This window comes from Undibacterium paludis (assembly GCF_022568815.1).
Classification (GTDB): Bacteria; Pseudomonadota; Gammaproteobacteria; order Burkholderiales; family Burkholderiaceae_D; genus Undibacterium.
On sequence record NZ_JAKZHX010000011.1, the window covers coordinates 113,525 to 170,403 of the forward strand.

A 56,879-nucleotide genomic window follows, 5' to 3' on the forward strand; every position below is an offset into this window, starting at 1 on the left:
CCCTCTGTACCCGAATGGCTTTTTGCCCAATGAGGCAGCCACCAATACCGATGTATCCATAGTTGCCGGTATCAAGGGCAAGGCAAATGGCTGGCGTTGGGATGCCAGCGTCAATTATGGCTCCAGTGAATTCAGTCTCGATGTCAACAATACCGTCAACCTGAGTCTGGGAGCGACCAGTCCGACCAGTTTTTATGCCGGTAAGTTGAAAAACACCCAGACCCTGGCAAATTTTGATGCAGCCAGGGAATTTGAATTTGCCGGTCTGAGCAATCCCCTGACTGTCGCTGTCGGCGCCGAATACCGGCGTGACCAGTATGAAATCGGCGCCGGTGAGCCGAATTCGTATTTCGGTAGTGGCGCCCAGGGTTTCTCTGGTTTCCAGCCATCGAATGCTGGCAGTTTCAGCCGTCATAGTGCATCCATCTATGCCAATATCGAAGCAGAGCTGAGCAATCAGCTGAGTGCATCATTCGCCCTGCGACATGAGAATTACAGCGACTTTGGCAGCGTCACCTCCGGCAAATTATCTGGCCGGTTTGAATTCACCAAAGAGTTCGCATTGCGTGCAGCAGCATCAAATGGTTTCCGCGCGCCTTCACTGGCGCAGCAAAACTATACGATTTCCACCACCAATCTGATCACCATTAACGGTACTTCGCAACTGGTTGATACCGGTACATTTGGTGTCGCCACGGCGGCCGCCAAAGCGCTTGGTGCGATACCGCTGGAGGCAGAGAAATCACGCAATTTCAGCCTGGGTGCGGTGATACAGCCGGCAAAAAATGCTTCGCTCAGTATTGATGCCTATCAGATCGATATTGACAACCGTATCCTGTACTCCGGCAACCTGGTCCTGCCTGCTGCCTTGCAAAGCGTGCTGGCAAAACAGGGTGTACTGGTGGGTGCTGCGCGTTACTTTACCAATGCACTCGATACCCGGACACGCGGCGTCGATGTCGTCGGTTCTTATCAAATCCCCTTGTCAGGTACTGACAAACTCGGTTTCACGCTGGCCTATAATCGCAACGATACAACGGTCAAGCGTGTTGGCGCGAATCCGGCAATATTGACGCAAAATAACCTGCTGCTGATAGACAGGCAAACCGTCAGCCGCGCCATTGACGCAACACCCAAAGACAAATTCAGCATTGCTGCTGACTATGGCTTCAGTGGCTGGTCTGTTCATGGCCAGGCAACACGCTATGGCAGTTTCGTTTCACCACAAAACAATGCAACGCTGGACCAGACCTATAGCGCCAATACGGTAATCGATATCGCTGCCAGCTATAAGCTGGGCAAATGGACTCTCAGTGCCGGTGTCGATAATCTGACTGATAAATACCCTGATCAGGTGACTTCAGCAGGTAACCTCAATACCGGTGGTACCCTGCCTTACAGCACCTTCTCACCTTATGGCTTCAATGGCCGCTATTACTATGCGAAAGCTGTCTATACGTGGTGACTTCCTGGGCAGGATTCAATAAGGGAACTTGCCCACATACCTGGCCCTGGGCCGTATCAGTTCCCCGTCACTGATTTGTTCCAGCGCATGCGCAATCCAGCCAGCACTGCGGCCCAGTGCAAACAGGATTTGCGCTGCGCCGGCTGGCAGGCCGCAGGCAATTTCCAGCGCGACCAGGCCGAAATCGATGTTCAGGATTTCCCCCGTCATTTCCTCAGCCAGACTGGCGAATTTGAACAATCCCGCATGTTTTTCCTTGTCCAGCAACTGCATCAATATCTCACCACGCGGGTCACCCCCTGGATACAGAGGATGGCCAAAGCCGGGCAACTTCGGTGAAAAATTATCACGAACCTGATGGGCCTGCAGACATTGATGCAGATACTGTGGCAGATGTGCGCTGTGCTCTTGCAGGCCATGGCGAATAAAGCGGCTGACGCGCAGGCTTTCACCGCCGTGTTTGGGGCCGGACAATGCACCCAGTCCCGCACATAAGGCCATGCCAAGATGCGCGCCGGTAGACGCAACGCAACGTACCGTGAAGGTTGATACATTCAATTCATGATCGGCGCAAACCACCAGGGCCGCACGTAATATCTCTGCCGTGTGCTGATCCACTTGCCAGCATAACGCCAGCTGCTGGTGCAGGCTCTGATGGGTTGGGGGAATGGCGAGCAATGCCGCAGCAAGATAGCGCATCCAGATCGTTGCCTTGCTGTAGTCGTCATGTTCAACATCGCTTTCTACGACATTTTCCAGTACTGGCAAGATGCTCATGGCTCGCGCCAGCGGCGACAAGTCTGTACTGCCGTTCAATAGTTGCCACCACGTTTTGCCGGTATCGGGCAGGCTGGTGCTGGCAAACACATTGCTGCTGTCTCTGTCCCACAAGGTCAGGGCAGTTTCTTCCAGGCTAAGCGTTTTTGCCAATTCACGGATACTCTTGCCCCGGTAGTAAAGCTGCCCGTCTGCGACCAGGCTGATACGTGACTCAAGCACCGGCACGCCCCAGGCGATGGCTGACTCTGCCGCAGCACCGGCACGCCGGCTGTCACTATTACGTACCTGTAGACGCAGGACATCTTCCCTGGCATAGGTCTTCGTCCGCTGACCGGCCAGTGATTGCGAATGCAGCAAGCCCCGGCTGACGTACGAGTACAGGGTGGGCAGACTGACGCCGAGCAATTCTGCCGCCTGCCGGGCTGATAGATGTGAAGTATCCACGCGTTAAAAATATTTTTAAAAAGTATTTTTATATTGATCGATTCAATCAAGATTGACCCCACCATACCTGGGATTCTAGACTGGGCTCATTAATCTTTTACATGTCAATATACTGCATGGGAGCAAATGATGTCGGCAAAATTACTACTTGAATCATTATGGACGTTGGCAGGGGCTGAGACCATTGCGCTGGAGCATCTGCAATTTACAGGTGGCGACCTGCAATTGCCGTCGAGTTTCGAGGTTGGCGATGTGGCCAGTGCAACGATAGCAGCGCAGGCCCTGATGGCGGCGCAGCTATGGCGTGATCGTGCCGGTCAGCAGCAGGCCGTCAGCATCCACTACCGTCATGCTCTGGCGATGTTCAAGAGTGACCGTTATCTCAGTATCAATGGTCAGCCCATGGATGATCCATGGAGCAAGATTGCCGGGTACTATCAGGCGGGTGATGGCCGCTGGATACAGTTGCACACGAATTTTCCACATCATCGTGACGGTGTGCTGGCGGTATTACAGTGTGCTGACGACAGGGCTGCTGTTGCCAGGGCGATCAGCAACTGGTCGGCGGCGGAGCTGGATCAGACATTGGCCGATGCAGGCATGTGTGCCGCCCTGATCCGCACGCAGCAGGAATGGCAGGCACATGCGCAGGCGCAAGCACTCGCTGCACTGCCTTTGTTTGAAATAACCAGGGTTGCTGATGGCCCCGTTGTGCAACTGAATAATCATGCTGGTGCACGTCCACTAAGCGGCGTGCGGGTGCTTGATTTATCAAGAGTGATTGCAGCACCGGTGGCAGCGCGTACCCTGGCCCAGCATGGGGCCGATGTACTGGCGGTCAGCGCCGCCCATTTGCCAAATATCGCACCACTGGTCATGGATACGGGCCGTGGCAAGCGTTCGACCCAGCTTGATTTGCGCCAGACAGAAGGCCGGCAGCTACTGGGCAGGCTGGTGGCGGACGCGGATGTCTTTCTGCAAGCCTATCGCCCTGGAGCATTGGCACAGCATGGTTTTTCCGTGGAGGAACTGTGCCGCCAGAGACCTGGCCTGATCTATGTCAGCATGTCTGCCTATGGGCATGTTGGCCCCTGGTCCGGGCGCCGCGGCTTTGACAGCCTGGTACAGTCGGCCAGCGGCATAGCCGATGAAGAAGGGCGGGCGGCAGGTTTGTCCGGGCCAGGCAAGCTGCCTTTCCAGGCACTCGACCATGCGACTGGTTACCTCATGGCCTTTGCCACCATGCTTGCCCTGCAAAAGCGTGCGCGTGAAGGAGGTAGCTGGCATGTCAGACTATCTCTGGCGCAAACCGGACAGTGGTTGCAGGGACTGGGACGGCGAGCCTTGCACGACAGGGCTGGCGAACTAACGGCGGCAGAAACCAATGCATTCCTGGAGGTCACTCAGGGCCCGTATGGCACTATGTCTGCCATCGCACCAGTTGAACAAATGGAACTCACCCCGGCTTATTTTGAATTGTCGGCTCCAGGCCTGGGTGCGCATGCTCCTGTATGGTTGTAGTTTTTATGAGTTGTTGATACGTTAAAGAAATGGCTGGATTTTTCTGACGCCACGTCTGCCCAGTCTGCGCGCGTGCCTTTGTGAATGGCTGATGCGATCAAGCTGTACGCAACGCAATTGAGAGCTGATGGTCTGGTCTATATTCAGCAGCGCCTGGCTGATCAGCAGGTCCATTTCATGGATAAGCTGGTGGTTTTGTGTTGATGTGGGCAGCCTGCTGATGGCAGGCGACGTAGCAGACATGCTGATGCGCCAGGCATCTTCCAGGGTGATCTCGCCTGATGGTTTGGCAAGCTGCCATAGACCACGGTTCTCAACACCAAGTATCAAACCATTTTCATGCAGGCATGTGCAAAGCCTGCGGGTTTCAGCCCTGCTCAACCTGCAGTGATTTGCCAACTGCGCTATCTTCACCTGTTCTGGTGCACTCGCGACAAAATGCTCGAGTACCCTGGCCAGCTTGCGGAACAAGCTGTATCTGGTGGTGGACAGAACAGGTCCGGCTGCGAAGGACATTGCTGACTCTCTCTTGTTATTGGTAGGAACAGGCATGGGGGTATGACATGCCTGTTTGCAGGACAATGCAGGTAGTTGCTGCTGGACTGAAAATCAGCGTGTCACTGCAATCAATTCACGCTTACCATTCTTGTAGGTGTACAAAGTCAGCGTGCCGTCACGGATATCGCCACGCGCATCGAAGGAAATATCACCGGTCACTCCCTTGTATTTGATCTTTGCCAGTTCGGGCAGGTATCTGGCAGGTTCAGCAGAATTGGCTTTTTGCATGGCAGCTACCAGGGTCATTACACCGTCATAGGCATAAGGCGCATTGAGGACGACTTCATGGCCAAATTTCTTGCTGAAGCTGGCTTTAAATCTGTCGAGCCCTTCTTTCTTGCCTTCTTCCACCCCTCCGGCTTCGGCGCAGACCACGTTGCCTTCACCTATGGCATCGCCTGCCAGTTGTGCCAGTTCTGTCGAACAGATACCGTCTCCACCCATGAAACGGGCCTTCAAACCCAATTGCTTGATCTGTTTCAACAAAGGGCCACCTACTGCATCCATACCGCCAAAAAATATCAGATCAGGATTTGCCGCCTTGATGGTTGTCAGGATGGCGCTGAAATCAGTTGCCTTATCCGTGGTGTATTGGCGTGAAACAATTTTCGTGAAACTTGACTTGGCAGTCGCCCCCTTGATGAATTCATCAGCGACCCCCTGGCCATAGGCGGTACGGTCATCAATCACGGCAATATTCTTTGCATGTTGTATTTGTACCGCATAGCGCCCCAGCGTGCCGCCAAGCTGACCATCATTAGCAACTACCCGAAAAGCTGTCTTGAAACCTTGCTGGGTATATTTAGGATTGGTGGCAGAGGGAGAGATTTCCGGTATGCCAGCATCGTGATAAATCTTGGACGAGGGGATGGTCGTGCCGGAATTCATGTGGCCGATGACACCGTTCACTTTGGCATCTACCAGTTTCTGGGCAACGGTGGTTGCCTGCCTGGGCTCACCGGCATCATCTTCCGCCAGCAACTCAAACCGGGCTTTTTTGCCACCTATGGAGATAGCCTTCTGATTGAGTTCATCAATGGCCATGCGCGCCCCTTCTTCCGTATCTTTGCCCATGTGAGCGGATGGCCCGGAGAGGGGGCTGACGTGACCGATTTTTACCAGCAGGTCCTGGGCATGTGCCTGGCTGGTCAGCATGAAGGCAATGGACGACGCGGCGGTGATCAGTTTGATTGTGGCAGGCATGAATTTTCCTCTCTTTGACAATGTTGATATGCTTGATCTTCTTGACGTTTTTCCGCTCGGGGAGGCAGGTGTTTTCCAGGGGATTTTTCCTGTCTTTCGCGTTTCGGTAGTGCATCATTGTCTGTCAGGGGGGAAATCACAAGGCAATAATATTGACTCTATTTATTAGATTTTCTAATGTATATGTGATTAATAAATGTGCAATTAAAATAATATGACGAGGAGGTTTTTGATAAAAAAATCCCAGCGATTGGCAATGTGCAATCGACTTGTCTGATCTGCTTTTGTGTTGCGCAGGATGTAACGCAACAAAGTTTTTCATCAAACAGAATTCATCAGGAAGAATGACTGACCATTCTGGTGATGGCGGACAGGAAGTCGTTTCTTTTCTTTTCGAACTCGCGACACTCTTCAATCATCCATTCTTTGAAGATGTTGACAGACCGTTTGTTGCTGGCATGTTCGTTGAGAACCAGAAAATAGGCTGCACTGGTCTGTACGCAGATGGGGACGGCAGGGTTTAGCCGATGCTGAGCCAGGTCGTCAAGGATCAGGGATGTTCTGGCCATGGCGACACCCTGGCCATAGGTGGCGGCATTGATTGCCAGGTGAGACAAATTGTATTGATGACCATGTCGTATGAAATCCTGCACGTCGTCATCCGCACACTGGGTGGCGATACGTACCCATTCGCCCCATTCAGCGTAGGGCGGTGCGTTCTCCCATGGAGAATCGTCATGCAACAGCATGTGCTGTGTGAGGTCTGATGCCTGCTGTATGGCCGGGTACTGACTGAAGTATTCACTGTTCGTCACTGGCACCAGATATTCGGACATCAGCCGGGTAACATAGTGATTGCTGTGATCCGGCCCCTGTCCATACAAGACCAGGATATCGATTGACTCAGCGCTCATCTTGAGCGCGCTCATGCCAAATAATTCGCCACGCAGGTGTATTTCAATTTCTGGATACAAACGGCCAAAATGACTGAGCCTGGGCATCAGCCACATCATGGAAAAAGACGGCGATGAGCGGATTGCCACGCTCTTCAGGCCCAGGCTTGGCTGTATTGATTGCAGTTGCAATTCCAGTTCCTGCAACAGGCGGTTGACTACTCTGTGCAGTTCATTGCCTTCCTTGGTCAGTTTCAGGCTCCTGGTCAGGCGCACGAACAGGCGCACACCAACCTGTTCTTCCAGTCCCTTGATCTGTTGGCTGATGGCACCCTGTGTTACATGCAATTCGGCCGCTGCACGGGTAAAGCTGAGATGACGTGCCGCAGCATCAAAATATTTCAATGCATGGAGTATCAAAGGGGTAACGATTTTTTGGCTGCGCATCATGACATTCGTGTCCACGTGTTCATTTGTAGCAATAGGAATTATAAGTTCGAAATGCACGCACGGGATTAATGAAAGTGATTTTTTATGGTGAATTTTTTGAAAAAATACTCATGCTGATCAAATGATCGTATGGATTAGTATTTTTAATACCAGATAATAGAAATCATGGTTTGCCAGGATGAGACTTAAAACAGATGATAGGCAGCATCAGATCAAATGCAGAATTCCATGATTAGCTCCAGAAAACCCATGATAGGCGTCACGCCTGACCGCAACGCACCACCGTCAGAAATTGAGTCGCAGTTCTTTGTCCGCCGCAATTATTGCGCAGCCATTACTGCCTCGGGCGGCGCAGCCTTGATACTGCCGTATGACATGGATGCGGTGGAATTGTATCTGGACCAGATCGATGGCCTGATGATTACCGGCGGCATGTTTGATGTGGACCCTGCGATTTACGGCATGCCCGCCCTTTATCCCGGCAAGATGTTGCTCAAGGAAGACAGAACCGGTTTTGAGCAAGCCTTGTTGCGCGGGGCTCTGCAACGCGATATGCCTGTACTCGGCATTTGTGGCGGCATGCAGCTTATTGCCGTGGAGCTGGGGGGCAAACTCTTGCAGCATATTCCATCTGATGTTGATACTGACCTGGAACATAAACAGGTAATGGATTGCGACACAGCCAGCCATGTCATTCATATCACCAGGGAATCACGCCTGCATGCCATTCTCGGTGTCGACAGTTGTCAGGTCAACAGCCTGCATCACCAGTCAGTCATGGGCGCAACGGACAGGATAGACGTTACTGCAGTCGCTGAAGATGGCGTGGTCGAATCCATAGAAATACCTGATCGAAAATTCTGTCTGGGCGTGCAATGGCATCCGGAATACCTGGTCAATGACAGTGAACAGAATATTTTCCGCGCCCTGGTGACGGCAGCACAAGACAGTCAACTGCACAGAGTGTGAAGATGAAGATTTGTATAGTGGGGGCAGGTGTCATAGGGCTGACCAGTGCCTATGCGCTGGCAGTGCGCGGACATGAAGTGATTGTCGTCGATGCTGCAACAGGCCCGGGGCAGGGGGCGAGTTTTGGCAACGGGGCGCAACTCAGTTATTCCTATGTGGCGCCGCTGGCTGACGCTTCGGTCTGGAAAAATTTGCCCGCCTATTTGCTGGATCCGCGATCGCCTCTTAGCTGGCGCCCGCGTTTTGATGCAGCGCAATGGCAATGGATATGTGCTTTCCTGCTGGCTTGCAGGCCCGCCAGGTCAAGGCAGTCAACGGCGGAACTCTTGCAACTGGCTTTCTATAGCCGCGATTGCCTGTCTGACTGGCAGGGCAGGCTGAGGTTGGAATTTGATTATCACACTGCCGGCAAGCTGGTCATGTATTCGTCTGATGCTGCTTTCAAGGCTGCAGGCAGACAGGTACATTACCAGGAGCAACTGGGATGTGAGCAACAGATATTGTCGGTAGGTCAATGTCTGGATGTGGAGCCGTCGCTTAGTGCTTCTGCACATCGCTGGCTTGGCGGTGTGTACACCCCATCCGAAGCCGTTGGTGATTGCGCACGGTTTTGTACGCAATTGCATGAAGCGATCAGGCGCGATCTTCCAGGCGTGACTTTTTGCTACGGCACACATGTCACCGGCATGACACGGGAGAAAGGCAGACTCACGGCCTTGCAGGCAATCAGCGGTGATGACAAAAACGACATTCATGCAGATGTCTTCGTCTTTGCCAATGGCGCCGGATCGGCAACCCTGGCGGCGCTGGCTGGGATACGTCTACCTGTATACCCTCTCAAGGGTTACAGCATCACCCTGGATGCACCATCCGCCACTGCCGGCATACCCAGGGTCAGCATTACTGACAGTGCCAGAAAGATCGTCTATGCACGGATAGGGGAACGCCTGCGTGTTGCCGGCCGTGTTGATATCGTCGGCAATGATCTGCAGATAGATGCACGGCGTACACATAGCTTGCTCAAAGAAGCGCAGGCATTGTTCCCTGCACTTGCAGGTGACAGGGATGACATTCACCCCTGGGCAGGCATGCGGCCGGCGACACCTGGCGGCGTTCCCATCATCGGTTGCAGCCCGGTTACCAATCTTTATCTGAACACCGGGCACGGCGCTCTCGGCTGGACTCTAGCTTGCGGCAGTGCCGAGTTGCTGGCATTGCAGATAACAGGCCAGGATAGCCCGATTGCTTCACAAGCCTATCGCTATCAGCATCTTTTGAAATAAGGAAGAACATGCAAATCATCACCAATGCGCAGGTCGCATCGTTGCTATCTGTCGAGCAGTCAATCACGGTCATGCGCCAGGCTTTTGCGCATTATGGGCAAGCAGGTGCGATGCAGGAGCGAGTGCGCATAGATTGTGGCAAAACCAAACTCAGCGCAATGGGGGCGATTATCCCTGGTCTCAACGCGGTTGGCGTCAAGGTGTACACCACCATCAATGGCAAATTCTGCTTTGTAATTATCCTGTTCTCTGCGGATGATGGTTCTTTACTCGCAGTGATGGAGGGGGACACCATGACTGAATTTCGCACGGCCGCAGTGACAGCACTGGCGGCGGATAGCATGGCGCGCAAGGATGCCAGTACCCTGGCAGTATTTGGCACGGGCGTACAGGCCAGGGCACATCTGCCGGCACTGTTGGCGGTACGTGCTTTTTCAGAAATTCTGATAGTCGGCATAGAAGGCGAGCAGGTTTTTGCCAGAGAAGTGGCTCAAAGATACGGTGTCGCTTGCCAGGCAGTCAGCGCGACGGAAGCTGTAGCCAGGGCTGATGTGATAGTGACGGCGACCAGATCAGGCACACCGCTGTTTGATGGCAACGCTGTCAAAGCTGGTGCATTTGTTGCCGCCATTGGATCGAGCAAGCCTGATACCCGCGAAGTTGACGATGCACTGATACAAAGGGCTGCCCGCATCGTGGTTGAATGGAAGAAGCAGGCTGCATCCGAGGCCGGTGATCTGCTGCTCTGCGAGCCAGGTTGCGTGGACTGGTCGCAGGTGCTGGAAATGACTGATCTGGTCAGGCTGGGACATGCAGTACGCCACAATGAATCAGACATTCTGCTGTACAAAGCCGTAGGCGTTGGCCTGGAAGACGTGGCATTGGCAGAGTTTGTCTATCGCCAACTGTCCGCTGTTCAAGATTAGGTTTAAAGCTGGCGCTGTACCAGCCAGTTTGCCAGCAGACGATTCACTTCGGGTGCACGCTCCAGCACGGACATGTGGCCACAGTCTTCGACGACATGAAGTTCTGCATCTGGCAAGCCTGTAGCCAGTTTTTCTGCTTCATCCATGCTGCGCATCTGGTCATTGCCGCTGGCGATCACCATGGCCGGGCAGGTAATGTCGGCCAGCTGTGCATGGCCATCAAGACGTTGTATGCCCAACTGCCGCAGGAAGACTTCTTTGCCCAGTGCCAGCGACATGGCCTGCAAGTGATTGAGCAAAGCCATATTGTCCTGGCGCAGCGGGTGCAGGGCGCGTCGTAACGCCGTCATGGTTTGCCCCTTGTAAGGGTAGGTAGTCAGCATGCGTATCTGTTGCTGGTTACGGGCGATTTCATCTGCCGTACTAGCCCGTGCCGAGGTGTTGAGCAAGACCAGGCCAGTCAGCCCCTCCCCTTCCTGTCGATTGCGTGTCAGCCAGGCAAGCTGGCGAGCTACATAGCCGCCCAAAGAAAACCCGATGACGATGCAATTGGCTGGCAGGTCAGGCAGGATGCGTTGCGCCATGCTTTCGACACTATCGCCCTGGCTCAGGTCAGCGAAGTGAATTTGCCCCAGTTTTTCTAGATCAGGCAAGACTTCGCTCCATAAGCTGGCATCACACATGAAACCGGGGATCAGCAGGAATTGGCGCGAGGACATGGACGGTGATTCAGACAAAGAGGCGTATCCTATTTTTTCTTCAGGTTCTGCAACAGGCTGTTGACTTGTTCGCTCAGAGGTATGCCATGCTGGCGCAATAACTGCACATGCAAGACCAGGTTTTCCAGCACCAGCTTTGCCGCTACTGCCAACAAGGTTACTTGTCTGTCTTCATTGCTGAAGTTTTCCATGGCGTCGGCCATGTCGCATAAATGGCGAGCGGTGATGGCGCGCAGTTCATCTTCTTCGAAGGGCAGGTCAGCAAAATCAATGGGATCTTCCTGTTCAACTTCCTTCATCAGTTCTTGCAGTTGTTCTGGTGTGATGGACATAGCTGCCCTTGAAAATAATGGACCTGGCTTTGTGCCATTCCTCTATTCTCATTCTAGCCTGCTTTTGAGTTGCCTGAATACGGCCTTCATTTTTTGATCGATACAGCAAACACAGCCAGCCCGCCCAGTGCCAACAATGCGCCCAGCCAGCCGGTCGAGGTCCAGCCATATCCCATGGTGATGACGACGCCACCCAGCCAGGCACCAAGTGCATTGGCTACATTGAATGCAGAATGATTCAGGGCGGCAGCCAGGGTTTGTGCCTTGCCTGCCACATCCATCAGGCGTATCTGCAAGGCTGGGCCGATGGCGACCAGGGTACCCAGCAAAAATACCCAGATGATTGCTGAGATGGCATAGGTCATCGCGAAAGAAACGCCACCCAGTACCAGCGCACTCCATAGCAGCAGTCCCGCGATGGTATGCAGCAGATTTTTATCCGCCAGACGTGCGCCCAGCATGCTGCCCACGACCATGCCGACACCAAACAGTGACAGGACCAGGGGGATGCTGCCTGAAGGTAATTTCGTGACTTCAGTAAGTAGGGGTTTAATATAACTGAACACCGCAAACATGCCACCAAAGCCGACTGCGCCTATGCCCAGTGTGAACCAGACCTGCCTGCTGGCCAGCGCTGCCAGTTCACTTTTGGGGCTTGCCCCTTTTTCTGCAGCCACCTCCGGCACAGTGAAGTAGATTGCCACGCTGCCGAGTGCAGCCAGGGAAGCGACAAAAACATAAGCAGCTTGCCAGCCCCAAACCTGTCCCAGCCAGGTTGCAGCAGGTACGCCAAGCAGGGTGGAACTGGTCAAACCCAGGATGACCAGGCCTACTGCAGTGGCGCGCATTTGCGGTGCGACCATATTCGCGGCAAGCAGCGTGGCGACTCCAAAGTAGGCACCGTGAGGCAAGCCAGCAATAAAGCGCAGGATATTCAACGACATGTAGTCTGTGGTCATCGTCCCCGCAAAATTGGCTGCTGCAAATAGCAGGACAAGGGCGATCAATAAAGTTCTGCGTGGCCAGTTGGCTGTCAGCACGGCAAACATCGGTGCGCCGATGACAACACCAAAGGCATAGGCACTGACGACATGGCCTGCCTCCGGTATGGATACGGCCAGACCTCGTGCCACTTCAGGAAGCAAACCCATCATGGCAAATTCGCCTGTACCTATGGCAAATGCACCCAGGCCCAGCGCAGTGACGGCATATAAAAATTTGCGCCGGGTGTTTGCGGCAGCATTGATCTCTACTGATGCTGGTGTAGTTAGTATGGTATTTGGCATGATGGGCAGGCGTAGTGAAATTAATGTGCGACAGTGAAGCGCTTCTGTATATGTTTCGGCGTTTCCATTTCATCGACGATGGCGACAGCCAGATCCTGCACGGAAATACCTGCTGGTGCATCAGCAACACCAGGCAGCAGATTGTCCGTGCCTACCCGGTATTGTCCGCTACGCTCGCCAGGTGCCAGACCTATGGGTGGGGACAGGAAAGTCCATTCCAGCGTCTCTTCCTTCTTGATGAGGTTCAGGGCTGCTCTTGCGGCCAGTGCTCCCTGTTTGTATTCGGCTGGAAATTCAGGCACATCCACCAGTTGCACCCCAGGCGCGACATACAGGCTGCCAGCACCACCGACCACCAGCAAGCGCTTGACACCCGCCTGTTTGATGCCTTGGAAGATGGCTTGTGTGCCTTGCAGGAACAGGTCATGGATTTGTGCTTCGCCCCAGCCGGGGTTGTAGGCACTGATCACGGCATCTTGTCCAGCCACGGCATGCGCGACTTGTTCTGCGTGCAAGACGTCTGTCTGAACCACGGTAAGCCCGGCTTGCGCTGCTATGTTGGATGGATTACGCGCCAGCAGGGTGACTGCATGCCCACGGCTCAGCAATTCTCCCAGGACGGGTGTGCCTACAAAGCCAGTGCCGCCAATTAATGCGATTTTCATTTGAAACTCCTGTGTGAATATGTTTAGTCTGTGATGCATAGTTTGAATACTTAACGAAGCCTTGAATAGATGACAAAAATAACTAATACTATGAAGCTGTACTAATAAATGGGTAGTCTGGAAGACGATGGAACAGTACAAACGCATGGCCTTGTTTGCCGAGGTGGTCACCGCAGGGTCCTTGAGCAGTGCTGCCCGCAAGCTCGGCATGACGCCATCAGCAGTCAGCCAGCATCTGCGGGCGCTGGAAGCTGACCTGGGTTTGTCACTATTGCATCGTTCAACCCGCAAGTTGACGCTGACAGAAGCAGGTGCGCGCTATTTTGAGGGCTGTGCCGCCATGGTGGCGGCGGCACGATCTGCCGAGCAGGCGTTGGCAAGGCACAGGGATGAACCTCAGGGTGAATTGCGCATCGCCGCGCCCATAGGTTTTGGTGGCATGCTGGCACAAGCCCTGGCACCGCTGCAACAATATCCCAAACTGAGTTTGTGCCTGCTGGTGGATGATGCTGTAGTCGATTTGATCGATGAACGCATAGACATCGCGCTGCGTGTCGGTAATTTGCCTGACTCCAGCCTGGTGGCGCGCAGGCTGGGCAGTCTGCCGGCCCAGCTATGTGCTGCACCATCGTACCTGCATCAACATGGCTGGCCGCAGCAACCGCAGGATCTGGCCCAGCATGTCTGGCTGGGTACTACGTCAGTCCGTCATCTGCAATTGTCAGGTCCAGGCCAGTCCCATGTTGACATGAAGATGCCTGTCAGGATCAAAGCCACCCAGGTGACCGCCCTGCATGCGCTTTGCGTGGCTGGCTGGGGACTCAGCATCGCTGTCAGTAAAGACGACCACAATGCGCTGACAAATGGCAGTCTGGTACCTGTATTACCCGACTGGAAATTGCCAGACCTGGTCTTGCATGCGGTAACGCCCAGGCGTGATGAACAGCCTGCCAAGGTGCGCCATGCCCTGGCCCTGCTGGCAGAATATGTGGCCAATTTTGCCGTCTGAAATGACAGGCAGATTTTAGTCAGGCGAAAGGAATACGTGTCAGCAGCTCAAAATCTCCACCGGCACTGGCTTCCATGAACAGGGCGATACCATCAATGATCAATGGCTCTGTCTGCTGGAAATGTGACACGGCTGCCTCATACAGTCTACTCGCCACCGGCCCGGCTTCCAGCCTGTCGCTCAGTGTCATGTGGAAGCGGAATTCTTCTTCAACATAGGGATAGCCCCAACGCTGCAGCAAGGCGAGCTGACGCGCGCTGAGACCATGCTGCTGACGACGGGTCAGCTCGGCCTGGTTCATCGGGGCGCGAAAATGATCAAAATGCCTGACGCATGAAAAAGCCAGATCATTGAGTGCGGGCTGATCACCTGTCGGTCGCAACGCCAGGAAATCGCCCATCCACTGTATGGATGGGCCGCATATGTTGAAGCGGTTTTGCTGTTCGCAGAATTCGGTCAGTTCCAGTTCCAGTCCGGCCAGGGTTTTGCCATCAGCTAAACGAAACGGTGCTTTCAGTGTTGCATGGAAGCCGTAACGACGTGCATCCCTGGTCAGGCTGTGCTGTACGCTGGGGGCAAGGCCATCGATGGCAGTCTGGGGCAGTATTTCTGCTGTTTCAGGGTCGCGTCCCAGCCATTCACAACCAGCCTGCCACCATGGGCTCTCGCGATCAGGGGCAAAATACAGGGCGTAACGCGTCATGCCTGTATTTGTGCTATCAATCTGCCACCTGGTCAGTAGGGAACCGCAACGAGTCCCTGAGCAAAAAGCCCATGGACATGTTCATGTTGATATTCTTGGGAGGAATCGGTTTGGTAAACCACTTGTCGTAGATACGATAGATTTCACCCTCATGTATCATCCTCAGCATTTCTGTGTCGACGACTTTCTTGAATGCCGGGTCATCCTTGCGCATCATGATGGAGTAAGGCTCTATCGACAGGGGTTCACCCATGATGACAAAACTCGCAGGTGACTTGGATTCTGCACGCAGGCTGTAGAGCAATACATCATCCATGGGGAAGGCATCGGCCTTGCCTTCTTCTACCATCTTGAATGATTCCTGGTCGCTGTTACCCTCAACCAGTTTGATGTTCAGGGAAATGGTATCGTTCTTGTCATTGAGCAGTTTGACCGTTGTGGTACTTTTGGTCGTGACCACGGTATGGTTGCGCAACTGTGACCAGGTCTTGATACCACTGTCTGCCTTCACCAGGGCGCGAACACTGGAAAAGAAATGCGGTATGGTAAAGGCAACGCGCTTGCGCCTGTCCGCATTATTGGTGGTGCTGCCACATTCAAGATCTATCTTGTCTTCCAGCAGGGCGCTGAAACGGGTAGTGGAATCGACAGGGAAGTACTGTACCTTCATCGTTGGCATTTTCAGTTCTTTCTTGATGGCTTCTGCCACTTTCTGGCAAAGCTCAACTGAATAGCCGAGTGGCTGTTTGTTTTCATCGGTATAGGAAAATGGCGGAGTTTCACGTATGCCGATGACCAGGGTCTGGGTCTTGCGGATTTTGGCCAGTGTATCACCCGCCTGCGCCAGCACGGGCAGGGTCAGACACATCATGGCAGCCGCTACATTGACTACACTGCGTACTTTGTACTTCATATTTTCACCTGTCATTTGTGAACAGCTTGGCAATATCAACAGTCTCTGGTATGACCGATTGCGAGTCGACTCTAGCAGGCATGGTACAAGACAAAGTATGAAATTCAAGCTCCCCTGCAAAACAAGATTTAGTAATAAAATTAAAATAATATTGCAAATTGGAAATTTATAAGCTAGAAATCCGCGAGCGTTTTTCATGTGCTACCTAGCTATTGCGGCACAAATCCCTGTGCTCCGGCTTTGCCAAACCATGCTAAGGTTACATCTGAAAATTTTTGCCTGCCTATTGTTAATTATGATGAATTCTTCAGCCGTGTATCCTTCCGTCAACATTCTGAATGCCCGTATCGTTACTGCGGATAGAGTTTTTACCGGAAGCATGACAGTCACTGGCGGCAAAATCAGCGATATCAGTCAGGGGAGTGGCGGCATAAGTGCTGCGGACTGGCAGGGGGACTTTCTTTTGCCCGGCCTGGTTGAATTGCATACCGACAATCTGGAAAAACACCTGATGCCGCGACCCAAGGTCAGCTGGCCGGTCATGCCGGCGATACTGGCCCATGATGCGCAGATTGCGGCGGCCGGCATCACGACCGTACTGGACGCCATTGCTGTTGGCGATATTGATCCTGACAGCGTGCGCATGCAAACCCTTAACCCCTGTGTGCAGGGCTTGCGCACGGCGGCTGATGCCGGTTTGTTGCGTGCCGAGCATTTTTTGCATATGCGGCTGGAACTGGCCGAACCTGACTTGTTGCAGATGTTCGGCCCCTTCCTGCAGGATGCGGGTTTGAAACTGGTATCGCTGATGGACCACACGCCGGGCCAGCGTCAGTGGACGGACCTCGCGCATTACCGGACTTATGTCACCGGCAAGCGTGGCTGGAGCGAACAGAAGGTGGACCAGATGCTGGGCCTGCTGCTGGACCGTCAGCAACGCCATGTGGCTGATAACCGCCAGCAGGTGATTGCGCTCTGCCAGCAGCATACTCATCCCATACCACTGGCTTCACATGATGATACGACCGCAGAGCATGTGCATGAAGGTGTGGCCGAAGGTGTCAGTATCTCCGAATTCCCGACCAGCCTGCTGGCTGCGCAAACGGCCAGGCAGCAGGGGCTGGCTATCGTGATGGGCGCACCCAACCGTGTGCGTGGCGGTTCGCATTCAGGCAATGTCTCGGCCAGCGAACTGGCGCGCCATGACCTGCTCGATATCCTGTCGTCCGATTACGTTCCGGCCAGTCTGTTGCAGGCAGCCTTCATGCTCCAGGACGACGGTTATGACTTGCCCAAGGCAATCGCCACGGTCAGCCGTGCACCTGCCCGTGCGCTGGGTCTGCATGACAGAGGGGAAATCGCCCTGGGATTGAATGCCGACTTCATCCGGGTGCGCATGCTCGACAAATTGCCGGTGGTGCTTGGGGTATGGCGTAATGGCAGGCAAATTGCCTGAGCTGATGTTTACCAGCGAGGGTTTCAGCCTGGTTTGCTGTTCAGCACTGTATCAATGGCTGTCAGGGCTTCCAGTGCTCCCATGGGCAGGCCAAGGTCCTGTGCAAAGCTGATTTCTGCTTCGCGCAGGTTGATGCGCAACAGGCGGCCACCGTGTTGCGCCACAATGTATTGGCTGAAATGGCGCACGGTAGGGATGGCCGTGCCTGCGCCAAGCTCGATCACCAGCGGGCGTTTGACGCGGCTTAACCAGATTTCCTGGCGGGCGGCCTGTTGCTGCTGTCTTTGCTGGTTCCAGTCCCAGTCACCGAACATCAGCACGTTTGGCCTGGCCATGCCGCCGCAATGGGGGCAGGTCGGTGCTGCATTCAGCAACTGGCAATTGACATCATCAACTTCGGGCAGGAATTCTTGCGCTTTCCATATATGATGACTGCAAGGCAGCAGGCATTGCAGGTAGTGGATGGAACCATGGCATTCCAGTATGTGGGCCGCATCATAGCCAGCCTGATGGAAATGGCCGTCCACATTGCTGGTAAACACATTCAGTCCATGGGATTTGGATTGCCCCCAGCGCTTGAGGATATCAAAGCCGGCATGTGGCTTGATGTTGCGATACAGCGCCAGTCTGTGACCATAAAAACCCCAGGCCAGTCGCGGGTGGCGACGGAAGGCAGAAGGGCTTGCAATTTCGTGAAAAGGCAGGGCGCGTTGAGCCAATGCCGGGTAGGCTTTCCAGAAACCTTCCGTACCGCGAAAATCCGGCAAGCCTGAATCGACACCCATGCCCGCCCCGGCAGCGATCACCAGCGCATCGGCTTGCGCTACCATTTCTGCTGCTTGATGGATGAGGTGTGCCGGGAGCATGATGTTATCTGGACGGATATGCGCAACATCATAAATGTGCCACTTCTGATGTTGCATGGCAAGTTTGCTACAAATAATGTAAGCAAACATGAATTTTTTACATAAGTCTGGGCAAGCTGGTGCAAACTATTGCCATTAGATAACTTTTATAACGGAGACCACCCCATGCCACGTATTTCTTTACGCACTGCCGGACTTTTGCTGACCTTGTCCGTGGCATTGCCCCTGTCATGCCCGCTTCAGGCTGAAGAAGCCCCCATACGCATAGGCATCATAGGGCCGTTTACAGGAAAATCTTCCAGCGACATGGGCGAAAGCATACGTGGCGGTGCCAAGGTGTTTTTGCAGGACATCAACCAGATAGGCGGCGTCATGGGACGGCACATAGAACTGGTGGAACGTGATGACCTGGCCAAACCGGAAACCGGACTGGCGATGGCAAAAGAACTGGTGGAAAAAGAGAAGGTCGTGGCTGTTGTCGGTTTTGCCAATACCGGTGTGGTTCTGCAGGCCGCCAAGGTATTTCAGGAAAGTAAGCGACCACTGATCATCAGCGCTGCCACCGGTGCGGCCGTGACCAAGCAGTTCATGCCGCCGGCCGTACCTGACAGCTATGTGTTCCGCCTTGCAGGCAGCGATAATCTGCAGCCTGCAGTTATCCTTAATGATGTCATCGACAAGCGCAAGCTGACACAAATCGCCATCCTGCATGATGATAGTCCTTACGGTCAGTTCGGCAAGGAAAACCTGCTGGCTGAACTGAAGCAGCGCAAAGTGACACCGGTCGCCGTGGAAAGCTTCAAGGTCGGCGACCAGGACATGACGGCGCAGTTGACCAAGGCCAAACAGGCCGGTGCACAAATCGTGATTCTGTATTGCCTGAGTTCGGAAGCGGCCATGGTTGCCAATGGCATGAACAAGATCAGGCTGAATGTGCCGCTGGCGGGTTCCTGGACCCTGTCGCAACGCAGCTTTGTTGAACTGGCTGCCAACAATGCCGAAGGCGCGCGCATGCCGGTCACTTTCATTGAAAACGATGCCAATAATCGTAGCAATGAATTCGTCTTGAATTACTTCCGTTTAAATAATGTTAAATCCATTCCGTCGGCAGTTGCCGCTGCGCAGACTTATGACGCCTTGCGCATCCTGACTTTGGCCCTGATGCAGGCCAATACGACCGATGGCGACAAGATCAAGGCAGCACTGGAAGACATGAAATATGATGCAACTTCCACCATCATTTCGCGCTACAAAAAACCGTTCTCAAAAAATGATCATGAAGCCGTTGCCAGGAACATGCTTTTCATAGGAGAAATCCGCCGTGGCAAGGTGACTTATGCGTACAAGGAAGACGCCAATAGCAGCCTGATAGTACGCACCAAATAAGAGGACTTTCAAAGCATTTTTTCAATAAGATTTTATGCAGATATTCCCTCTTCTCCAGGTCAGGCACGCACGATAGAGAGGGAGTTTTTTTAGAGGGATTTGCCCGTATTTTCACATTGCCCATTGGCAATGAAACTTAACCAAATTTAACTTCGACTCTGTTGGCATTCGGCTATGCTGTTAATTCCAAGGCATGCAAAATAATACGCAGAAATTATCTGTCTTATTTTTCTTTTTTGAATTGTGATGACAGATTCATTTTGCTTGACTGGCGCAATTGACGCATGGTCTTCTTCTGACGCCGATTGACATGCCTGCCCGAATGCCTGCTCTGAAAAAGCATGTGCCAACATGAAAAATACGAAGGTTAAATATGAGTAAAGAACAGATACGCCAGGTCTTGAAAGAGCATGGCAAATTCTCTGCCGGTATTGACGCCCTGACTGATGATGCCGACTTGTATGAAGCGGGTATGACTTCACATGCCAGCGTGAATGTGATGCTGGCATTGGAAGATGCCTTTGATCTGGAATTCCCCGATCGTATGTTGAAGCGCAGCGTATTTGAAAGCATCAACACCATTCATGCGGCAATAGAAGAATTGACGGTCTGATATGGACACATCATCACCGCTCAGACAGGCTGCTGCGCTGGTCGCCAGGGAGTTTGCCGCACCACATGCGCATGTGGTGGACCAGGAGGCGCGTTTCCCCATTGAAGCCATCAATGCACTCAAGCGTGAAAAACTCCTGAGCGCCTATGTGCCGGTAGCGCTAGGCGGTGCCGGCGCCGGCCTGACCGAACTGGTTGATATAGTCGAGATCCTGGCGCGTGAATGCGCGTCTACGGCGATGATTTTTGCCATGCACCAGATACAGGTGATCACCCTAGTCCGCCATGCTGCAGGCAACCCCTGGTATGTCAATTACCTGCGTGAACTGGTCGAGCATCAGTACCTGATTGCATCTGTTACTTCCGAAGTCGGCGTTGGTGGTGAAATGCGTCGCAGCAATTGCGCAGTGGAAGTCGACGGGCAGCGTTTCCGACTGGTAAAAGATGCTACCACCATCTCTTACGGTGCTCAGGCCGATGACCTGCTGGTGACGGCAAGGCGCAATCCTGATGCGGCCAACAGTGATCAATCCCTGGTACTGGTGCGCAAAGCTGACTATATGCTGGAACAAAAAGGTGGCTGGGATACCATGGGCATGCGCGGTACCTGCAGCCCGCCTTTCCTGATGACCTCCAGTGGTGATGCTGCTCAAATCATCGATATGCCTTTTGGCGACATGTCGGCGCAAACCGTAGTGCCGGTCTCGCATCTTTTATGGGGGGGCTGCTGGATGGGTTGTGCCGCGGGTGCGGTCAACAAGGCCAGGGCCTTCGTGCGCGGCCAGGCCCGCGCCAATCCGGGCACTGTGCCACCGACGGCTCTGCGTCTGGCTGAACTGGTGTCCATGATGCAAAGCCTGCGCACTTCGGTACAGGCTTGCCTGACAGAGTATGAGGCATTGTCAGCGGCTGATGATGCTGCCGTTGGGACGCTGACATCGATGGGTTATTCACTGAAAATGAACAACCTCAAGGTTGATGCCACCCAGGCCCTGCCTTTGATCGTCAGCAAGGCGTTGTCCATCTGCGGCATACTGGGCTATAAGAATGACAGCAAGTTCAGCATGAGCAGGCACCTGCGTGATGCGCATTCAGCAGCCATCATGGTTGGCAATGACCGCATCCTGGCAACCAATGCCAATTTGCTGCTGGTGCTCAAAGACGACTAGGAGACTTAATACATGTCCATCGATTTCTCTCCCGAAGGCCTGACCGAAGACCTCGTTGCAGCGGGGCATATCATCCCGGTTGGCGTGCAAGGCATATTTGGCCGTGGCCCAGTATTTGAAGATGTCTTGCGTCGCTTCGACGATTATGTCAGCCGTGTGGCAGTCAATGATGGCGCGACCAGAATGTCTTTCCCGCCCTGCCTGGACAGAAAGGTGCTTGAGCGCAGTGAATACCTGGACTCTTTTCCGCAACTGGCAGGGACAATTTTCAGTTTCAGCGGTACCGACGCCCAGCACAAGGAACTGATCGCCGACGTGCATGAAGGCCGTCCCTGGACGCACCTGCAAACCATGACGGCAGTGTGCCTGACACCGGCGGCCTGTTATCCGGTCTACCCCAGTTTCACTGGCACCGTTCCTGCGGATGGGCGACTGGTCGACATGCAGAACTGGGTTTTCCGGAACGAGCCTTCACCTGAACCCACCCGCATGCAGTCTTTCCGCGTGCGTGAATTTGTCCGTGTCGGTACGCCAGAGATGGTGGTGGCATGGCGTGACCTGTGGCTGCAACGCGGCCTGGACATATTGCATAGCCTGGGTTTGCCAGCCAGGTCTGACGTGGCGTCCGACCCCTTCTTCGGCCGTGGTGGCCGCATGCTGGCAGCCAACCAGCGCGAGCAGCAACTGAAATTTGAGGTGCTGGTGCCAGTGATTTCACAGGAAAAACCGACGGCAGTCTGTTCCTTCAATTATCACCAGGATCATTTCGGCAAGCTGTTTGATATCAAACAGCACAATGGCGAAGCGGCGCATACGGCCTGCCTGGGTTTTGGCCTGGAGCGCATCGTCATGGCCCTGTTCAGGACGCATGGCATGCAACCTGAAAAATGGCCGCAAGCTGCCCGCGACATACTGTGGTCATGAGCCTGTACGCATTACCGCCTATCGATGTCGCCAGTTACCAGCCACATGCCATGCACGGGGCTGATCGCTCCTGGGCCGAAACCAATTGTTATATCGACGTCTGGATAGAAGTCCTGCATGCGCAGGGCTTGAATCCTGCCGCCTGTTTATCCATGGTGTTTGCCAATGATTTTGATGGTGATCAGTGGACCTTTTACAAACCACCGCATGAAGACCTGTTTACCCTGTATGGCATAGACGTGCAGGAACTCAATGTCTGGCGCGGCCTGCTCGACAATGCCTGTGTGCAGTTGCGTCGCGGTCGCCTGGTGTTGACAGAAACCGATGCATTTTATCTGCCTGATACAGCCGGTACCGATTACCGCAGCAATCATGTCAAGACCACGATAGCGATACAGGAAATTGATGTTGATACCCGCAGGCTCGGCTATTTCCACAACAGCAGCTATCATGAGTTGCAGGGTGAAGATTTCATCGAGACCTTTCGCGTGGATAAGCCCTGTGACCCGGCTTTCATGCCCCTGTTTGCCGAGTTTGTACGACTTGATCATGTACAGCAAAGAAGCGACGCAGAACTTGCTGCGCTGTCCCTGCCGTTGCTGCGCAAGCACCTGGCAAGACGACCGAACCATAACCCTGTCAGCCTCTTCCAGCCGGTGTTCCTGCATGAAGTCGAGCAATTGAAAGAGCAGGGTATGGCGGCCTATCACGCCTATGCTTTTGCCAATCTGCGCCAGCTGGGGGCAGGTTTCAGCCTGGGGGCGCATTACCTGCGCTGGCTGCAGCAACATCAGGGTCTGCAACTGGAGCGGGCAGCATCGGAATTTGACGCCATTTCTGAAACCACCAAGACCCTGCTCCTGAAGACAGCCAGAGCAGTAATTGGCAAGAAACCTGTTGACCTCAGGCCCCTGGTAGCGCAGTTGGCGCTGCACTGGCAGCAGGGCATGGATGCACTGGATCTGGCTTTGCAGGCCAGGGCTGACTCATGACAGGCAGTCTGTCCATTCCTCTGGAAGCAGATTGGCAAGCCTGTCAGGTCGCCAGTGGCAAGTATGCCTTGCCCTCCGAATTGCAGGATGTGCTTTTCATGCCGGCCCCGGTACCTGGAACAATCGCCAGCGCCTTGCATGCTGCGGGGCAATTTGTCCTGGGCCAGGATGATTTTGATGAAGTCGATGTCTGGTATTGCTGCGACATTGATCTGACTGATTGTGCAGCCCGACTGCATTTTGAAGGTTTGGCCACCCATGCAGAAATCTTCTGGAATGATCGGTTGCTGGAGCGCAGCGACAATATGTTTTGCGCACTCAGCCTTGATTTGCACCAGCATAAGGTATGTGGCAAAGGTCGCCTGAGCCTGCGCTTTATTGCGCTGAACAGCATATTGGCTCAACGCCGCGCCCGCCCACGCTGGAAAACTCGCCTCGTTGCACAGCAGCAGTTGCGCTGGTTGCGCACCAGTCTGCTGGGCCGCATGCCCGGCTGGTCACCGCCGCTCGCACCGGTCGGTCCCTACCGGGCCGTCATGCTGGAGTTGCACAGCCCACTGCGTATCATCAGCAAGAGAGTGCTGAGCAAGCTTGACGCTGACAACGGCGTGCTTGAACTGGAACTGTCGGTATGGACTGAGCAGATTGTTTCTGCCGCCAGCATACGGATTGGTGAGCTGGCTTACTCCTTGCAATGTCAGGCAGTAGATGGATCTCATTATGTGCTCAGTGCACAATGCTACATCCAACAGGTTAATAAATGGTGGCCGCATACACATGGCGAACCCGGTTTGTATGACCTGGTTCTGGAAATACAATGCGCTGGACAGACGTTAATCAGAAGTCTCGGTAAAACCGGTTTTCGCCAGATCAATGTAGACCAGCATGATGGTGGTTTTCATCTGCATGTGAACCAGGTGTCAGTATTTTGCCGTGGCGCGTGCTGGACGCCGCTGGATGTCATGTCCCTGCAAAATGAAGAGACTGAATTACGTAAGACGCTGATGCTGGCGCGTGATGCCGGCATGAACATGCTGCGTGTCATTGGCACCATGGTGTACGAGAGTACAAAGTTTTATCAGGCCTGTGATGAGCTTGGCATTTTGGTCTGGCAAGACTGCATGTTCGCCAATATGGATTATCCCGTTGCTGATCCCGCATTCGCGGCCAGCATCCGGCAGGAAGTGCAGCAATTCCTGAACCGCATACAGAATTCACCGTGTATAGCTGTTGTCTGTGGCAACAGTGAAGTCGAACAGCAGGCCGCCATGCTGGGGCAGCCAGCCGAACTATGGAGCAATATATTTTTTTCGCAGACCCTGCCAGAGCTGTGTCTGCAATACAGGCCCGATGTGCAATATTGGCCGTCGAGCCCGAGTGGCGGTGTCATGCCTTTTCAGACGGACCAGGGCGTGGCGCATTATTTTGGCGTTGGCGCTTATCTGCGACCGCTGGAAGATGCACGCCGCAGCAACGTACGTTTCACGACGGAATGCCTGGGTTTTGCCAACATGCCCGACGACGAACTGATAGACAGCATGTTGAACAATGGCGAGACGCCGGGACCACATCCCGCCTGGAAGCAGGGTGTCCCCCGTGACAATGGTACAGCCTGGGATTTTGAAGATGTGCGTGACCATTACATGGCAAAACTGTATGACGTTGATGTCGGACGCCTGCGTTTTGCCGAACGCGAATGTTACCTGGCGCTGGCAAGGACAACGACAGGCGAAGTCATGGCCAGGACACTGGCAGAATGGCGGCGTGTCGGTTCTGCCTGCCATGGCGCCCTGATCTGGTTCTGGAAAGACTTGCGACCAGGCGCTGGCTGGGGGGTGATTGATGCACATGGGCGGCCCAAGGCAGCCTATTACTATCTGAAGCGGGCCATGGCAGCGTTGACAGTCCTGATCACTGATGAAGGCCTGAACGGCCTGGCCCTGCATGTGCTTAATGATGGTGAGCACGCATTTACCGGTGAGCTGGAGCTGGCGCTGTATCGTCAGGCAGAAATCTGTGTCGCCCGTGGCCGCATGGCAGTGCAGGTACCTGCCCATGGCGGCATCAAAATACCTGATTATCAGCTATTGCCGCACTTTGTCGATACTGCTTATGCATATCGCTTTGGTCCACCGGGTCATGATGTCGCCGTAGCGCAGTTATACCATGCCGGTAGCGATGCTGCGATTGCGACCGACTGCCTGTTCCCGGATGGCCAGGACCTGAGCATGCAGACGGATCTTGGTTTGCAGGCGTATTGCGCGCCTGAACCTGACGGTGCAGTGATACTGCATGTCAGTACAAAAAAATTTGCGCAGGCAGTGTCCGTACAGATACCGGGGCTACTCCCTGAAGACAATTACTTCCACCTCGCACCAGGCAGTTCAAGGCAAATACGTCTGAGCGCCATCACTGGCAAAAATGTTCGGCAGGGGCAGCTACAGGCGCAAAATGCCGTGGCTGGCGTCAGGGTGGAGATTAAAAACTAGCAGGGGCGCATTTGGCAACACAACAGTATCCAAGCAAAGACATCCTGTATTCACCACTGGCCTTCTGGTTTGGTGATGCTGCCAGCCCCATGCTGGGCTGGTATCATCCGGCCAGGGTGCGCGATGCCGGCGGTAGCCGCCGTTGCGGTGTCGTGCTGTGCCCGCCTTTCGGGCATGAATATATGGTGTCTTATCTGTCATATAAGCATCTGGCCAATCACCTGGCCAGGGCTGGTTTTGACGTCTGCTTTTTTGACTATAACAATACAGGAGATTCTGCCGATGCCGAAGGCGACAGGATCGCTTTATGGCAGGAAAACATACGTCAGGCCGCAGCGCAATTGCGTCATCTGGCAGGACTGGAGCATATTGCCCTGTTTGGTTTGCGCCTGGGTGGCCTGCTGGCTGCCAGCGTGGCCAGGGACATCGATGCCAAGGCTCTGTTATTGATGGCCCCTGTCATATCAGGTCGTGCCTATGCCAGGGAAATGCTGGTGTTGCGCAGCATGAGTGTCCTGCACAGTAATGCCGGTCCTGACCTGGCCAGCAATTCCACCATCGACCCCAATCAGGTAGTGACAGATGATGAACTGACCGGCTATGAATTCAGTGCGACCACGCGTGCCAGCCTCGGCAAGCTTGATCTGTTGAAAATGCCCACGCCCGCGATGCCGGTGTTTTTGCAGGCCAGGGACGATATTACAGGGCAGGAAAACAAGCTCGCTACTGCCTGGCATCATCATGATCATGCGCTGCAATTGTCGGACTTGCCTGGCTATGCCGCCATGATGCGTGAGGATGCCCATGATACGGTCGTTCCCACAGCGATATGGCAGGCCATGCAAGCCTGGTTGCTACGGTATTTTCCACTGAATAGTGCCGTACGCTGGGACATTCCGTCTACCACAGATATAGCCAGCATCCGCTTTGGCGGCATAGTTGTGGAAGAGGAACTGGTGGAGTTTGATGGCATGTTCGGTGTCGTCACCCACCAGGCTGGTGCTGATCCCAAAACTCTGCCTGCCGTCGTGCTATGCAATATCGGCGCCAATCACCATGTCGGTAACCACAGACTGTATGTCAGTATGGCTCGTACTCTGGCCGCTCACGGATTCCATGTGCTGCGTTTTGACAAAGCCGGAATCGGATATAGCAAGCTTACACCCGATGACAAGGAAAATGACGTGCATGCCCCTGGCGGGACTGACGATCTCAGCAACGCCATGTACTTCATGCAGGGCAAATACCATAGCCCGTCTTTTGTGCTGACTGGCTTGTGTTCCGGGGCCCATATGGCCTACCTCAGTGCTCTGAAGGATGAGCGGGTCAGCGGTCTGGTATTGATCAATCAGTTGACTTATCGCTGGCGTCAGGGTGACAGTATAGAAGCGCGTAAAAAGGCCACCATCAAGTCTTCACACTACTACCTGCATGCAGTCGTGAGGGCCGATACCTGGCGACGGGTGTTCAAAGGCCAGGTTGAAATGCGCCAGATCGCCGGTAATATGTTGCGCCGTATTGGCAGGCGCATACGTACCAAATGGCAATTGCTCAATACCCGGCTGCTGCACAGTAACTTCTTCCTGGGGCCGGTGGCGCGCAATTTACGTGACCTGGAAGCGCGCGGTACCGAGCTCCTGTTGATTTACGAAGCCAGTGATACCGCAGTCGATGTCATGACCGAGCAATTGGGCAGACATGCCGGCCTGCTCGGACAAAGTGAGCGTATCTGCCTGAAATTTTTTTACGGTGCGGACCATACTTTTACGCCCCGCTGGTCACAGCAGGCGCTGACAGATTTCATCAGCAAGCATCTGCAAAAGCGCTTCGGCCCCCGTTAATACTCGTCAGGATGGGTACGGGCCTGTTTCTGCAGGCGCGGCAAGATGTAGCGCCAGACTACGATCAGTTCAAAAACTTCGACGATGATAGACGCCAGTATCGCGCCGGGTGCACCCATGCGCGGGATGCTGAAGGTCGTGATGACCCAGACCATGCACAGCGACACACTGCCCAGGTAAAACATTTCCTTGTAAGCGCCGCCGCTTGATAACCAGGAAGTGCCGACCCAGCGCGCAGCATTGACGGCAAAATAAGCACCCCACATCATCACCAGGGGGTCAAGGCCGGAGTATTTGGCACTGATGACATGGCCTTCCAGCCAGGGCAGAGCGAACAGCAGCAGGGCTACATAACAGAGTACCACCAGCTCTATGCCGGCGATGGAAAACAGGGTCAGGCGCTTCAAGCCACGCCAGTCGTTTTCTGCGATCAGTCGGCTTGCCTCCGGCCTGGCCACGCGTGACCAGGCCGCTACAGCCAGCGGTATCGGCATGAGCATCAATCGTGAAGCATTGAGGTCGGCAATCGCTGCAACGCCGAGCCAGGCGCCGGACAGGTACACATAGCTGTAATTTGACAGCCAGCCGACAATCACACCGGACACCGCCCAGCGGCCATGGCCGCTGATGGTTTCCTGGTGATCGGCAATGGCCTGCCCCATTTCTTCTTTTGCATGGGCTTCCACATCAGCGGTTGTGTGGGCAAGAAAATGCTGGCGGCTGGCCAGTGTACATAGCGTGGATGAAGCCGCCAGCAGCAGGAATACCGCAACCAGGTCAAAATGCTTGCTGAAATATAAAGTCGCCAGGCCACAGACCACCAGACTGACGTAGACGCCATCCTGGCGCAGCACGGATACGATGTCGGACTGAATGAAGCCTACTGTGCGGCCATATTCACGTACGCCATTGGCGAACACATAGGCGCTGAAAGCGAGTGCCAGCAACCAGCTCTTGTTGCTGTAATGCGTTGCCGCCGGGATGAATTCGACGACGATAAATGCGAGGACTGCCATCATCATCGTCCAGGCAATCTGCTTGTACCAGTAATGCCTTAACAGCGATTTGCGGGTATCGCCATGTACTGCACTGGCAACGGTGGTCAGCGGGCCGGCTATCCAGGAGTCAACTACCAGGCCGACCAGCATGCCGCCGGCGTACAATTGTCCATACAGGCCATAATCATCTTTTGCCACCAGATTCATGAGCAAAATGCCAATGGCAAAATTCAGGGCGCTGAGCAGGCCCTGGTCGATGACCGATAATATGGATGTGGAAAGAAACTTTTTATAAAAACTCATTTGCTCGGGTCTGGGCGTGTTGGCATATCATGCAGGCTGAGGTGCAAAAGACCAACAGTATCCCACTCTATTTTTGAACAGAACCTTACCATCAAGATGCACGGATGCATCAAGTGTTGCATACTTTTTCAACGGGTTTATCTTAATTTTTAATCGATTATGAACAAATTGACCACCAAAGACAGCGCCCTGGTGCTTTTTAGCGGCGGACAGGATTCTGCCACCTGCCTGGCCTGGGCATTGTCGCGTTATGCCCATGTAGAGACGATAGGGTTTGATTACGGTCAGCGTCATGCCATAGAACTCAGCGTCAGACCTGTCCTGCTGAAAAAAATGCGTGAATTTTCTGCAAAATGGCAGGCCGCTCTTGGCGAAGATCATATGATAGACCTGTCCCTGATTTCGCAATTGTCCCATACTGCGATGACTGAAGATATTGCCATAGAAATGCAGGAAAACGGCTTACCCAACACCTTTGTCCCTGGGCGCAACCTGATGTTCATGATGACGGCCGCCACACTGGCTTACCGGCGCGGCCTGAATGTGCTGGTGGGCGGTATGTGCGAAACCGATTTTTCCGGTTATCCGGATTGTCGTGATGACACCATGAAAGCCTTGCAGGTTGCACTCAACCTGGGCATGAATACCCGCCTCAAGCTGGAAACGCCGCTGATGTGGATCAACAAGGCGCAAACCTGGCAACTGGCAGAGCAGCTTGGCAGTACCGCGCTGGTCGACTTGATACGTGAAGACACCCACACCTGCTACCTCGGACAACGTGGCAGCATGCACCCCTGGGGCCATGGCTGCGGCACCTGCCCGGCCTGCACCCTGCGGGCCCGCGGGTATGAGCAATATGTGGCAGGTGATTTCAGCATGTAAGTATGCTGTTAGTTTGCTCTGCTACACTGAAAACTTCATCACCAGAATGCCGGCCCCATGCTGATCGCCTTTTTTACTGACCTGCACGCCAATCGTGAAGCGCTGGAAGCCTGCCTGACGCATGCCAGGCAGCGCAAGGTCACGCAGTATGCTTTTCTCGGAGACCTGGTCGGTTATGGGGCGGACCCGGCCTGGGTACTTGATACCGTCATGCAGCATGTCAATGAGGGGGCCTGGGCATTGATGGGCAACCATGATGCTGCCTTGCGGCACAGGGATGGCCAGAGTATGAACCAGACCGCCAGAAAGGTGGTGGACTGGACCAGGACGCAGCTCAATGCCGCACAGCTTGATTTCATCACCAACCTGCCTTACCGTATAGAGTGGCAGGATTTGTTGTTTGTACATGCCAATGCCTGGGCGCCGGAAGAGTGGGAATATATAGACGGAGTCATGGAAGCCACACGCAGCATGCATGCCACCAGAGCCGCCATCACTTTTTGCGGTCATGTCCACATGCCTACGCTGTTCCACCTTAGCGCGACTGGCAAGACCGGTGAGTTTTTACCTATGCCTGAAGAAAGCATACCGCTCAGCAAACAAAGACGCTGGCTGGTGATACCGGGCTCCCTGGGCCAGCCGCGTGACGGCAACCCAGCCGCTTGTTATGCCAGCTTTGACACCGACAGCCAGTACCTCACGTATTACCGCGTCCCCTACGACACCGAAACTGCCTGCCAGAAGATCATCGCTGCCGGGTTGCCGCCCATGCTGGGGCGCAGGCTGCTGACCGGTAACTAGGGCCGCCTGATGAGTGAACACAGCCAGCATCGCTTGCAGACCGGCATGGAGTTCGATGGCTACCGCCTCGAAGAAAAACTGCATACTGGCGGCATGGCAGCGCTCTGGCGCGTCACGGATTTGCGCGGACGCCATCAGGTCGGTACAGATACGGATCAGCAATTGCCGTTGATAATGAAAGTGCCGTTGCTGTATGCCAGCGATGATCCGACCGCCATTGTCGCCTTTGAGGTCGAGCAGATGATCATGCCCAAGCTCAAGGGCGCGCATGTGCCACGCTACCTGGGTGCCGGCGATTTTGATGCACAGCCATATATCGTGATGGAGCTGATTGCCGGTACGTCCCTGCGCGGCCGTTTTGAACAGGCGCCTCTGGAGGTTGCTGAAGTCGTTGATATCGGCATCAAGGTCGCCCATGCCTTGCAAGACCTGCACAGGCAGCATGTCATCCATCTTGATATCAAGCCCAGCAACATCATGTTTCGTGCAGACGGTGCGGCAGTGCTGATCGATTTCGGGCTGTCGCGCCATGACAGGCTGCCGGATTTGCTTGATGAGGAATTCCGCCTGCCACTGGGTACAGGACCGTATATCTCGCCTGAGCAGGTACTGGGTGTGCGCAATGAACCGCGCAGTGATTTATTTTCTCTGGGCGTACTCCTGTATCACCTGGCGACTGGCCGACGTCCCTTTGGTCATCCGACCTCGGTGGCGGGTCTGAAAAAACGCCTTTACCGCGATCCGGTTCCGCCATGCAGGCATCGGCCCGACTTGCCTGCCTGGCTGCAGGAAATCATTTTGCGTTGCCTTGAAGTCGACCCCAAAGCGCGTTTTGACACTGCAGCGCAACTGGCCTTTGTATTGCAGAATCCGGACCAGTTGCAATTGACTGCCAGAGCAGAAAAACGGGAGCAGGATACCTACTGGTCAGTATTGAAGCGTCGCCTCCAGGCGGTAGGGGCGGAGCCTGGTTTGATGCATAGCGTATCAGAACAGCTGGCGCGTGCTCCCATCATCGTTGTGGCCCTGGACCTGGGCAGCAGTAGTGATGCACTGACAGAAAACCTGCGCAATATCACCAGCCGCATGCTGCAAACCCAGCCTGGCGCCAGACTGGCTTGCCTGACTGTGCGCAAGGTCAGCCGTATAGGCATGGATGAAAGCCTGATACAGCATGGTGAGAATATCCACGTCAAGCAACTGGTCGATCTTAAACACTGGGCCCGTCCGTTCAGCCTGACACCTGACAAAGTCACCTTTCATGTACTGGAAGCGCCTGACCCGGCTACTGCCATCATCGAGTATGCGCAGAGCAACCGGGTGGACCATATCATCATCGGCTCACGTGGCAGTTCAGCACTGCGCCGTTATCTGGGCAGCGTATCGGCCCAGGTGGTGGCCGAGGCGGAATGTACGGTAACTGTAGTGAAGGCGCAGGAAAAGTAAGCTGAACCTATTTCTTGATGCTTTCCAGCACCTGATCCACAAAATCACCATCGGCATCAGCGAATTTCAAACGCACCGGATACCATTCCAGGCCAGGAGCCAGCCAGAGGTCCAGTTGCTGGTCTTTTGAGTCAGCTGGCGGTGCTTTGCTGACGTGGACGGCGGGCATGTCACCTAAAGGTGTTTTGACGTTTTCCGCACCCAATACCTTGAAGGTCCAGGGGTCGGCATCGCGACGTCCGGCCACCAGCATCTTCCATTCTGTTCCGGCCTTGAAATTATCACCGGCTGCACGGGCAAGGGCGATCAGCTGCCAGGTGGCGCTGGTTCTGTCCTGTTCGCCACCTTTCAGTGGATAGGTTTCTGTGGATGCAGTGAAACGCAGGGTCTTGCTGTCACGGTCAAAACTGCTGGTGGTAGCTGGTTTGTTAAAACGTTTTTCGATGAATTTATCAGGTGCCAGCCCGTAGTCATCAATGCTGCCCTGGCTGCTGGCGTCAAGGATCTTGCCAAGCAGCATGGCGCGGGTTTCCGTGATGATGCTGTATTTCTGGTCTGCATGCTGCCATTTGACCGAGGCTGAACCGCTCAGCGGTATGCCGCTTTGTTTGGCCTTGATACTGTATTGCAACTCTGCCGGTGGTGGCAGCCTGGTGGCATGTCTGGGATTGGCTTCACTGGCCTGTGCTGCCGCCATATGGAACAGGCTGCCAGTCAGTATCAGTGAAATGAAGATGATGTCAGGCTTGCGCATGTTTATCTTTCCGTATTGGGGATGCTGACGATTTTGGTCGCAGTCTGGGTAGTCACTGCACCATTGCTTTCGGTATTGCGTATCTGTATTGGGTACCAGTATTGTTCCGGCGCCAGCCAGACTTCGAGTTTGGAATTGTAGGTACCAGGCCGTGGCGGGCGTACCACGTGCCAGGCCATGATCTTGCCCATTTTGGTCTCCACCTCTTCGAGTGCCGTTACGACAAACACGAAGGTCGCCACGTCGCGTTCTTCAGCAACCTGCAGGCGTATTTCGCGACCTGGCTGGAATTTATCGGGTTCGGCATTACCTATACCTGCCAGCTGCATGATGAAACTGGCCTTGTCCTGAGCACCATCTTGTATCTCGGTACTCTTGTTAGAGGCTGAAAAGCTGACTGATTTTTTTGCGTGGTCAAAGTGTGTGGCGGTTTCACTGCGATTGCGTCTTTTCTCGGTACTGCTGGCCGGTGTAATGCCGTACACGTCTATGCTGCCTTCGCTGTGCAGTTGATACAGGTTGAGCGAGGTGAACAGCAAATCCAGCTTGGCTTCAATGTTCATCTTGTAACGGGCGTTCTTTAACTCCCAGTTCAGTTCCCCTTCGCCAAAAGTAGGATTTTTGTTCGGTTCAGTGCGGACTATACGCATACTGATGGTGCCGGTCTGCGGTGGCCGTATGGGGTAGGTCTGCGGTCCTTCATTGCTGACCGCATCATTGGCGAGTGGCGCTGATACTTCTTCTGCCTTTGTTTCGGGTTTGCTTTCTGCCGGGATGACGGGTACCGGGGGCTTGACCTCGGCAGCGACGACGATTGCTGGTTCAGGCTCAGGTGCTGGCAGGGAAGGGTTGACCGGGCTGATAGCTGGTTCGATTTTTTTTTCAGGAACAGGTTTTTTTTCTTCAGGGGCAGCCATTGGGCCTGTTTTTACAATGCTGTTGCCAGCTTTTTGCTCGTTTTGTTCAGGTACGTCCCTGAATTGCACAGCGATGGAATTTTCTTCCATCCTGGGTTTGGCGGGGGGCGCATCCATGTCCAGATTATGCAAAACCAACAGATGCAACAAGACCGCAAGGGTCAGGAAAATCAGGTTCTGACGCTTGATGACGCTGTGCTCAAATGTAGGTGCAATTGTATTCATCCTGCTAGTGTAAACGCAGATGCTGATTTTTGGATGACCAGCCTGGTTTTGCATGGAGGTAAAATGGTATTTTTATAGCAAAACCGGTTTTTGCTCAATGCACAAGGTATCTCTGATGTTAATAATAATCAAATCCCGATTGACCCGTTTGAGGCGATACAGTCTCTGCGTGTTGTTGGGGCTGCCCGTCAGCATGCAGGCAGCGCAAGCACCTTTACCCGCCATACGCATAGGTATGATCGATGGCATGAGTGGCGCTTTCAGCAATGCTGGCGAGGCCGTATACAGAAATCTGCAAATTGCCATAGAACGCGTCAATGCCCGTGGTGGCGTGCGCCTGCCAGATGGCGGGCACCCGCTGGCTTTAAGCAGTTTCGACAATAAACAAGGGGTTGAAGAGTCGCTGACTGCACTCAAGCATGTGACTGACCAGCGCATTCCCTTCGTTGTCCAGGGTAATAGTTCTGCCGTGGCGCTGGCCCTGGTCGAAGCGATCAACAAGCATAATCAGCGTACCCCGGACAATCGTCTGCTGTTTCTGAATTATTCCGCAGTCGACCCGGTGCTGACCAATGAAAAATGCAGTTACTGGCATTTCCGTTTTGATGCTCATGCCGATATGCGTATGAACGCCCTCACTGAGGTCATCAAACAGGACGGCCGTGCAAAAAAAATCTATCTGATAGGCCAGGATTACAGTTTTGGCCGTCAGGTCAATAAATCTGCCCGTACCATGCTGGCAGAAAAACGCCCCGACATCAGCATCGTTGGCGAAGACCTGCATCCCATAGGCAAGATCAAGGACTTTGCCCCATATGCAGCAAAGATCAAGGCCAGTGGCGCCGATGCCGTCATCACCGGCAACTGGGGTAATGACCTGACCCTGCTGGTCAAGGCTGTCCGGGATGCCGGCATGCTGACCAAGTTCTATACTTTCTATGGTAATGGCCTGGGCGCGCCGGCTGCCCTGGGCGATGCCGGCCTGGGACGGGTGCGTGCCGTGGCTGAATGGCATCCGAATGCCGGGGGAACTGACAGCGACGGCTTCTACCAGCAATTCCGTCAGCGTTTTCCTGATCCGCGCGATGACTATGTACATCTGCGCATGCAAGTCATGGTGGAAATGCTGGCCAGTGCCATAGAGAAGGCCAGGACTACGGAAGCTGCTGCCGTTGCCCGTGCCCTGGAAGGTGCGCAATACAAGAACGCCTTCCATGACGCCAGGATGCGGGCAGAAGACCATCAACTGATACAACCTTTGTATGTATCCGTCATGCAAAAGAAAGGCGATAATGGGGTGCGCTTTGACAATGAAGGCAGCGGTTATGGTTTCAAAACCGAGCGCTATTTTGATGCGCGATTGACGGCCCTGCCCAGCTCATGCAAGATGAACAGGATACCTTGATGCATCTGCTAAACGGCTGGTCCGCACCGATTATGATGTTCTGGAAAAATAAAGGAAAAATCTGATGAGTAATCCGTTTTCTGGTTCTGAAATCCCCGGCATGAACGCCATGGGTGACACCCTGTCTTTCGTCAAAAAACTCTGGGGCAGCATGCAGGTCCCTGGCATGGTCGCGCCACCGATGTCCGTCGATGAACTCGACAAGAAAATCCAGGACTTGAAGACAGTGGAGTCCTGGCTGAGCGTCAACATGAACATGCTGCGCGGTACCATACAGGCGCTGGAAGTGCAGCGCGCGACGATCGCCGCCCTGCAATCCCTGGGGGAAAGCTTTGCCCAGCATGCACAACAGGCCAGCGCCATGGCTGAGCAGGCTGCCACGCCTTTTTCTACCAAGCAGGCAGAAGAAGTGCATAGCAATGCCAACTGGCCCATGCATCCGGCAGCCGACAAGATACCTGAACCTGACCCTGATGCCGAGATTGATGAAGACGAGGACATGCCGCCTGATGGCGAGGTGAAAACCCAGGCTGAATCCGGCACCATACCTGCTGATGAATCGGCGCAAGCAGCCAGCGACAGCAATGCACAGTTTGCCAATCCCGCTGCCTGGTGGGGATTGTTGCAGGAACAGTTCAAGCAGGCCGTCAGTAAAGCCATGGAAACCGAGAAACCGGCCAGTTCAGCGGCAACAGAGGAAACATTAAAAAAGGCTGGCGGGAAAAAAAAGGCAACAGCAGCAACCACAAGTAAGAGTAAGCCGAGTGCAAAACCCGGAGCTGCCGACACTACTAAAGCTGCACCGAAAACTGCTGCTAAAACTACTGGCAAGCCAGCCGCCAGGTCATCTGTCGCCGCCAAATCTGCCGTCAAGCAAGGCAAAACCGCAAAATAGGCAGTTTTGAGTCGCTCATAAAAACATGACACCCTTTTGGGTGCCATGTTTTATTGTCTCCCAGATTATCAGATACCAGTATCTTCCTTGGGGCATTTGACCTTGCTGACAGGTTTAATCTCTACTGCCTGTAAATTGGCATCAAGTCCCCAGGCACTGACTGGTTTTTCTATCAGACGGTTACCCTTGCCAAGAGTGACAGTATTGACAACAGTTAAATTGCGTTGCTTGCCAAACGTGCAGTCGCCCGACAAGTTAATCCCCTGGTTGGCGACAGGTGGCGGTAAAGGTATGTCTACTACCTTCAGTGGCGGCTTGGTCAGTTCTGCGGCAGGCATAGAGTTGTAATCAATATTGCTGTCGATGACGAAGGCCGCTGCTGCGGGGCGGCTCACACCGGGTGTTTCCATCTCTCTGCCAGTGAATTTACTCATTACTGCCATAGGTTTTCCAGCGATCTCACCTGTCGCTACCGTGGCCCAGCCACGCTGGAAGTCCCGACGTGATGGTGAATTGGCAGCAGGAGGGGCGGCTTGTGCTGCTTGCATGGCTGGCGCTGCAGGTGCGGCAGGGGTGGCGGTTTTTGCTGGTACAGCAGGTACTGCCTGGGTGGCCGGCATGGCGCTTGCGGCCTTGGCCGCGTCGGCGGCTTTCTTGTAGAGACCATCGAAGGGAACATCACCCCAGGCACTGGCACAGGATTCTGCCTGTAATTTCATGCCGCCGGCGGCACGCTTCAGGTTCACGGTGCAGCGGCCCTCCGTATATGTCCAACCGCCGGGAGCATCGCTCAACTGGCCTTCGCCTGCACCAGTGTGCAGATTGCCCGGTTTACCTTTTTCTTCCACTTCAAGCAGGAATTTACCATTTGGCTTGATTGTCAGCATTCGCTCGAATTTACTATCGCTGGCTTCATAAACGCCAGGCAGGGGATAGGGACTGTAATCTGCAGCATGGGCGCTGACCGCCAGGCTGGACAGGGCCAGGCACACAGGCAGCAGACCAGGGAAGGTGAGTGATGAAGTTGATTTTTTCATGGGAAGTAAAAGCATGACGCTATGTTGATAATCGGTAGGGGAATGGAAATCTGATCTCATTCCAGTGAAACAATGAAATGTGATGCATTAATGTCATTCGATCTTGCATGAGGAGGCAAACCATGTCAATCAAGTAATTGTGTGTTTTATATGAATGCGCAACAATATGTAAGCAGGCTTGTGTTGAGGCAGATACTTTGATATCAGCTTATGTGAAAAAAATCTGATGACTAAATGCATACTGGCAGTGAGTACTGACAGTCTTGATATTCAGGAGTAATGACATTGGCATTTATATATGAAAGAATTCCAGAGCAAGATATCACCAGCTATGGACTGCGTGAAATTGACCAGCAATTCCCTATGGCGGTGGCTTCCAGATGGGCTATCGACCGTGAGCGTGATATCTACCTGCGTTACATGACCTATGAACGTGAACAACCTTCACACAAGAACTTCAGCTTTTTCTGGAAAAACAATTTGTTCCGCCTGTGTCTGGCCAGCGAGGGCCACAGCCTGGATGGTGATAAATGGTGCACCAGCTGGACCTGGCTGAGCATGCGCGATCCGGGGCCGGATGCCAGCAAAGTGTTTGATACGCATCGTGATGCCATACTGATTGACCTGAAGGACGCCTTGCGTGCTTACAGAGACGGCTCTCTAAATCCGACCTATGTCGGACATGTTGCGCAGTTTGACTTTTAAACGGGGCTAGCCTATGTCAGGTCTTAGTTACCAGCAAGCTTTGGACTTGCTGCAAAATCACCCGGATGATTACCGCAGCCCTGCGTCCCTGGCTGATCTTGCCAGTCGGGTGTCAGTAGTCGCTGACGGACAGGTTACCTTGCTGTATGGCGGCATGGTGCACAAGGACATCTCCAGCAATGACCTGGTTGAACTGATGCTTGAAAATCACGAAGACATCCGTGCCATCAACAAGACACCGCTGGCGAGCTTCCTGCAATCTGAAGATTATCTCGAAGCCGTGGCCCATGCGCATGGCTGTAAATCTGTGGATGAAGTGCTAGCCAATCGCAGTCACCCTGCCAATCAATTCATGTTTGCGGCAACTGATGGCCGCTGGGCTGATGCCTCTGCCCGCTTTGCTGCTGCTACCAAAGGCGAGGTGGTGACGCTCAGCAGTTATGCCGGGGCTGACCGTACCCTGGGTCTGGTAGAACTGCCGACGATACTGAAGAACCCGGACGTTACACAGATCAATGGCAAACCCATCAAGGTATTTCAGGATATCTACGAAGAAACCGGTTCACTGGCTGAAGTATTCAAGGCAGTTTCTGCCTCATCCTACGAGTTGATGCGCAATATGGAAGTCAAGGCTTCCACCCAGGTCAACAAGGACGGTACGGAGAGGCAGGTTGCGGAAAAGGTTGGTTCAAAAAGCCTGTTTGAAAAATCTCCCTACCTGGGCAGCGTACTGGAGAAAGGTGAAGCGAATCTGTCGATAGCGGCCATCCCTGATGCCAGGGCCAGGACCAATATAGAAGAAGGCAGGCACTATCTTGATAAGGCGGCCAACAAGATGGATAAGCCTATACTGTTGTCGGCAGTCGATACACCGTCGTCCCGCTTGCTGGCGCGCAGTCAGCCGCCGGAACTAAAAACAGGATCGGCAGCCAGCACGCCCTGAGACGGATTGTATAAATGAGCGCAGTAATATGGGGCTGTGAGAGAGCAACTGTGCTGCACCATTTATTCCCGCAAGATTTGCAGGGCTTCCCTGGTCCATTGTATCTTGCTTTCTTCAAAGGTGATGCCAGCCTTCAGGATCAGGTAGCGTAGCTTGTCTTCCCGCGATAGCACGGGGGAACTGAAGTCGCGTCTTTCTATGTCGCGATAGGTTTGCAATTCCTGCTCGTGTAGTTGCAGGCGGCGAGCGAACTCTTCCACCAGCCCCAATGGCCCTATGGCGGCATCAGCACGCAATTTGACCATCATGTCGTCACGCTGTCTGCCCGGTTCACTGCTTTCCCTGGCCCAGCGACGTAATTCTTCCGTGCCGCTTGGCAGTATCCTGAACTGTTTTTTTCCTGCCCGCCCGCCTTCCACTTCGCGTGACTCTACCCAGCCCTGCACTTCCATACGTGCCAGTTCCCGGTAAATCTGCTGGTGGGTGGCATGCCAGAAATAACCGATGGATTTGTCAAAGCGCCGTGCCAGTTCGTAACCGGAACTCGGTTTTTCAGCGATTGAAGTCAGCAGGGCGTGAGGCAGGGACATGATTAGAGTAAGTATACGGTGCGGTTTTCAGACATTTTATATGCAACTGGTTGCATAAATAAAGCTGTTTCGCTATCCTCTTATGCACTCAGTTGCATATTTGTTTGCTCTCCCTCTTTCTAAGGAAAAGCCATGTCTTTTTATCCGCATTTGACAAAGCCACTCGATCTGGGTTTCACCACCTTGCCAAACCGCCTTCTGATGGGTTCCATGCACGTCGGCCTGGAAGAGGTGGACAACGGCTTCGAACGCATGGCGGCGTTTTATGCAGAGCGTGCCCGTGGCGGCGTGGCCCTGATCGTCACCGGCGGTATAGCACCGAACGAAAGGGCGCGTCCCATGCATGGCGGCGCCATGCTGACGACTGAGGCAGAAGCCGAACATCACAAGATAGTGACCAGGGCCGTGCATGAAGCCGGTGGTAAGATTGCCATGCAGATTCTGCATTTCGGCCGTTATTCCTACCAGCCCAGTCTGGTGGCGCCAAGCGCCATCAAGGCGCCGATCAATCCTTTCAAGCCCCATGCGCTGACAACTGAAGAAGTCGAAGAAACGATATCTGACTTTGTCCGCTGCGCAGCCCTGGCGCAGTCAGCCGGTTATGATGGTGTTGAGGTCATGGGGTCGGAAGGTTATCTGATCAATGAATTCATCGCTGCCTGTACCAACCAGCGTGATGATGAATGGGGCGGCGCCTATGAAAACCGCATGCGTTTCCCGGTGGAGATCGTCCGCCGCATACGTGAAAAAGTCGGCGCCAACTTCATCATCATTTATCGCCTGTCCATGCTTGACCTGGTAGAAGGTGGCTCCACACTCGATGAAGTGATACAACTGGCCAAAGCCATAGAAGCAGCTGGTGCCACCATCATCAATACCGGCATAGGCTGGCATGAAGCACGCATCCCCACCATTGCGACCAAGGTACCGCGTGCGGCCTTTGCCTGGGTCACCAAAAAACTCAAGGGTCACGTCAATATTCCATTGATCGCCACCAACCGCATCAACACACCTGAAGTGGCCGAGCAATTGCTGGCGGATGATTATTGTGACATGGTATCGATGGCTCGTCCGCTGCTGGCGGATCCGTTGTTCATGCGCAAGGCTGAACAGGGCCGGGCAGATGAAATCAATACCTGCATAGGCTGCAACCAGGCTTGTCTGGACCATACCTTTGGCGGCAAAGTCACATCCTGCCTTGTCAATCCACGTGCCTGTCATGAAACGGAATTGCTTGATGCTCCGCTGGTTAAAGTCAAAAAGATTGCTGTCGTGGGCGCAGGGCCTGCCGGTCTCAGCTTTGCCACTACCGCCGCCAATCGCGGCCATGCGGTCACCCTGTTTGATGCGGCATCAGAGATAGGCGGGCAGTTCAATATAGCCAAGCAGGTTCCGGGCAAGGAAGAGTTTTATGAAACCCTGCGTTATTTCAGCAAGCAGATCAACCTGACTGGCGTGAATCTGAAATTGAATACCGGGGTGGAAGCCGCAGATTTGCAAGACTTTGATGAAGTCGTACTGGCGACGGGCATCAGCCCGCGCACGCCGGCCATAGAAGGTGTTGATCATCCTAAAGTACTCAGCTATCTCGACGTCTTGCGTGACAAGAAACCGGTTGGCAAATCGGTTGCCATCATCGGTGCTGGTGGTATAGGTTTTGACGTGGCGGAATACCTGAGTCACAACGGTACCAGCCCCAGCCTGGACCCGCAAAAATTCTTTGCTGAATGGGGGGTTGATACCGATTACAAAAACGTTGGTGGCTTGCGCACTGCAGAGGTGGAAAAACCGGCACGCCAGATCTTCCTGTTACAGCGCAAGACATCCAAGGTCGGTGACGGCCTGGGCAAGACTACTGGCTGGATACATCGCACCGGCTTGAAGAACCGCGAAGTGCAGATGATTGCCGGTGTTACCTATGACAAGATAGATGATGCGGGTTTGCATGTCACTGTGGGAGGCGAGCAAAAACTGATCCCGGTGGATAATGTCATCCTCTGTGCCGGGCAGGAGCCCAGGCGTGATTTGCAGTCAGCCCTGGAAGCCGCAGGCAAGAAAGTACACCTGATTGGTGGTGCTGACGTGGCTGCAGAGCTTGACGCGAAGCGTGCCATCAATCAGGGTACCAGACTGGCGGCAGCGATTTAAAGTTGAAAGACTGGTGATTTCAGGCGCAGATTAAAAGGACAGTTCCGATGAACTGTCCTTTTTTATTCAGGTGAACAACTTTTCATATTCAGGCCTGTCCTGATCAGAGATAAAGGCATCCAGGTACAAGCTCCAGGAGTTCTGGTTATGGTCCGTCATGCTCTTGTTCATGCCGGGTATCAGGGCCAGTTTGGCTGGTGGCAGGGAACGTTTGCGTATTGCATCAAACACGATGCCGCTGAAATGCTCGGCGAAACTGACCGGACTGGCCGCTTCTCTCAGCAGACGGTCCACGATGGCAATTTTTTCTACCCTCTGGGTGTCGATGAAGTAACGCATCATCTTTGACAGAGGAGATTGCGGCGAATTCTTTTCCAGTCTCAGTTGCTGACGCAAGATGATTCTTTGCGTATCGGTATTCAACCTGTTTTCTATCAATTCCAGAACAGCGGGGTTGGGTGCAGCCAGGGCTACTTCCAGCATGGTCCAGCGCTCGTGCTCACTTTTTGCGTAATCGATGATGTTGTCGCAACTGATGCCGGCAGTCAGTGCTTCATCAGAAATCAGGCCGCTGTCTTCGCTCATGGCGAAGTGCGTTTTGCTGACAGATTCACCCATGCTGTCCAACAACCTGGTGGTGATGGGCAGGTTGCCAAAAAAAACTGAAAACCCGAGGATGTTGCCATACAGCTTTACCTTGGAGCGGTCTGACACTGCAAAGGCGCGCAGGAAATCATTGCTGTCCCTGGGCAGGGTGCAACGCTGGAAACGATGACGAGGATACCCCTTGGCCAGGTAGGTTTCGACGATGCGCAAACCATTTTCTGCCTGCAGGCATTCGGCAACGGTAGGGACTACACCGTCGTTACCTTCTATGGCATAACCATCAATGATGATTCTGGCACAATGTCTTTTTATGTCTGCGTCGGAAAAAGACGGTGCATGCAGGAGTTCGGAAAGCACAAAAAATGACCTTTACTTGAGATTGGTAGGGGTGACGTGATATCTAGACAGATACAATATTGACACAGATTGACGCAAGGCAATAGTGGGTACGCTTATCTGCCCTGTTTTCTTGCCTGTTCATCACGCCAGTCCAGGTATTCCGGGAAAGTCATCTCACGGATTGCCACGCAGTTCCTCAAGCCCTGACTGACCGTCATTTCAAAAGTTTCCGGATTGATGACTGCCTGGGGATAAACTTCGCAACGATATAGCATGGGCAAGCCACTCGGACGTGGCTGATTAGGTGCCAGCATCTCGTTGCCTATCATATTGGCCAGCATGGCGATCAGTATGGTATTCATGCTCTTCCCTGGATGGACTGCATCCTGTTTGAGTCTTCAAAATAGGGCGACAGCCGTTTTTTGAGCAGTTTTCAGTCTGCCAATGATAACATTGATGGTAGCCCTCAATTTGTGAAAATTTTACTTTTGTTCGCTGATAAAATCCACAGTTGATATTGAAAAATCATACATGGCTTTGATAAAGAGAAAATCATGCGACTTATACCCAAATTTTTGCTGGTCATTGTGTCTGTCTCCATCGTAGGCCTGCTTTTTCATTTCCTGAGTAACAGGAGTGATCTGAATGCCGTACAGAATGCGCCGACCAAAGAGAGCCCAGCCTACGAAAGAATTATTGCAGAAGCAGAAAAGCAGTCTGACATGCAAGTCTGGCCAGGCACGTTTCAAAGTCTCATGGAAGTCAGGGGCAGGGTACTGGAGTACAAGATGAACCTGGGGGCAGACCAGAGTTTCATTTTCACGGTCGCTTCCTACGCAGACAGGGGTGAATTTAAACAGAACAGGCCTGAGGTAGTCAAGAAACTGTCTGGCAGCTACAGGGTCAAGGCGCATGTGCTTTATTTTGACAAGCTGCAGGGGCATACCGGTCTGATGTCAGATAAGGCGCGCAGTGCTGTCCGGGGATGGACACAGGATGGCATAGAATTCAAGAATGAAGATTCTGTCATGCTGATGCGCAGATATGTAGATGCAGCTAAACCGGCAATCGCTGCCGGACAATAAAGTACTGGTGATATGGACAGAGCAGACAAACAGGGTGACAAGCCGGTATCCGCTAACGGTAGTACCAATACCGGGCTTGCCTATGAACTTCTTTCCTTTTTCCTGTTGTTGCTGCCATTTGCCATCACCAATGGCATTGTGGTCGTCAAGTCGATAGACCTGCCCCTGTATGGTGGGAAAATTGTCTTGTTTGTGCTGCCAATCTCGTTCCTGCTGTTCCAGTTGTGGAAGAAAAGCCGCGTCATCAAAATCATTACTTTCTTGCTGGCCCTGCTGGCCGGTGCAGAGGCATATATTGCCTATCAGTTTGGGGGCGTGTCCGGCTCCAGCGTATTCTCCATACTGACCAGCAGCGATATGGCCGAATCACTGAGCTACGCCATGGAGCGCTGGCAGTTAATTTCTTTGTGGTTACTGTTGTGTGCAGCGTCGACTACACTGGCATGGTATGTTGCCAGGCGCAGTCGCTTCAGGGCAGGTGGTTTTCTATGCCTGAGTTTGCTGTGCCTGGCCGCCTATGGCTGGTATCTGGGGGCCATGAGTGCCAGTCTTTACCAGCGGGAAAAAAATGCTAACCGATTCCCGGTGGCCAGTACGGATGCAAAGGATAAACTGTTTGGCGTCGGCCATTTGCCACCACTGCTGTCTACCATCCGCGATACCTTTCCTTATGGCCTGCCAGTCAGGTTATGGATGTACAACCAGGAAGAAAAATTCATGCGCAGCATGGAAGAACAGACCCATGCGTTTCGTTTTGGTGCGTATTCCGTGGGCCAGCGTCCGGTGCAGGAAACCTATGTCCTGGTGCTGGGGGAGTCGGCAAGATTTGATCGCTGGTCAGTGAATGGCTATGAGCGTGATACTTCCCCCAATTTGCTCAAAGCGCGTCAGAATGGTGAACTGGCCAGCATGCAAGATATGCTGACCGCCAGGGCCTTTACCATGGGTTCGGTACCCATTTACCTCACGGGACGAGATACCATGCGTGAGGGGGCAACGCAGAAGTCATTGATATCAGCCTTCAAGGAGGCGGGTTTCAAGACTTATTTCCTGTCGACGCAGATCAAAAAAAGTTTCCTGAACAATGTGACTGCCCTGTTTGCGGCCGAGGCAGACGTGCAGCAATATTTCGAAGCCGATGAAGCCCTGGGACTGGTCCATGACGAAGAATTGTTGTTACCGTTCATGAACATCCTGCAGGAAAAAGCAGCCAGGAAACTGATTGTCCTGCATACCATGGGCAGTCATGCCGTATATACAGCACGTTATCCGAAAGCACATGAAAAATTCCAGCCTGTCAGTGATGCAAAAAAGGGTGGCTTTGGTGATCCCTTCGACAGCATGCAAGGCATATCAAATGCCTATGACAACAGCATACGCTATGCAGACCATGTCATGGGCCAGATCATGCAGGCTCTGGCTGGTCTGGATGGCTATGCGGTCATGGTGTATGGTTCTGATCATGGGCAAACCTTGCCGACACCTCAATGCAAATTCATCGGTCATGGTGTAATGAACATCGAGACCTTGCATGTACCCTATTTTGTCTGGAGCAATAAAGCGTATCGCCAGGCGCATGCACAGCAGTGGCAGCAACTGTTGAATAACCAGGAGAAGCCCGTGATGACTTCTGCTAATTTTGCCACGATGCTGGACCTTGCCGACATCCGTTATACCGGTTTTCCCTCCGAAAAAAGCCTGCTTGCCAGCCACCAACCCGGGGCGAAGAGAATGGTGACTGACATGCAAAATACCGAGTTTGATCTGGATGCATCGACCGGCAAAGGCAGTCATTGTGGTTTGCTGCATGCCAGTATTCAAGAGGCTGCCCATCCATCATTGAGGCCGGGGGACTGAATTTAAGCGGCCAGGTTTTTTCCTGCCTGAAGCAGATCCCGTGCACGGCCGGATGCATGCCAGGCTTGCACGGATTTAAGGCCTTGCTGTATGGACGCTGGCATCTGACCTGGCTTCGCGCCGAGTTGTGCGATGATTTCCCCCAGTGCATCATCGCACAGCACGTGCTCATTCTCTGGTTCTGCATGTGCAGACTTGCCCGGAACAAAGTCTGTTGTGGCGAAAACCAATGTGCCCTGGTCATACAGTTTTACCTCGTACTGCCGTACTCGCGCAGGTTTGTCCGCAAGCCTGCGTGAACGTAATAAAAATCCGCATTGATCAAGGCTGGTGTAGCAGCCGTCATTGGCCTTGTAATGCGGATGGCGCCACAATTCACCGCCATGGTTGCGATTGGCGAACTCTATCCTGACCACATTTCGCATGTCCAGCGCCAATGGTATCGTGCTTCTGGCGGTGGAGAACAGGCGCGGTACGCCATCATGGTCGCGACTCAGGTAACCTTCTGGCAGCAGGCTGAAATTTTCCGAGTGCGCCTGCCCGAGCAAGTCAGGCAGAGCGGGATCGGTGTAACCTTCCTCCATCCGTATGCGGAAATTGCAGTCACGCACGCTTTCCAGCTTGAGTATCATCTCGTCGGGCATGTCCAGTGCATACACGGTTTTCAGTACAGACTTAATCCACAGGCGCTGGCCTGATTCTGTTTCTATCTGCTCTGGCTGTATTGAGGCAATCGTGTGCAGGGGGCGGATAATGATTTCGCCAGTTTGTTTGCGCTGTATTGCTGCATCGACATAGCATTCATAGACATTGAGAGCCTTTGCCAGAATTTTTTCTTCAAAAGCAGTCAATACCGGTTCTGTTGCCCGTTTCTCCAGGATTTTTGCCAATATGGCCCGGGTTCTTTCGCGTTCAGCCGCTGGATCGGCTATGGCGTAACTGCCGAAGCGCGGTAATTCAAACAAAATGCTATCAATTCTGGTTTTGACCGTATTTGGTGTATTCATCTTTTTTTATCTGGTGCGCCAGGACCAGGGTCTGGAAAACAATTCTGTGATCATACATGCTGTCGTCAGCATTTGCTCCATCAGATGCAAAGATGCTGTCGCTAACGACACGGGCATCGCTATGGCGATCAGGTGATGGGGCATTCCCGTTTTTGCCAGACTTTTTTAAGCTGGCTTATTTAGTCAGTCTGAGCACGGGCAGTGCTTCCCCTGGTGGGATGTTGGCCAGACCATGTTTGCATAGATTCACTGCACCATCCTTGAACTTGTTTTCACCATACAGGCGAAAGGTTTCTACCTGCTTTTGTATCACTGACTGTTCTGCCAGATACTGATCGCTGACGGTTTGCATATAGATACGCCGGGTTTGCAGGCGTATATCGGCTGGCAGTTCAGGGAAGCGGGTATCAAAAGAGTCTGCCACGGAACGCGCGAAACTCCTGGTCTGGTAAATGTCTACATTGCGCAATCGGTTGGACATGGACACCATGATGATGGACGCCACATCTTCACATGCCATCTCCAGTTGAAGCAGGCTCAAGGGGACTTTCATGTTGGGCGAGGCTACCCCTTCGCTGGCAACAGGCGACGACACCTCGCCGCATGAAGATAACAGGGTGGCAAGCAACAGGACGCAGGCAATTCGTTTCATCAGGCTACGCCACAGAGTTTTGCATAAGACATGCCGATTTCATGGTGGGCCTTCAAGTGGCGCATCCACTCATCACTTTTGTGCACAACCTGCACACCATTGACTTTCAATGTCGCGGATAACTCGCGACGCAACTCTGCCAGTTGCGTTGCAGAACTGCTTTGATAGGGTTTGAGCTCAGTCTTCCAGTCTATGGTTGGAATCAGGCGATGTGATACTTGTTTCTTTTGCACGTATTGTGTTTCCAGCCGTAAAAACACCGTTTTGACTGCCGTATTTTTCATCAGGGCATGGAAAAATTCTTTTTTCCATGCAGGTAGTTGAGAATTTTCGGTTTCAATCTCGTATTTTTCGACAATATTTGTTAAGCTCATACAAATACCTTTATATAAATGAAGGTAAAAAACATTTTCTCTTCGAATGCTAGCAAGTTGATGAAAGCATGTCAATTTAGAGCCTCTTGAAGGTCAGGGCTAAATTGTAGATATGTTTTAAAAAATGTTGATATATATTTGTTTTTTTAAATTCGGTTAAGTAAATGAATAAATTAATCCTGTTTTTTTTATCAATTTCTGTACTGGGTGGCCTATACGGTCCGGTACAGGCGGAAGAAAAGAAAAAAAATCCAATTCCTGAGATTCGCGAGCCTCTGGACGATAAGAGGTCGCAACTCCTGATTGTACTCGCGACGGACCTGATGTTTGTCAGACATTTTGCTGCTGACCGGCAATTCAAGCTGAAAGAACTGGAAATCAATGTCAGTTTGCAACCATTTAATGAAAAGCAAAAAGAGCTTTTCGCCATACGGAAAAAACAAATGGATGAATGTGTAAAGGAAGCCGGTTCCATACAGGCTAACTTCTTTACAGCCTTTGATCAGCTCAATGCGGCCAAATATGAGGTGTCCGACTATAAGGCGGTGTATGCCTACGCCAAGAAAAATACTAACGATTTCCAGCGCAAGGACCTGATGCAGCCAGCGGAACTGAAGGCCTATGAAGAGAGTCGCCCGCAAGGTTTCACGTTCCGCAGTGTCTGTATTGATGACGGCGTGGCGCCCAAGCTCAAGGAGAAAACCGAGTTTGTATCACCCAATGCGGTACCAAAGAAATGAAGCGCAAGAAGTCAGGTGCCGATGTTGCCATTCAGGGCTCGTCTGATGCGGGCATGATTTACCAGCCCTTTCTGGAAAAAAGACTGCGCAGACTGGCGGTCACCATGGCACTACTGGTCTTGAGCATCATCACTGCTATCGCCATGTTTGCCCTGCATATCGTGGCGTTCAACGCATCTGGTGCGGGCGGTATGGCAGTGCCGTTTGCTTTTGCCTGCGTCGTATTGTGTGAAGTGGTGCGTTATTTTTTTTACAGAAGTTATTTTCTTCAGCAGTTGAGTCGTTTCGCTGCATGGAAGCAAGAATTGAATGGGAATAAGACATGAGTACTGCCGCCGCAAATCCTGAGTTGATAAAAGTCCCGCTCCCGTCTGAATCGACAAAGCAGATACTGTTTGCATTGTGCGCTATGGCTTGTCTGCTGCTTGGTATAGGGTTGACGCCATTCCTCAGTGCTCATTTTGAGCAGAGGGTATTCAGCCTGCTTATTTTTTCATCTTTGCAACTGCTTCCCTTGCTGATTGCCTTGCGCTTGCAAGGAATGCTGGTGGCCCGCATACAGTTGCTGGCTGTGGCACTGTATTTTTTATTGGCTATGCTGGCGAATCTTTTTTTTCCGGACATGAAAACCCATCTGGCCCTGGTTTTCTATGCCTACTGCCTCGTCGTTGTGCTGCTGGCGCTGGGGACGGGATTGCTGGCGGCTCGTGCGCTGGTCGGACGCTTGCTCAAACGCTAATGCCGGATATGTTATCAAGTACAGAAAAAACGCCGTGGTCTGCAATGCGTCGTCCGGCATTGCTTTTCCTTTTGGCTGCAGTATCTGTCTGCCCGTCTGTGTCAGGGGGAAATTTATCTGCTCCCAAGGCGGCGCAGACGGTGACTGCCAGAGCCAATGGTATGGATCAGTCGCGTCTGCATGACAATGAATATGAACTGTTGATTTACCGTCTGCCAGCAGGGAGTGATCTGGCCCGTAATGCTTGCGACCAGTCGCGTCGCTGCGAAAAGAAAAGCCGGGATGGTTATGCTTTCTATGCCTTTTCGTCGAGTGCTGACGATTTGAATGCTGACTTCAGCAAAATGAATGTCGAACGCTTGCAGCAGTATGCTGTGTCTGCCACTTATGAGTTGACACAGGGGAAATATTTCTCTGTTGCATTCAAGAAAAGTGGTCCCGTGGGCGAGGGCGTGCTGTTTGAAGATATCAACTTCATCGTCAAACCAAGGTTGCTGAATGCAGGGAAAGTGGATATCGACGTATTCGGCCTGTTTAAATACCACATGCTGGGCTCTGGACAAAAAAAGCTTCCGTCGGGACGTACTGTCATGTTCAAGTCGACAATCAGCGAATCAAGGAATTTTTTTCTGATTGCCGAAGCAGACCCGAAAAAAAATGAGCCTGTGTACCTGGCCGTTATTAAGCAATGTGATGAAATTCGTGTGCCTTCTTATGAAGTGCAGATGCTGGAGAAGGGATTATGAAATATCTGATCCTCTTGATGATCTTATGTGCGACTTTGTACGGAAATAATCAAACTTGTGTCGCCGCTGAATCGCTCAGCCAGGAGCTTGCTGCGGAGCGCGGCCAGAAACTGAAGAAACTTGATCTGCTCGGAGCCGGTAAATCTGCGCCGGTCAAGATGGAAATCATGGGATGTAGTGGTCAACCCCTGGTCAACAAGATGGCACTCACCAATGGTGCGCCTGGCAAGGGTATCAGGTCCGGCAAGGATGGCATCGTGAGCGAGAACCAGGGCCTTGATGGCGTTGACAAGATGAAAGAGTCCTTGATGGAAACCTCCAGGCAGGCGTCGAACAGCCGCTATCAGTCTGCAATAGCAACTGACGGCAAAAAGAAGTCCTGCAATGTAACGCTGTTTGAGTAGAGGGTATTTCAGCCAGACTCGCATTCAATGTCATTTCGCCGTTGTTGACGAAATGAGTTCCAGACATTTGTTACGGAAAATAAACATGCCTTTGATTGACCAACTTGTTGAAGCTTTGCATAACCTGCATAAACCACATGTGGACAGGGCTCTGCAGCTATACCAGACCATACAGGCGCCGGCTGGCCTGGCACAGAGTTATATCCAGCATCTGCGCCAGAATAGCCCGGCTCTGGCAGAAGATCTGCCGGCAAACGGCGAGTCCAGACTGGCAGAAGCACTTGACGCCTTGCATGCCGTCATACAGCTCTTGAACCATTGCGCAACGAACTTTCCATTTGGCCGCGTCTTGCCCTTGCTCCCCTTTGTTGCTGAAGACAAGGCGGTAAGGGCGGCGCAGGAAACCTTGTTCGATAAGATGAAAGATGACTTCTTTGCGCCACTCAGTCCAGAAGACAATAATGCCGAGGCAGTGTATGTCAATCGTCTGGCGATGATACGGGAAATGCTGCAGGACTAAATACAGGCTTGATTGGTCCTCGCCGGGGGAGAGGGCGTGCAATGCTGTCTCTAACGGCAATTCATCGCCTTGTGCTGATGCGGGAAATGGTCGTCCGACATTCCTTGAAATGCCATTCATTGTTGCATGGAAATCCTTTTGCGTAGCGTTGAATGGTGCTTAATTTTTTTTACTACTATTGTCTTAATAAATATCGAATAAAACTGCTAAAATTTCCAATAAATATCAAAAAAGCCTTGTATAACCTTTGTTTTTGTAAAATGGCATGATAACATTCGAGCAGAATTCGAGAATTTTCCATGAAAAATACTGCAACAGTACCCACACAGCCTGTACTAAAGCCGCCAGCTAAAAAAAAGCGACGCTATAGGTATGAGTTTTATCGGGACAACTTCCGCCGCATGACTGTCATTGCCATGGGTTTGATTGTTCTTGATGTGTTGCTGGTACTGGCCATGTTCCTGGTTTATGTGAATTTTCCGCAACGCGATCTGTATGCGACTACACGTAACGGTTTGCTGGTCCGGCTAAGGCAATTCGACAGCAAGGAACAGGTGATGGCGGCAAAGGCAGAGAAACTTGCGAAAGCAGAGAAGGCTGCAGCAAAAGCTGCGGAAGAGGCGGCCGCTGCGGCAGAGGCGGCCAAGGCAGCAGACGCGGCGGCGAATGCAGAAAACCCAGCGGAAGCTGCGACTGCAAAGCCTGAAGCAGCGAATCCATAACGTGTAAGAGGATCAAGATGTCCGGATCTATAGCTCAACAACAATTGCAAACCAAGCCGGATGGCGCAGTACCTGCGCACGCGGCTGACGCGCCGCAAGTGGCGACCATGGCAAAAGATGGGCTGGGGCAGCCCGAATTGAATATGGCGCGTACAGAATTTTATCTGGACCGTTATCGCTTTATTCAAAAAGTGGTGGCAGGTTTGCTCGTGCTGACCATCTTGCTGTCCTATGCCTTGTATGACGTATATCGCAATCCCCCCAAGCCACAATATATAGCTGCTGAAAATGACGGCCGCATCATTGAATTGCGCCCTATCAGCCGACCGACAATTTCCAAGAACGCACTGCTGACCTGGGCGGCAGAATCAGTGACGGCGATCTTCACCTATGACTACGTCAATTATCGCAAACAGTTCCAGGGCAATGTTGACTATTTCAGTGCTGACGGCTGGCAGGCTTATATGGAGCAGCTGGACAAATCCGGTACGCTGCAGACAGTCAAGGATAAATCGATGCTGGTATCTGCTGTGGTGATAGGCAGCCCGGTGATTGCTGGTGAAGGACAGCTTAACGGTGTGTATATGTGGAAGGTGGAAATGCCTATTGACGTCACCTATACCCCCTTCGGGCAAAGTCCCATCAAGCAAAAATTGGTAATCAAAATGAACCTGCGCGCGATTTCTCCGCTGGAGAATCCGCGTGGTGTGGTAATTGACAGCTTTAGCACCTTCGAGCGGTAATTTGAGGTCCGTGATGATGAACAAGAATAGAAATATCAGATTTGCCAGCGCACTTTGTCTGAGCCTGGCCAGTCTGACTGTCAGCGCCCAGCAAAGCACGGGCAATACGGCCGCCGCCAAGACCCAGGTGAAACCGGGTGAAATGGCGTTGCCCAGCGCCGTACCGGTACCGGAAGACCAGAAACGTCCCGGTGAAGCAACCGCAATGAGTACGGCCAGTACTGCCCGTATGACCGCTGCGGAATTGAATGCGCGCTACAGTGATCCTGCCATGTTGCCCTCACCAGATGGTTATGCGAAACCGCGCGCACGACTCAAGATGCCCCAGTTCCGTGATCCAAAAGAGCAGGCATTTGATGACTTGCTTGACGAGACAGTGACATTTACTCGCGAAGAAATCAATCGCTATTACGACCGGATAGACGAATTCAAGCGTGGCGTTCGCACACCTGATGGTCAATTGCATCGCGCAGTGATTTCTTCTGTTGTGGTCAATTTGCAACCGGGCTCTGTTATCCCTGTCATGCGCCTGAATGTGAATGAGAATTCTTCCTTGCTGTTTACCGATTCCACAGGTAATCCCTGGCCGGTAGTGAAGATCGCAGCACCTTCGAAATCGATGTTTGCGGTTGAATTTCATCCGAATAATAATCCTCACGAAATTGCCCTGGAGCCGATCAAGGATTACGCCTACGGCAATCTGAAAGTCTTTCTGGCAGGGTTGAGTACACCGGTGTTTGTGCGTCTGGTTACGGGACAGAAAGAAACTGATGTGCGTCTAGACGCCAGGATGCCGGTGCGTGGCCCGAATGCCGCCGCCCTGGTGGAAAAACAGATGGCGCCAGAAGCTTCGTCTTCCATGTTTTCCATGTTGAATGGCGTGGTGCCAGACAAGGCGCAGGAGCTCAAGGTCGAAGGAGCAGATGCCAGAGCCTGGATGCTTGATGGAAAAATGTATTTGCGTCTGACCAACCGCACCTCTGTCAGGTCGCCGTCATGGACAGGAACAATGTCATCCATTGATGGAACCAATGTTTATGAGCTTCCTGCGCGTACGCCAGTGATCTACGCGGCGCAAGAAGGTAAAAGTGTTGAATTACGCGTGTCGGGGTTTTAAATGGCAGAAAAGAAAACAGGTGGCCTGGCATTCCTGGCCAATCCCAAATCCCGCATGATGGTCATTGGCGTAGCCGCTGTCCTGCTGGCAGGGATAGCTTTGGCAGTTAATGGCATACTCAAGAAGAATGCATTGGTCAAAGAGCAGACTGAGGCAACAAATACGGCGGCGTTGCCAGCTGCCACCGCTCAAAAAGTAGCGATTGATCCAAAGAAAGTTGATGCGCAACAGTCAGAATTGCGCAAGGTCGCCAATGAGGATGCTGCCAAGCGGGCTGACTCAAATGGGCAGACCTTTATTGCCACCATGCGTCCTGATGCGGTTGCTGCCTCGGCCCCGGTCACGAACATGAATGCTGACCCATCAATGTATTCGGCACAGAGTGGCGGTAATCCTTTTGGTAATAGAGCTGCTGTATCGCGCGAACCCAGTGAACAGGATATCCGCGATGCCGAAGCAGCTCACCAGAAAAAGGTTGAAGAATGGAAGCGCCGGCTGCTCGCTGATAGGAACAAGATCAACGAAGCCTGGGAGCCAGGTTCGCGGGTTTTCTATACTGCGTATGTAGGCGACGAAGGCGCAAAGGACGAAAAGAAAACCGGTGACGCAGCAGAGCATGACAGACCGCGAGCGGACGCCCAGAAGAAGGGGCAGGTATTTGCCAGGGCTGGTGATCTTTTCTATGGAACCATAGACATAGGTATGAACACGGATGAGCCAAGTATGGTCACTGCCTATATATTGAGCGGCCCTTTCAAGGGGGGTAAATTGCTTGGTGCAATGGCTGGCCAAACTGCGCCGTATTCAGAAAAGGCCGTCATACAGTTCACCTCACTTAACCATCCTAAATTCGAGCGCTCGATACCAGTCAAGATTTTTGCGGTCGACCGGGACACCAAGCGCGCTGCGGTTGCTGATAATGTTGACCGCCATTTGCTGACAAAATTTGGTCTGGCTGCTGCGGTTGATTTTGCTCAGGGATATGCCGAAGGCAAGGCACAGGTCGCGACGACTATCTCTTACGGTCAAAACGGTGCGCCTACCGTGGTGACACAGCCAGAACTGACTAACAGGCAATTGGCTGCCAGAGGCGTTGCAAAAACCATGGGGCGGGTTGCCAATACACTTTCACCTTACATCAATCGCCCGAATACCCTGGAGGTGTACTCGCAAACCGAGATTGGCCTGCTGGTCGCTGCAGACATTGTCTATGTCGAAGGTGTGAATGCAGACAACAACGGTCCGTTACCGGCCATGGGGGGGCAGCAGGCTCCTGCCAGACGTCCGGCAGGTCAGCCAGTTGCCGGAATTGCCAACCCTTACAGTGCGGCTGGAGGTGCCTATGCGGGACAGCAACAAATCTACGCCCCGTCACAGTCATATCAACAACCAGGTGTTTACGCACAACCGGGTGTCTATGGACAGCCGCAGATATATGCATCACAACCTGGCAGCATTGGACAACCCGTGTATAGCCAGCAGCCAGCTTATGCACCGGCTCCTGCCACAGGCCAGCGCTAATGCATGCCGGGAAGTCTGGAATGGTCAAATAGCGGGACAGTATGATTTTGATGGTTACCAGTAAACAACAGTGAATTGAAGATGAGGGTGTAGCGATGGCAATGAACGACTGGGATGGCCTTGCAGGCAATCAGGAAGAAGGTGCAGATTCTGGTTCTGCGCAACCTGCCAGAATAGAAGATGAAAAGAAAGTGGTTTCCTTGCCGGCGGCGACAGCCAAGGGAAATAACAAAACCATGTATCTTGCCATGGGCGGGCTGATGCTGTTTGTAATGGGTGTATTCGGCTACACCAAGTACATGGAAATCCAGGCCGCACAGCAAGACGAGCAGATGCAACAGCAGATGGCTGCCAAGAAAAAGAAGGAAGAGGCGGAGCGCAAGAAGCGCGATGCTGAAACGTCTGCCAAGGCTGCCGTAGCCGCCCCACAAGAACCGGCAGGAGCATCGGCACCAGTGGCGCAGACTGGCCAGGCAGTGGGAGATGATCTGGCTGCATTGGCACAGATGAAGAATAAAACAAGTGCTTCTGCGTCCACTGTATTGCCAGCGCAAGCAGCGACTGCACAGACAACGGCACCTGCGTTGGCCGCGGCAGTCACACCTCCACCCTTACCGGCAAGGCAGACCGTGCCATCGGCAGCCCAGTACGGAGGGCAGCAGGCCACAGTTACCTATCCTCAAGACATGCAGAAACGTGATCAGTATGTCAGTTTGCTGGAGAGTCGTGTCAATGAATTGGGATTGGCAAAAATGCGACTGGAAGCGGAGCTGTGCAAGCATGAACCCAAGCGGACATTCTGCAATCAGGCCGGTAAAGGTGCTGGGCAAAATATGGTGCAGCCAGAGACTATACAGACGCACGTAGCCAGCAGGGCGCCACAGACAGCGAATGAGGCGGCTGGCAGGGTCATGCTATTTAATACCGGTAGTTCTGGTAAGAGCGCGCCGTATGATGCTCAAGAGCCTGGGCGCCTTGCTGGCAGGAGTGGCGCCACACAGGCAGCGACAATGACTCCGCGTTCAGCGGCTTCTTCTGAAAGCACGCCAAGCATGGCAACGTTACAAGGTCTGACCGTTTTGCGCGACCGCATACTTTATCGTGACCGTGATGGGCTCACTCATGAAGTAGAACTGGGCGGCGAGATGAATGGCATGGGCCGGCTGGAAAAAATTGATTTTGAAAGAAAATCCTTCCAGGCTGGCGGGCGTACTTATAACTGATGATGGAACGGGGGATCAGTATGTCTACATCACGCTTGCGTTACTCCCTTGGTGCAATCGTCAGCCTTGTGGCGGTGCCAGCAATGGCACAGCCAGCGGGGCCGACTGCCCTGACCATGTTGCTGACTTTTGGCGAAAGCATACCGGGCTTATGGAATTTTGTGCAGGCCGTGAGTTTTGTCGTGGCCATGTTTCTGTTCGGTTATTCCATGTTCAAGCTCAAGCGCATTGGGGAAAGAAAATCTGACGACGGGGCCATGTCGGTGGTGATGACCCTACTGGCTGCGACCGGCATGTTTTACCTCTCATCCTCATTGGACAGTTTCCTGGTGTCGACTTTCGGCAACAGTTCCATCATGACCTATACCACCTCAACAATACTTGATGCAGACGGTATCAAGGCTGCCCGGGTTGTGATTGGATTTGTCAACCTGATAGGCCTGATCGCTTTCGCACGTGGCTGGTATGCATTGAAGTTGCTCGGGTCTGGCGGAGGGCATAAAGAAGATACGGCAAAGCGCGCGATTGTTCTGCTTGTGGGGGGGACTTTTTGTCTCAATATCGTCGCACTTTCTGAAATT

General features: G+C 53.0%; 57 protein-coding genes (2 of these 57 running past the window's edge). 36 read left to right on the forward strand and 21 right to left on the reverse strand.

The features are described 5' to 3' along the window. Positions 1-1,465, forward strand: the 3' portion of a protein-coding gene (locus LZ463_RS19200) for a TonB-dependent receptor plug domain-containing protein (RefSeq protein WP_241457430.1). It extends 935 nt beyond the left edge of the window; 1,465 of the gene's 2,400 nt are visible here — the last part of the coding sequence; its start codon lies off the left edge, out of view; its stop codon occupies positions 1,463-1,465. A gap of 15 nt (positions 1,466-1,480) precedes the next feature. Here the strand turns inward: LZ463_RS19200 and LZ463_RS19205 are convergent, their stop codons facing one another. After that, on the reverse strand, positions 1,481-2,689 hold the full coding sequence (locus tag LZ463_RS19205) for a citrate/2-methylcitrate synthase (protein WP_241457431.1): 1,209 nt from the start codon (positions 2,687-2,689) through the stop codon (positions 1,481-1,483). 129 nt (positions 2,690-2,818) lie between these two features. Here LZ463_RS19205 and LZ463_RS19210 point away from each other — a divergent pair, with 129 nt between their 5' ends. Then, complete coding sequence (locus tag LZ463_RS19210) at positions 2,819-4,210, forward strand: CoA transferase (RefSeq protein WP_241457708.1); 1,392 nt, start codon at positions 2,819-2,821, stop codon at positions 4,208-4,210. Positions 4,211-4,231: 21 nt separating this feature from the next. Here the strand turns inward: LZ463_RS19210 and LZ463_RS19215 are convergent, their stop codons facing one another. The 3 genes from LZ463_RS19215 to LZ463_RS19225 form a co-directional block, all read right to left on the reverse strand. Continuing rightward, positions 4,232-4,726: a helix-turn-helix domain-containing protein gene (locus LZ463_RS19215; RefSeq protein WP_241457432.1), complete on the reverse strand. Its 495-nt coding sequence runs from the start codon at positions 4,724-4,726 to the stop codon at positions 4,232-4,234. Positions 4,727-4,819: 93 nt separating this feature from the next. After that, the gene (locus LZ463_RS19220) at positions 4,820-5,971 is read right to left on the reverse strand and encodes a branched-chain amino acid ABC transporter substrate-binding protein (RefSeq protein ID WP_241457433.1); all 1,152 of its coding nucleotides are present in this window, start codon (positions 5,969-5,971) and stop codon (positions 4,820-4,822) included. A 335-nt stretch (positions 5,972-6,306) separates the two neighbouring features. Beyond that, entirely contained in the window at positions 6,307-7,314 is a 1,008-nt protein-coding gene (locus LZ463_RS19225; protein ID WP_241457434.1) for a LysR family transcriptional regulator, read from the reverse strand. A 228-nt stretch (positions 7,315-7,542) separates the two neighbouring features. On the opposite strand from LZ463_RS19225, the gene LZ463_RS19230 reads away from it, so the two are divergent. The 3 genes from LZ463_RS19230 to LZ463_RS19240 are packed head-to-tail and all read left to right on the forward strand — an operon-like array spanning position 7,543 to position 10,492. Beyond that, positions 7,543-8,283 (forward strand): gamma-glutamyl-gamma-aminobutyrate hydrolase family protein, encoded by a 741-nt coding sequence (locus tag LZ463_RS19230; RefSeq protein ID WP_241457435.1) that lies wholly within the window; start codon positions 7,543-7,545, stop codon positions 8,281-8,283. Between the two features lie 2 nt (positions 8,284-8,285). Then, positions 8,286-9,566, forward strand: a complete 1,281-nt coding sequence (locus tag LZ463_RS19235) for a D-amino acid dehydrogenase (RefSeq protein WP_241457436.1) — start codon at positions 8,286-8,288, stop codon at positions 9,564-9,566. Positions 9,567-9,574: 8 nt separating this feature from the next. Next, complete coding sequence (locus LZ463_RS19240) at positions 9,575-10,492, forward strand: ornithine cyclodeaminase family protein (protein ID WP_241457437.1); 918 nt, start codon at positions 9,575-9,577, stop codon at positions 10,490-10,492. 2 nt (positions 10,493-10,494) lie between these two features. Here the strand turns inward: LZ463_RS19240 and LZ463_RS19245 are convergent, their stop codons facing one another. The 4 genes from LZ463_RS19245 to LZ463_RS19260 form a co-directional block, all read right to left on the reverse strand. Beyond that, positions 10,495-11,211: an alpha/beta fold hydrolase gene (locus tag LZ463_RS19245; RefSeq protein WP_241457438.1), complete on the reverse strand. Its 717-nt coding sequence runs from the start codon at positions 11,209-11,211 to the stop codon at positions 10,495-10,497. A gap of 29 nt (positions 11,212-11,240) precedes the next feature. After that, positions 11,241-11,543 carry a hypothetical protein gene (locus tag LZ463_RS19250; protein ID WP_241457439.1) on the reverse strand — a complete coding sequence of 101 codons (303 nt, stop codon included), beginning with the start codon at positions 11,541-11,543 and terminating at the stop codon, positions 11,241-11,243. A gap of 86 nt (positions 11,544-11,629) precedes the next feature. Next, a complete protein-coding gene (locus tag LZ463_RS19255; RefSeq protein WP_241457440.1) occupies positions 11,630-12,829 on the reverse strand; it encodes an MFS transporter in 1,200 nt (399 codons plus the stop codon). Between the two features lie 20 nt (positions 12,830-12,849). After that, positions 12,850-13,494: an NAD(P)-dependent oxidoreductase gene (locus tag LZ463_RS19260; protein ID WP_241457441.1), complete on the reverse strand. Its 645-nt coding sequence runs from the start codon at positions 13,492-13,494 to the stop codon at positions 12,850-12,852. A gap of 127 nt (positions 13,495-13,621) precedes the next feature. On the opposite strand from LZ463_RS19260, the gene LZ463_RS19265 reads away from it, so the two are divergent. Continuing rightward, positions 13,622-14,503 (forward strand): LysR family transcriptional regulator, encoded by an 882-nt coding sequence (locus tag LZ463_RS19265; protein WP_241457442.1) that lies wholly within the window; start codon positions 13,622-13,624, stop codon positions 14,501-14,503. A 19-nt stretch (positions 14,504-14,522) separates the two neighbouring features. Here the strand turns inward: LZ463_RS19265 and LZ463_RS19270 are convergent, their stop codons facing one another. Next, positions 14,523-15,206 carry a DUF1045 domain-containing protein gene (locus LZ463_RS19270; RefSeq protein ID WP_241457443.1) on the reverse strand — a complete coding sequence of 228 codons (684 nt, stop codon included), beginning with the start codon at positions 15,204-15,206 and terminating at the stop codon, positions 14,523-14,525. 16 nt (positions 15,207-15,222) lie between these two features. Next, complete coding sequence (locus LZ463_RS19275) at positions 15,223-16,119, reverse strand: amino acid ABC transporter substrate-binding protein (protein ID WP_241457444.1); 897 nt, start codon at positions 16,117-16,119, stop codon at positions 15,223-15,225. 295 nt (positions 16,120-16,414) lie between these two features. On the opposite strand from LZ463_RS19275, the gene LZ463_RS19280 reads away from it, so the two are divergent. After that, positions 16,415-17,575, forward strand: coding sequence for an alpha-D-ribose 1-methylphosphonate 5-triphosphate diphosphatase (locus tag LZ463_RS19280; RefSeq protein WP_347176283.1), 1,161 nt, complete (start codon positions 16,415-16,417; stop codon positions 17,573-17,575). A gap of 23 nt (positions 17,576-17,598) precedes the next feature. On the opposite strand, the gene LZ463_RS19285 is transcribed toward LZ463_RS19280, so the two are convergent. Continuing rightward, positions 17,599-18,441, reverse strand: a complete 843-nt coding sequence (locus tag LZ463_RS19285; protein WP_241457713.1) for an SIR2 family NAD-dependent protein deacylase — start codon at positions 18,439-18,441, stop codon at positions 17,599-17,601. Between the two features lie 165 nt (positions 18,442-18,606). Here LZ463_RS19285 and LZ463_RS19290 point away from each other — a divergent pair, with 165 nt between their 5' ends. The 7 genes from LZ463_RS19290 (at position 18,607) to LZ463_RS19320 (ending at position 27,854) form a co-directional block, all read left to right on the forward strand. Further along, positions 18,607-19,827, forward strand: coding sequence for an ABC transporter substrate-binding protein (locus LZ463_RS19290; RefSeq protein WP_241457445.1), 1,221 nt, complete (start codon positions 18,607-18,609; stop codon positions 19,825-19,827). Between the two features lie 373 nt (positions 19,828-20,200). After that, the gene (locus LZ463_RS19295) at positions 20,201-20,440 is read left to right on the forward strand and encodes an acyl carrier protein (protein WP_241457446.1); all 240 of its coding nucleotides are present in this window, start codon (positions 20,201-20,203) and stop codon (positions 20,438-20,440) included. 1 nt (position 20,441) lies between these two features. Beyond that, positions 20,442-21,608 carry an acyl-CoA dehydrogenase family protein gene (locus tag LZ463_RS19300; protein WP_241457447.1) on the forward strand — a complete coding sequence of 389 codons (1,167 nt, stop codon included), beginning with the start codon at positions 20,442-20,444 and terminating at the stop codon, positions 21,606-21,608. 12 nt (positions 21,609-21,620) lie between these two features. Next, positions 21,621-22,532 carry an amino acid--[acyl-carrier-protein] ligase gene (locus LZ463_RS19305; RefSeq protein WP_241457448.1) on the forward strand — a complete coding sequence of 304 codons (912 nt, stop codon included), beginning with the start codon at positions 21,621-21,623 and terminating at the stop codon, positions 22,530-22,532. Beyond that, entirely contained in the window at positions 22,529-23,524 is a 996-nt protein-coding gene (locus tag LZ463_RS19310) for a DUF1839 family protein (RefSeq protein ID WP_241457449.1), read from the forward strand. Before LZ463_RS19305 ends, LZ463_RS19310 begins: the two co-directional genes overlap by 4 nt. Continuing rightward, positions 23,521-26,013: a glycoside hydrolase family 2 protein gene (locus tag LZ463_RS19315; RefSeq protein ID WP_241457450.1), complete on the forward strand. Its 2,493-nt coding sequence runs from the start codon at positions 23,521-23,523 to the stop codon at positions 26,011-26,013. The genes LZ463_RS19310 and LZ463_RS19315 overlap by 4 nt, the downstream gene beginning before the upstream one ends. Positions 26,014-26,024: 11 nt before the next feature. Continuing rightward, positions 26,025-27,854: an alpha/beta fold hydrolase gene (locus tag LZ463_RS19320; protein WP_241457451.1), complete on the forward strand. Its 1,830-nt coding sequence runs from the start codon at positions 26,025-26,027 to the stop codon at positions 27,852-27,854. Here the strand turns inward: LZ463_RS19320 and LZ463_RS19325 are convergent. Beyond that, positions 27,851-29,155, reverse strand: coding sequence for a lipopolysaccharide biosynthesis protein (locus tag LZ463_RS19325; RefSeq protein ID WP_241457452.1), 1,305 nt, complete (start codon positions 29,153-29,155; stop codon positions 27,851-27,853). The genes LZ463_RS19320 and LZ463_RS19325 overlap by 4 nt on opposite strands. A 159-nt stretch (positions 29,156-29,314) precedes the next feature. On the opposite strand from LZ463_RS19325, the gene queC reads away from it, so the two are divergent. From queC to LZ463_RS19340, 3 genes are read left to right on the forward strand one after another with little or no spacing between them, the layout of a single operon-like run. Beyond that, positions 29,315-30,037 carry a 7-cyano-7-deazaguanine synthase QueC gene (gene queC, locus LZ463_RS19330; RefSeq protein WP_241457453.1) on the forward strand — a complete coding sequence of 241 codons (723 nt, stop codon included), beginning with the start codon at positions 29,315-29,317 and terminating at the stop codon, positions 30,035-30,037. A gap of 57 nt (positions 30,038-30,094) precedes the next feature. Continuing rightward, positions 30,095-30,838, forward strand: coding sequence for a metallophosphoesterase family protein (locus LZ463_RS19335; protein ID WP_241457454.1), 744 nt, complete (start codon positions 30,095-30,097; stop codon positions 30,836-30,838). Between the two features lie 9 nt (positions 30,839-30,847). Continuing rightward, positions 30,848-32,284 (forward strand): bifunctional serine/threonine-protein kinase/universal stress protein, encoded by a 1,437-nt coding sequence (locus LZ463_RS19340; protein WP_241457455.1) that lies wholly within the window; start codon positions 30,848-30,850, stop codon positions 32,282-32,284. Between the two features lie 7 nt (positions 32,285-32,291). Here the strand turns inward: LZ463_RS19340 and LZ463_RS19345 are convergent, their stop codons facing one another. Together LZ463_RS19345 and LZ463_RS19350 are read right to left on the reverse strand one after the other, a co-directional pair. Then, positions 32,292-33,038, reverse strand: coding sequence for a DUF3108 domain-containing protein (locus LZ463_RS19345; RefSeq protein WP_241457456.1), 747 nt, complete (start codon positions 33,036-33,038; stop codon positions 32,292-32,294). Positions 33,039-33,040: 2 nt separating this feature from the next. Continuing rightward, positions 33,041-34,180, reverse strand: coding sequence for a DUF3108 domain-containing protein (locus LZ463_RS19350; protein ID WP_241457457.1), 1,140 nt, complete (start codon positions 34,178-34,180; stop codon positions 33,041-33,043). Between the two features lie 115 nt (positions 34,181-34,295). On the opposite strand from LZ463_RS19350, the gene LZ463_RS19355 reads away from it, so the two are divergent. Next, the gene (locus tag LZ463_RS19355; RefSeq protein ID WP_241457458.1) at positions 34,296-35,585 is read left to right on the forward strand and encodes a branched-chain amino acid ABC transporter substrate-binding protein; all 1,290 of its coding nucleotides are present in this window, start codon (positions 34,296-34,298) and stop codon (positions 35,583-35,585) included. A gap of 64 nt (positions 35,586-35,649) precedes the next feature. Then, entirely contained in the window at positions 35,650-36,480 is an 831-nt protein-coding gene (locus tag LZ463_RS19360) for a PhaM family polyhydroxyalkanoate granule multifunctional regulatory protein (RefSeq protein WP_241457459.1), read from the forward strand. Positions 36,481-36,548: 68 nt separating this feature from the next. Here LZ463_RS19360 and LZ463_RS19365 read toward each other — a convergent pair whose 3' ends face one another. Beyond that, positions 36,549-37,517 (reverse strand): hypothetical protein, encoded by a 969-nt coding sequence (locus tag LZ463_RS19365; RefSeq protein WP_241457460.1) that lies wholly within the window; start codon positions 37,515-37,517, stop codon positions 36,549-36,551. A gap of 279 nt (positions 37,518-37,796) precedes the next feature. Here LZ463_RS19365 and LZ463_RS19370 point away from each other — a divergent pair, with 279 nt between their 5' ends. Both LZ463_RS19370 and LZ463_RS19375 read left to right on the forward strand, forming a co-directional pair. Next, on the forward strand, positions 37,797-38,222 hold the full coding sequence (locus LZ463_RS19370) for a hypothetical protein (RefSeq protein ID WP_241457461.1): 426 nt from the start codon (positions 37,797-37,799) through the stop codon (positions 38,220-38,222). A 13-nt stretch (positions 38,223-38,235) separates the two neighbouring features. Next, complete coding sequence (locus LZ463_RS19375) at positions 38,236-39,165, forward strand: hypothetical protein (protein ID WP_241457462.1); 930 nt, start codon at positions 38,236-38,238, stop codon at positions 39,163-39,165. A gap of 62 nt (positions 39,166-39,227) precedes the next feature. On the opposite strand, the gene LZ463_RS19380 is transcribed toward LZ463_RS19375, so the two are convergent. Next, the gene (locus LZ463_RS19380) at positions 39,228-39,755 is read right to left on the reverse strand and encodes a PadR family transcriptional regulator (RefSeq protein WP_241457463.1); all 528 of its coding nucleotides are present in this window, start codon (positions 39,753-39,755) and stop codon (positions 39,228-39,230) included. A 132-nt stretch (positions 39,756-39,887) separates the two neighbouring features. Here LZ463_RS19380 and LZ463_RS19385 point away from each other — a divergent pair, with 132 nt between their 5' ends. Further along, the gene (locus tag LZ463_RS19385; protein ID WP_241457464.1) at positions 39,888-41,903 is read left to right on the forward strand and encodes an NADPH-dependent 2,4-dienoyl-CoA reductase; all 2,016 of its coding nucleotides are present in this window, start codon (positions 39,888-39,890) and stop codon (positions 41,901-41,903) included. A gap of 66 nt (positions 41,904-41,969) precedes the next feature. Here the strand turns inward: LZ463_RS19385 and LZ463_RS19390 are convergent, their stop codons facing one another. Further along, the gene (locus LZ463_RS19390; protein WP_241457465.1) at positions 41,970-42,866 is read right to left on the reverse strand and encodes a hypothetical protein; all 897 of its coding nucleotides are present in this window, start codon (positions 42,864-42,866) and stop codon (positions 41,970-41,972) included. Between the two features lie 95 nt (positions 42,867-42,961). After that, positions 42,962-43,210, reverse strand: a complete 249-nt coding sequence (locus tag LZ463_RS19395) for a hypothetical protein (RefSeq protein WP_241457466.1) — start codon at positions 43,208-43,210, stop codon at positions 42,962-42,964. A gap of 192 nt (positions 43,211-43,402) precedes the next feature. Here LZ463_RS19395 and LZ463_RS19400 point away from each other — a divergent pair, with 192 nt between their 5' ends. Continuing rightward, positions 43,403-43,933, forward strand: a complete 531-nt coding sequence (locus LZ463_RS19400) for a hypothetical protein (protein ID WP_241457467.1) — start codon at positions 43,403-43,405, stop codon at positions 43,931-43,933. Positions 43,934-43,945: 12 nt separating this feature from the next. Then, the gene (locus LZ463_RS19405; protein ID WP_241457468.1) at positions 43,946-45,790 is read left to right on the forward strand and encodes a phosphoethanolamine transferase; all 1,845 of its coding nucleotides are present in this window, start codon (positions 43,946-43,948) and stop codon (positions 45,788-45,790) included. 2 nt (positions 45,791-45,792) lie between these two features. Here LZ463_RS19405 and LZ463_RS19410 read toward each other — a convergent pair whose 3' ends face one another. The 3 genes from LZ463_RS19410 to LZ463_RS19420 all read right to left on the reverse strand — a co-directional run bounded on the left by LZ463_RS19410 (position 45,793) and on the right by LZ463_RS19420 (position 47,823). After that, on the reverse strand, positions 45,793-46,797 hold the full coding sequence (locus tag LZ463_RS19410) for a hypothetical protein (protein ID WP_241457469.1): 1,005 nt from the start codon (positions 46,795-46,797) through the stop codon (positions 45,793-45,795). A gap of 175 nt (positions 46,798-46,972) precedes the next feature. Beyond that, on the reverse strand, positions 46,973-47,449 hold the full coding sequence (locus LZ463_RS19415; RefSeq protein ID WP_241457470.1) for a hypothetical protein: 477 nt from the start codon (positions 47,447-47,449) through the stop codon (positions 46,973-46,975). Beyond that, complete coding sequence (locus tag LZ463_RS19420) at positions 47,449-47,823, reverse strand: hypothetical protein (RefSeq protein WP_241457471.1); 375 nt, start codon at positions 47,821-47,823, stop codon at positions 47,449-47,451. The genes LZ463_RS19415 and LZ463_RS19420 overlap by 1 nt, the downstream gene beginning before the upstream one ends. Positions 47,824-47,987: 164 nt before the next feature. Here LZ463_RS19420 and LZ463_RS19425 point away from each other — a divergent pair, with 164 nt between their 5' ends. The 12 genes from LZ463_RS19425 to LZ463_RS19480 form a co-directional block, all read left to right on the forward strand. Then, positions 47,988-48,563: a hypothetical protein gene (locus LZ463_RS19425; protein ID WP_241457473.1), complete on the forward strand. Its 576-nt coding sequence runs from the start codon at positions 47,988-47,990 to the stop codon at positions 48,561-48,563. Then, a complete protein-coding gene (locus tag LZ463_RS19430; RefSeq protein WP_241457475.1) occupies positions 48,560-48,889 on the forward strand; it encodes a hypothetical protein in 330 nt (109 codons plus the stop codon). The genes LZ463_RS19425 and LZ463_RS19430 overlap by 4 nt, the downstream gene beginning before the upstream one ends. Then, complete coding sequence (locus tag LZ463_RS19435) at positions 48,886-49,302, forward strand: hypothetical protein (RefSeq protein WP_241457477.1); 417 nt, start codon at positions 48,886-48,888, stop codon at positions 49,300-49,302. Before LZ463_RS19430 ends, LZ463_RS19435 begins: the two co-directional genes overlap by 4 nt. Before the next feature lie 71 nt (positions 49,303-49,373). After that, complete coding sequence (locus LZ463_RS19440) at positions 49,374-50,048, forward strand: hypothetical protein (RefSeq protein ID WP_241457479.1); 675 nt, start codon at positions 49,374-49,376, stop codon at positions 50,046-50,048. Continuing rightward, complete coding sequence (locus LZ463_RS19445; RefSeq protein WP_241457481.1) at positions 50,045-50,452, forward strand: hypothetical protein; 408 nt, start codon at positions 50,045-50,047, stop codon at positions 50,450-50,452. The genes LZ463_RS19440 and LZ463_RS19445 overlap by 4 nt, the downstream gene beginning before the upstream one ends. 85 nt (positions 50,453-50,537) lie before the next feature. Continuing rightward, entirely contained in the window at positions 50,538-50,972 is a 435-nt protein-coding gene (locus LZ463_RS19450; RefSeq protein ID WP_241457483.1) for a hypothetical protein, read from the forward strand. 299 nt (positions 50,973-51,271) lie between these two features. Continuing rightward, positions 51,272-51,694, forward strand: a complete 423-nt coding sequence (locus tag LZ463_RS19455; protein WP_241457485.1) for a hypothetical protein — start codon at positions 51,272-51,274, stop codon at positions 51,692-51,694. Positions 51,695-51,711: 17 nt separating this feature from the next. Continuing rightward, positions 51,712-52,437 (forward strand): type IVB secretion system apparatus protein IcmL/DotI, encoded by a 726-nt coding sequence (locus tag LZ463_RS19460; protein ID WP_241457487.1) that lies wholly within the window; start codon positions 51,712-51,714, stop codon positions 52,435-52,437. A 13-nt stretch (positions 52,438-52,450) separates the two neighbouring features. Then, positions 52,451-53,554, forward strand: a complete 1,104-nt coding sequence (locus LZ463_RS19465; RefSeq protein ID WP_241457489.1) for a DotH/IcmK family type IV secretion protein — start codon at positions 52,451-52,453, stop codon at positions 53,552-53,554. Then, a complete protein-coding gene (locus LZ463_RS19470; protein WP_241457491.1) occupies positions 53,555-55,075 on the forward strand; it encodes a DotG/IcmE/VirB10 family type IV secretion system protein in 1,521 nt (506 codons plus the stop codon). A 95-nt stretch (positions 55,076-55,170) separates the two neighbouring features. Continuing rightward, the gene (locus tag LZ463_RS19475) at positions 55,171-56,298 is read left to right on the forward strand and encodes a hypothetical protein (protein ID WP_241457493.1); all 1,128 of its coding nucleotides are present in this window, start codon (positions 55,171-55,173) and stop codon (positions 56,296-56,298) included. Between the two features lie 20 nt (positions 56,299-56,318). Further along, a protein-coding gene (locus tag LZ463_RS19480; RefSeq protein ID WP_241457495.1) for a hypothetical protein crosses the window boundary here: on the forward strand, positions 56,319-56,879 show its 5' portion. Its footprint extends 39 nt past the window's final position; only the first 561 of its 600 coding nucleotides appear in the window; the start codon lies at positions 56,319-56,321; the stop codon falls past the right edge of the window.

Coding starts and splice junctions, on each gene's coding strand:
- LZ463_RS19210 (WP_241457708.1), top strand. CDS start 2,819: ATGTCGGCAAAATTACTACTTGAATCATTATGGACGTTGGCAGGGGCT.
- LZ463_RS19215 (WP_241457432.1), bottom strand. CDS start 4,726: ATGTCCTTCGCAGCCGGACCTGTTCTGTCCACCACCAGATACAGCTTG.
- LZ463_RS19220 (WP_241457433.1), bottom strand. CDS start 5,971: ATGCCTGCCACAATCAAACTGATCACCGCCGCGTCGTCCATTGCCTTC.
- LZ463_RS19225 (WP_241457434.1), bottom strand. CDS start 7,314: ATGATGCGCAGCCAAAAAATCGTTACCCCTTTGATACTCCATGCATTG.
- LZ463_RS19230 (WP_241457435.1), top strand. CDS start 7,543: ATGATTAGCTCCAGAAAACCCATGATAGGCGTCACGCCTGACCGCAAC.
- LZ463_RS19235 (WP_241457436.1), top strand. CDS start 8,286: ATGAAGATTTGTATAGTGGGGGCAGGTGTCATAGGGCTGACCAGTGCC.
- LZ463_RS19240 (WP_241457437.1), top strand. CDS start 9,575: ATGCAAATCATCACCAATGCGCAGGTCGCATCGTTGCTATCTGTCGAG.
- LZ463_RS19245 (WP_241457438.1), bottom strand. CDS start 11,211: ATGTCCTCGCGCCAATTCCTGCTGATCCCCGGTTTCATGTGTGATGCC.
- LZ463_RS19250 (WP_241457439.1), bottom strand. CDS start 11,543: ATGTCCATCACACCAGAACAACTGCAAGAACTGATGAAGGAAGTTGAA.
- LZ463_RS19255 (WP_241457440.1), bottom strand. CDS start 12,829: ATGCCAAATACCATACTAACTACACCAGCATCAGTAGAGATCAATGCT.
- LZ463_RS19260 (WP_241457441.1), bottom strand. CDS start 13,494: ATGAAAATCGCATTAATTGGCGGCACTGGCTTTGTAGGCACACCCGTC.
- LZ463_RS19265 (WP_241457442.1), top strand. CDS start 13,622: ATGGAACAGTACAAACGCATGGCCTTGTTTGCCGAGGTGGTCACCGCA.
- LZ463_RS19270 (WP_241457443.1), bottom strand. CDS start 15,206: ATGACGCGTTACGCCCTGTATTTTGCCCCTGATCGCGAGAGCCCATGG.
- LZ463_RS19275 (WP_241457444.1), bottom strand. CDS start 16,119: ATGAAGTACAAAGTACGCAGTGTAGTCAATGTAGCGGCTGCCATGATG.
- LZ463_RS19280 (WP_347176283.1), top strand. CDS start 16,415: ATGATGAATTCTTCAGCCGTGTATCCTTCCGTCAACATTCTGAATGCC.
- LZ463_RS19285 (WP_241457713.1), bottom strand. CDS start 18,441: ATGCTCCCGGCACACCTCATCCATCAAGCAGCAGAAATGGTAGCGCAA.
- LZ463_RS19290 (WP_241457445.1), top strand. CDS start 18,607: ATGCCACGTATTTCTTTACGCACTGCCGGACTTTTGCTGACCTTGTCC.
- LZ463_RS19295 (WP_241457446.1), top strand. CDS start 20,201: ATGAGTAAAGAACAGATACGCCAGGTCTTGAAAGAGCATGGCAAATTC.
- LZ463_RS19300 (WP_241457447.1), top strand. CDS start 20,442: ATGGACACATCATCACCGCTCAGACAGGCTGCTGCGCTGGTCGCCAGG.
- LZ463_RS19305 (WP_241457448.1), top strand. CDS start 21,621: ATGTCCATCGATTTCTCTCCCGAAGGCCTGACCGAAGACCTCGTTGCA.
- LZ463_RS19310 (WP_241457449.1), top strand. CDS start 22,529: ATGAGCCTGTACGCATTACCGCCTATCGATGTCGCCAGTTACCAGCCA.
- LZ463_RS19315 (WP_241457450.1), top strand. CDS start 23,521: ATGACAGGCAGTCTGTCCATTCCTCTGGAAGCAGATTGGCAAGCCTGT.
- LZ463_RS19325 (WP_241457452.1), bottom strand. CDS start 29,155: ATGAGTTTTTATAAAAAGTTTCTTTCCACATCCATATTATCGGTCATC.
- queC (WP_241457453.1), top strand. CDS start 29,315: ATGAACAAATTGACCACCAAAGACAGCGCCCTGGTGCTTTTTAGCGGC.
- LZ463_RS19335 (WP_241457454.1), top strand. CDS start 30,095: ATGCTGATCGCCTTTTTTACTGACCTGCACGCCAATCGTGAAGCGCTG.
- LZ463_RS19340 (WP_241457455.1), top strand. CDS start 30,848: ATGAGTGAACACAGCCAGCATCGCTTGCAGACCGGCATGGAGTTCGAT.
- LZ463_RS19345 (WP_241457456.1), bottom strand. CDS start 33,038: ATGCGCAAGCCTGACATCATCTTCATTTCACTGATACTGACTGGCAGC.
- LZ463_RS19350 (WP_241457457.1), bottom strand. CDS start 34,180: ATGAATACAATTGCACCTACATTTGAGCACAGCGTCATCAAGCGTCAG.
- LZ463_RS19355 (WP_241457458.1), top strand. CDS start 34,296: ATGTTAATAATAATCAAATCCCGATTGACCCGTTTGAGGCGATACAGT.
- LZ463_RS19360 (WP_241457459.1), top strand. CDS start 35,650: ATGAGTAATCCGTTTTCTGGTTCTGAAATCCCCGGCATGAACGCCATG.
- LZ463_RS19365 (WP_241457460.1), bottom strand. CDS start 37,517: ATGAAAAAATCAACTTCATCACTCACCTTCCCTGGTCTGCTGCCTGTG.
- LZ463_RS19370 (WP_241457461.1), top strand. CDS start 37,797: ATGACATTGGCATTTATATATGAAAGAATTCCAGAGCAAGATATCACC.
- LZ463_RS19375 (WP_241457462.1), top strand. CDS start 38,236: ATGTCAGGTCTTAGTTACCAGCAAGCTTTGGACTTGCTGCAAAATCAC.
- LZ463_RS19380 (WP_241457463.1), bottom strand. CDS start 39,755: ATGTCCCTGCCTCACGCCCTGCTGACTTCAATCGCTGAAAAACCGAGT.
- LZ463_RS19385 (WP_241457464.1), top strand. CDS start 39,888: ATGTCTTTTTATCCGCATTTGACAAAGCCACTCGATCTGGGTTTCACC.
- LZ463_RS19395 (WP_241457466.1), bottom strand. CDS start 43,210: ATGAATACCATACTGATCGCCATGCTGGCCAATATGATAGGCAACGAG.
- LZ463_RS19400 (WP_241457467.1), top strand. CDS start 43,403: ATGCGACTTATACCCAAATTTTTGCTGGTCATTGTGTCTGTCTCCATC.
- LZ463_RS19405 (WP_241457468.1), top strand. CDS start 43,946: ATGGACAGAGCAGACAAACAGGGTGACAAGCCGGTATCCGCTAACGGT.
- LZ463_RS19410 (WP_241457469.1), bottom strand. CDS start 46,797: ATGAATACACCAAATACGGTCAAAACCAGAATTGATAGCATTTTGTTT.
- LZ463_RS19415 (WP_241457470.1), bottom strand. CDS start 47,449: ATGAAACGAATTGCCTGCGTCCTGTTGCTTGCCACCCTGTTATCTTCA.
- LZ463_RS19420 (WP_241457471.1), bottom strand. CDS start 47,823: ATGAGCTTAACAAATATTGTCGAAAAATACGAGATTGAAACCGAAAAT.
- LZ463_RS19425 (WP_241457473.1), top strand. CDS start 47,988: ATGAATAAATTAATCCTGTTTTTTTTATCAATTTCTGTACTGGGTGGC.
- LZ463_RS19430 (WP_241457475.1), top strand. CDS start 48,560: ATGAAGCGCAAGAAGTCAGGTGCCGATGTTGCCATTCAGGGCTCGTCT.
- LZ463_RS19435 (WP_241457477.1), top strand. CDS start 48,886: ATGAGTACTGCCGCCGCAAATCCTGAGTTGATAAAAGTCCCGCTCCCG.
- LZ463_RS19445 (WP_241457481.1), top strand. CDS start 50,045: ATGAAATATCTGATCCTCTTGATGATCTTATGTGCGACTTTGTACGGA.
- LZ463_RS19450 (WP_241457483.1), top strand. CDS start 50,538: ATGCCTTTGATTGACCAACTTGTTGAAGCTTTGCATAACCTGCATAAA.
- LZ463_RS19455 (WP_241457485.1), top strand. CDS start 51,272: ATGAAAAATACTGCAACAGTACCCACACAGCCTGTACTAAAGCCGCCA.
- LZ463_RS19460 (WP_241457487.1), top strand. CDS start 51,712: ATGTCCGGATCTATAGCTCAACAACAATTGCAAACCAAGCCGGATGGC.
- LZ463_RS19465 (WP_241457489.1), top strand. CDS start 52,451: ATGATGAACAAGAATAGAAATATCAGATTTGCCAGCGCACTTTGTCTG.
- LZ463_RS19470 (WP_241457491.1), top strand. CDS start 53,555: ATGGCAGAAAAGAAAACAGGTGGCCTGGCATTCCTGGCCAATCCCAAA.
- LZ463_RS19475 (WP_241457493.1), top strand. CDS start 55,171: ATGGCAATGAACGACTGGGATGGCCTTGCAGGCAATCAGGAAGAAGGT.